51 protein-coding genes (1 of these 51 cut by a window edge) are annotated in these 56,702 nt (G+C 69.3%); 34 read left to right on the forward strand and 17 right to left on the reverse strand.

The window, feature by feature from the left end:
- The 4 genes from BLT25_RS02435 to BLT25_RS02450 form a co-directional block, all read right to left on the reverse strand.
- A protein-coding gene (locus tag BLT25_RS02435) for a hypothetical protein (protein WP_091041492.1) crosses the window boundary here: on the reverse strand, positions 1-865 show its 5' portion. The gene continues 431 nt to the left of window position 1, outside the view; the window shows 865 of its 1,296 coding nt (coding positions 1-865); the start codon lies at positions 863-865; its stop codon lies beyond the left edge, outside the window.
- Between the two features lie 167 nt (positions 866-1,032).
- Positions 1,033-1,446 (reverse strand): PIN domain-containing protein, encoded by a 414-nt coding sequence (locus BLT25_RS02440; protein ID WP_091041494.1) that lies wholly within the window; start codon positions 1,444-1,446, stop codon positions 1,033-1,035.
- Entirely contained in the window at positions 1,437-1,655 is a 219-nt protein-coding gene (locus tag BLT25_RS30580) for a type II toxin-antitoxin system VapB family antitoxin (protein ID WP_091041496.1), read from the reverse strand. The genes BLT25_RS02440 and BLT25_RS30580 overlap by 10 nt, the downstream gene beginning before the upstream one ends.
- Positions 1,656-1,711: 56 nt before the next feature.
- Positions 1,712-2,626 carry a GNAT family N-acetyltransferase gene (locus BLT25_RS02450; protein ID WP_091041498.1) on the reverse strand — a complete coding sequence of 305 codons (915 nt, stop codon included), beginning with the start codon at positions 2,624-2,626 and terminating at the stop codon, positions 1,712-1,714.
- A gap of 123 nt (positions 2,627-2,749) precedes the next feature.
- Between BLT25_RS02450 and BLT25_RS02455 the strand changes: the two genes are divergently transcribed.
- The gene (locus tag BLT25_RS02455) at positions 2,750-3,646 is read left to right on the forward strand and encodes an NHL repeat-containing protein (RefSeq protein WP_091041500.1); all 897 of its coding nucleotides are present in this window, start codon (positions 2,750-2,752) and stop codon (positions 3,644-3,646) included.
- A 70-nt stretch (positions 3,647-3,716) separates the two neighbouring features.
- Here BLT25_RS02455 and BLT25_RS02460 read toward each other — a convergent pair whose 3' ends face one another.
- The gene (locus BLT25_RS02460; RefSeq protein ID WP_256328410.1) at positions 3,717-4,598 is read right to left on the reverse strand and encodes a MaoC/PaaZ C-terminal domain-containing protein; all 882 of its coding nucleotides are present in this window, start codon (positions 4,596-4,598) and stop codon (positions 3,717-3,719) included.
- Positions 4,598-5,920: a 3-oxoacyl-ACP reductase gene (locus tag BLT25_RS02465; RefSeq protein WP_091041502.1), complete on the reverse strand. Its 1,323-nt coding sequence runs from the start codon at positions 5,918-5,920 to the stop codon at positions 4,598-4,600. Before BLT25_RS02465 ends, BLT25_RS02460 begins: the two co-directional genes overlap by 1 nt.
- A 150-nt stretch (positions 5,921-6,070) precedes the next feature.
- Between BLT25_RS02465 and BLT25_RS02470 the strand changes: the two genes are divergently transcribed.
- Entirely contained in the window at positions 6,071-7,351 is a 1,281-nt protein-coding gene (locus BLT25_RS02470; protein WP_091041505.1) for an acetyl-CoA C-acetyltransferase, read from the forward strand.
- A gap of 255 nt (positions 7,352-7,606) precedes the next feature.
- Here the strand turns inward: BLT25_RS02470 and BLT25_RS02475 are convergent, their stop codons facing one another.
- The 4 genes from BLT25_RS02475 to BLT25_RS02490 form a co-directional block, all read right to left on the reverse strand.
- Complete coding sequence (locus BLT25_RS02475) at positions 7,607-8,296, reverse strand: TetR/AcrR family transcriptional regulator (protein ID WP_091041506.1); 690 nt, start codon at positions 8,294-8,296, stop codon at positions 7,607-7,609.
- 62 nt (positions 8,297-8,358) lie between these two features.
- On the reverse strand, positions 8,359-9,813 hold the full coding sequence (locus BLT25_RS02480) for a glycerophosphodiester phosphodiesterase (protein ID WP_091041509.1): 1,455 nt from the start codon (positions 9,811-9,813) through the stop codon (positions 8,359-8,361).
- Between the two features lie 56 nt (positions 9,814-9,869).
- Entirely contained in the window at positions 9,870-11,375 is a 1,506-nt protein-coding gene (locus tag BLT25_RS02485; protein ID WP_091041510.1) for an ATP-dependent DNA ligase, read from the reverse strand.
- 103 nt (positions 11,376-11,478) lie between these two features.
- Positions 11,479-12,063 (reverse strand): TIGR03086 family metal-binding protein, encoded by a 585-nt coding sequence (locus BLT25_RS02490; RefSeq protein WP_091041513.1) that lies wholly within the window; start codon positions 12,061-12,063, stop codon positions 11,479-11,481.
- Positions 12,064-12,115: 52 nt separating this feature from the next.
- Here BLT25_RS02490 and BLT25_RS02495 point away from each other — a divergent pair, with 52 nt between their 5' ends.
- A complete protein-coding gene (locus tag BLT25_RS02495; RefSeq protein WP_091041515.1) occupies positions 12,116-12,547 on the forward strand; it encodes a MarR family winged helix-turn-helix transcriptional regulator in 432 nt (143 codons plus the stop codon).
- Between the two features lie 147 nt (positions 12,548-12,694).
- Positions 12,695-13,600, forward strand: a complete 906-nt coding sequence (locus tag BLT25_RS02500) for a DNA-3-methyladenine glycosylase family protein (RefSeq protein WP_091041516.1) — start codon at positions 12,695-12,697, stop codon at positions 13,598-13,600.
- A 112-nt stretch (positions 13,601-13,712) separates the two neighbouring features.
- Here BLT25_RS02500 and BLT25_RS02505 read toward each other — a convergent pair whose 3' ends face one another.
- Positions 13,713-14,963: a phospholipase D-like domain-containing protein gene (locus BLT25_RS02505; protein WP_091041519.1), complete on the reverse strand. Its 1,251-nt coding sequence runs from the start codon at positions 14,961-14,963 to the stop codon at positions 13,713-13,715.
- A 340-nt stretch (positions 14,964-15,303) separates the two neighbouring features.
- Between BLT25_RS02505 and BLT25_RS02510 the strand changes: the two genes are divergently transcribed.
- The 16 genes from BLT25_RS02510 to BLT25_RS02585 all read left to right on the forward strand — a co-directional run bounded on the left by BLT25_RS02510 (position 15,304) and on the right by BLT25_RS02585 (position 30,276).
- The gene (locus tag BLT25_RS02510; protein WP_305367616.1) at positions 15,304-16,035 is read left to right on the forward strand and encodes an MlaE family ABC transporter permease; all 732 of its coding nucleotides are present in this window, start codon (positions 15,304-15,306) and stop codon (positions 16,033-16,035) included.
- 7 nt (positions 16,036-16,042) lie between these two features.
- Positions 16,043-16,885 (forward strand): MlaE family ABC transporter permease, encoded by an 843-nt coding sequence (locus tag BLT25_RS02515; protein WP_091041523.1) that lies wholly within the window; start codon positions 16,043-16,045, stop codon positions 16,883-16,885.
- A gap of 7 nt (positions 16,886-16,892) precedes the next feature.
- Positions 16,893-18,035, forward strand: coding sequence for an MCE family protein (locus BLT25_RS02520; RefSeq protein WP_091041524.1), 1,143 nt, complete (start codon positions 16,893-16,895; stop codon positions 18,033-18,035).
- Entirely contained in the window at positions 18,032-19,129 is a 1,098-nt protein-coding gene (locus BLT25_RS02525) for an MCE family protein (protein ID WP_091041527.1), read from the forward strand. Before BLT25_RS02520 ends, BLT25_RS02525 begins: the two co-directional genes overlap by 4 nt.
- A 79-nt stretch (positions 19,130-19,208) precedes the next feature.
- The gene (locus BLT25_RS02530; protein WP_091042418.1) at positions 19,209-20,198 is read left to right on the forward strand and encodes an MCE family protein; all 990 of its coding nucleotides are present in this window, start codon (positions 19,209-19,211) and stop codon (positions 20,196-20,198) included.
- Complete coding sequence (locus BLT25_RS02535) at positions 20,195-21,460, forward strand: MCE family protein (RefSeq protein WP_091041529.1); 1,266 nt, start codon at positions 20,195-20,197, stop codon at positions 21,458-21,460. Before BLT25_RS02530 ends, BLT25_RS02535 begins: the two co-directional genes overlap by 4 nt.
- On the forward strand, positions 21,457-22,809 hold the full coding sequence (locus BLT25_RS02540; protein WP_091041531.1) for an MCE family protein: 1,353 nt from the start codon (positions 21,457-21,459) through the stop codon (positions 22,807-22,809). The genes BLT25_RS02535 and BLT25_RS02540 overlap by 4 nt, the downstream gene beginning before the upstream one ends.
- A complete protein-coding gene (locus BLT25_RS02545) occupies positions 22,809-24,086 on the forward strand; it encodes an MCE family protein (protein WP_091041533.1) in 1,278 nt (425 codons plus the stop codon). Before BLT25_RS02540 ends, BLT25_RS02545 begins: the two co-directional genes overlap by 1 nt.
- 5 nt (positions 24,087-24,091) lie before the next feature.
- A complete protein-coding gene (locus BLT25_RS02550) occupies positions 24,092-24,664 on the forward strand; it encodes a hypothetical protein (RefSeq protein ID WP_091041535.1) in 573 nt (190 codons plus the stop codon).
- Positions 24,664-25,518, forward strand: coding sequence for a hypothetical protein (locus BLT25_RS29685; RefSeq protein WP_176883550.1), 855 nt, complete (start codon positions 24,664-24,666; stop codon positions 25,516-25,518). The genes BLT25_RS02550 and BLT25_RS29685 overlap by 1 nt, the downstream gene beginning before the upstream one ends.
- A 96-nt stretch (positions 25,519-25,614) precedes the next feature.
- A complete protein-coding gene (locus BLT25_RS02560; RefSeq protein ID WP_091041536.1) occupies positions 25,615-26,091 on the forward strand; it encodes a pyridoxamine 5'-phosphate oxidase family protein in 477 nt (158 codons plus the stop codon).
- A gap of 29 nt (positions 26,092-26,120) precedes the next feature.
- On the forward strand, positions 26,121-26,315 hold the full coding sequence (locus BLT25_RS02565) for a ferredoxin (RefSeq protein WP_091041539.1): 195 nt from the start codon (positions 26,121-26,123) through the stop codon (positions 26,313-26,315).
- Between the two features lie 6 nt (positions 26,316-26,321).
- Positions 26,322-27,200 carry an SDR family NAD(P)-dependent oxidoreductase gene (locus tag BLT25_RS02570; protein WP_218131212.1) on the forward strand — a complete coding sequence of 293 codons (879 nt, stop codon included), beginning with the start codon at positions 26,322-26,324 and terminating at the stop codon, positions 27,198-27,200.
- Between the two features lie 2 nt (positions 27,201-27,202).
- Complete coding sequence (locus BLT25_RS02575; RefSeq protein WP_091041541.1) at positions 27,203-27,961, forward strand: glucose 1-dehydrogenase; 759 nt, start codon at positions 27,203-27,205, stop codon at positions 27,959-27,961.
- A gap of 331 nt (positions 27,962-28,292) precedes the next feature.
- Positions 28,293-29,456, forward strand: a complete 1,164-nt coding sequence (locus tag BLT25_RS02580; RefSeq protein ID WP_091041544.1) for a hypothetical protein — start codon at positions 28,293-28,295, stop codon at positions 29,454-29,456.
- 10 nt (positions 29,457-29,466) lie between these two features.
- On the forward strand, positions 29,467-30,276 hold the full coding sequence (locus BLT25_RS02585; protein WP_091041546.1) for a hypothetical protein: 810 nt from the start codon (positions 29,467-29,469) through the stop codon (positions 30,274-30,276).
- A gap of 78 nt (positions 30,277-30,354) precedes the next feature.
- Here BLT25_RS02585 and BLT25_RS02590 read toward each other — a convergent pair whose 3' ends face one another.
- A complete protein-coding gene (locus tag BLT25_RS02590) occupies positions 30,355-30,990 on the reverse strand; it encodes a TetR family transcriptional regulator (protein ID WP_091041549.1) in 636 nt (211 codons plus the stop codon).
- Positions 30,991-31,196: 206 nt separating this feature from the next.
- On the opposite strand from BLT25_RS02590, the gene BLT25_RS02595 reads away from it, so the two are divergent.
- The 10 genes from BLT25_RS02595 to pulA all read left to right on the forward strand — a co-directional run bounded on the left by BLT25_RS02595 (position 31,197) and on the right by pulA (position 47,146).
- Positions 31,197-33,278 carry an acyl-CoA dehydrogenase family protein gene (locus BLT25_RS02595; RefSeq protein WP_256328411.1) on the forward strand — a complete coding sequence of 694 codons (2,082 nt, stop codon included), beginning with the start codon at positions 31,197-31,199 and terminating at the stop codon, positions 33,276-33,278.
- A 79-nt stretch (positions 33,279-33,357) separates the two neighbouring features.
- Complete coding sequence (locus tag BLT25_RS02600; RefSeq protein ID WP_091041555.1) at positions 33,358-35,082, forward strand: right-handed parallel beta-helix repeat-containing protein; 1,725 nt, start codon at positions 33,358-33,360, stop codon at positions 35,080-35,082.
- Complete coding sequence (locus BLT25_RS02605; RefSeq protein WP_091041557.1) at positions 35,069-35,464, forward strand: hypothetical protein; 396 nt, start codon at positions 35,069-35,071, stop codon at positions 35,462-35,464. The genes BLT25_RS02600 and BLT25_RS02605 overlap by 14 nt, the downstream gene beginning before the upstream one ends.
- 50 nt (positions 35,465-35,514) lie before the next feature.
- Entirely contained in the window at positions 35,515-37,692 is a 2,178-nt protein-coding gene (locus tag BLT25_RS02610) for an acyl-CoA dehydrogenase family protein (RefSeq protein ID WP_091041560.1), read from the forward strand.
- Positions 37,689-38,207, forward strand: a complete 519-nt coding sequence (locus BLT25_RS02615) for an FAS1-like dehydratase domain-containing protein (protein WP_091041561.1) — start codon at positions 37,689-37,691, stop codon at positions 38,205-38,207. The genes BLT25_RS02610 and BLT25_RS02615 overlap by 4 nt, the downstream gene beginning before the upstream one ends.
- Positions 38,204-38,608: a Zn-ribbon domain-containing OB-fold protein gene (locus BLT25_RS02620; RefSeq protein ID WP_256328412.1), complete on the forward strand. Its 405-nt coding sequence runs from the start codon at positions 38,204-38,206 to the stop codon at positions 38,606-38,608. Before BLT25_RS02615 ends, BLT25_RS02620 begins: the two co-directional genes overlap by 4 nt.
- Positions 38,605-38,988: a MaoC family dehydratase gene (locus BLT25_RS02625; RefSeq protein ID WP_091041564.1), complete on the forward strand. Its 384-nt coding sequence runs from the start codon at positions 38,605-38,607 to the stop codon at positions 38,986-38,988. Before BLT25_RS02620 ends, BLT25_RS02625 begins: the two co-directional genes overlap by 4 nt.
- Positions 38,985-40,154 carry a lipid-transfer protein gene (locus BLT25_RS02630; protein WP_091041565.1) on the forward strand — a complete coding sequence of 390 codons (1,170 nt, stop codon included), beginning with the start codon at positions 38,985-38,987 and terminating at the stop codon, positions 40,152-40,154. The genes BLT25_RS02625 and BLT25_RS02630 overlap by 4 nt, the downstream gene beginning before the upstream one ends.
- Positions 40,155-40,315: 161 nt before the next feature.
- Complete coding sequence (locus BLT25_RS02635; RefSeq protein ID WP_256328413.1) at positions 40,316-41,719, forward strand: alpha-amylase; 1,404 nt, start codon at positions 40,316-40,318, stop codon at positions 41,717-41,719.
- Between the two features lie 126 nt (positions 41,720-41,845).
- A complete protein-coding gene (gene pulA / locus BLT25_RS02640) occupies positions 41,846-47,146 on the forward strand; it encodes a pullulanase-type alpha-1,6-glucosidase (RefSeq protein WP_218131213.1) in 5,301 nt (1,766 codons plus the stop codon).
- A 467-nt stretch (positions 47,147-47,613) separates the two neighbouring features.
- Here pulA and BLT25_RS02645 read toward each other — a convergent pair whose 3' ends face one another.
- From BLT25_RS02645 to kstD, 3 genes are all read right to left on the reverse strand, one after another.
- The gene (locus BLT25_RS02645; RefSeq protein WP_091041568.1) at positions 47,614-49,080 is read right to left on the reverse strand and encodes an FAD-binding protein; all 1,467 of its coding nucleotides are present in this window, start codon (positions 49,078-49,080) and stop codon (positions 47,614-47,616) included.
- 157 nt (positions 49,081-49,237) lie between these two features.
- A complete protein-coding gene (locus tag BLT25_RS02650) occupies positions 49,238-50,122 on the reverse strand; it encodes a MaoC/PaaZ C-terminal domain-containing protein (protein ID WP_091041571.1) in 885 nt (294 codons plus the stop codon).
- Complete coding sequence (kstD, locus tag BLT25_RS02655) at positions 50,122-51,801, reverse strand: 3-oxosteroid 1-dehydrogenase (protein ID WP_091041573.1); 1,680 nt, start codon at positions 51,799-51,801, stop codon at positions 50,122-50,124. Before kstD ends, BLT25_RS02650 begins: the two co-directional genes overlap by 1 nt.
- A gap of 190 nt (positions 51,802-51,991) precedes the next feature.
- Here kstD and hsaA point away from each other — a divergent pair, with 190 nt between their 5' ends.
- Genes hsaA through BLT25_RS02675 form a run of 4 tightly spaced genes read left to right on the forward strand, consistent with a single transcriptional unit; the run spans position 51,992 to position 55,595 of the window.
- The gene (gene hsaA, locus BLT25_RS02660) at positions 51,992-53,185 is read left to right on the forward strand and encodes a 3-hydroxy-9,10-secoandrosta-1,3,5(10)-triene-9,17-dione monooxygenase oxygenase subunit (protein ID WP_091041575.1); all 1,194 of its coding nucleotides are present in this window, start codon (positions 51,992-51,994) and stop codon (positions 53,183-53,185) included.
- On the forward strand, positions 53,185-54,087 hold the full coding sequence (gene hsaD / locus BLT25_RS02665; RefSeq protein ID WP_091041578.1) for a 4,5:9,10-diseco-3-hydroxy-5,9,17-trioxoandrosta-1(10),2-diene-4-oate hydrolase: 903 nt from the start codon (positions 53,185-53,187) through the stop codon (positions 54,085-54,087). The genes hsaA and hsaD overlap by 1 nt, the downstream gene beginning before the upstream one ends.
- Positions 54,084-54,983 (forward strand): iron-dependent extradiol dioxygenase HsaC, encoded by a 900-nt coding sequence (gene hsaC, locus BLT25_RS02670; RefSeq protein ID WP_091041580.1) that lies wholly within the window; start codon positions 54,084-54,086, stop codon positions 54,981-54,983. Before hsaD ends, hsaC begins: the two co-directional genes overlap by 4 nt.
- Positions 54,984-55,013: 30 nt before the next feature.
- Entirely contained in the window at positions 55,014-55,595 is a 582-nt protein-coding gene (locus BLT25_RS02675; RefSeq protein ID WP_091041583.1) for a flavin reductase family protein, read from the forward strand.
- Positions 55,596-55,608: 13 nt separating this feature from the next.
- Here the strand turns inward: BLT25_RS02675 and BLT25_RS02680 are convergent, their stop codons facing one another.
- Both BLT25_RS02680 and BLT25_RS02685 read right to left on the reverse strand, forming a co-directional pair.
- Positions 55,609-56,022, reverse strand: coding sequence for an RpiB/LacA/LacB family sugar-phosphate isomerase (locus BLT25_RS02680; protein ID WP_091041586.1), 414 nt, complete (start codon positions 56,020-56,022; stop codon positions 55,609-55,611).
- 174 nt (positions 56,023-56,196) lie between these two features.
- On the reverse strand, positions 56,197-56,649 hold the full coding sequence (locus tag BLT25_RS02685; protein ID WP_091041588.1) for a nuclear transport factor 2 family protein: 453 nt from the start codon (positions 56,647-56,649) through the stop codon (positions 56,197-56,199).
- Between the last annotated feature and the right edge of the window lie 53 nt (positions 56,650-56,702).

A 56,702-nucleotide genomic window follows, 5' to 3' on the forward strand; every position in this document is an offset into this window, starting at 1 on the left:
GCGAGCGTGACCGGGTCAGCCCGAGCAGGGTCGTACGCAGGAACCGGACGTACGCGCTGCCCTTGCCGACCACGCCGCCGGCGCTCTTGGCGACCTTGCCGACGGCGAGCGCCCCTTCGCCCTCCTCGCCGAGCGAGGCGACGACCTGGCGGGTCGCCATGACCCGGGCCAGGTAGGCGGCGATCCGCGAGGTCAGGCTCTCGGGGAACTCGATGTCGTGGAGCGCCGCGGCGGTCGCGGCATCGGCCCGGGCGACCCGGGCGAGGGCTGCGGTGATGCTCACCGGGTGGGTCTGCGGGTCGTCGAGCAGCGGGTGGCCTGCGGCCACCGCGACCGCGGTCGCCTCAGTGAGCTCGGCCAGCGCGGCATCCAGGTTCGCGGCCCCGTCGTGCATCGCCCAGCGGGCGTGGCGCAGTGCCTTGAGGAGCAGCTCGCCGCTGCGTACCTCGGCGTCTCTCTCTTCCGGCGTGGCAGCGGTGAGCAGCCCCGGAACCTCGTGCAGGTGCGACTCGACAGCGTCGGCGGCATCGCGTACGCGACGGGCCGCCTCGGTCAGCGCCTTGGTCGACCAGCCGCCGACCTCGGCGAGGCCGGGCGGACCTGTCGGTGGGAGGTAGTCGTTCTCGGTCGGGCGCGGGCCGATCTCAGACTCCTGCTGGACAGGCGCGCCGAGGTCGGCCAGCCCGTCGACATAGGAACGGACCGCGGCGGCCAGGCGGGTCGAGAGCCACAGTGTCGCCTGTGCCGTCAACGAGCCCGGGAGGCCGCCGAGCACCGGCTCCATCGGGCCGGTGACATCGAGCTCGCCGAGCGTGGTCAGGAGGGTCGTTCGGTCGCCTGCAGACTGGTGGGGGTCAGCGTGCATGCGGATGTTCTATCGGCCCCGAGTGCGACGGGCAGCCGGCCCCCGTCGATCGCCAGCGCGGCGCGCTATCGCACACACTGGTCGGCACTCGCGATAGCGCACCCCGACACCAGCCCAAAGCACCCGTCGAGTCGGCTCGTCATGACGAGCCGACTCGACGGGCTTGGTCACAGGCGCAGGCGCTCGACGGACTGGCCGGTGGTGCGGGTGATGAGGTCGACGTCGTTGTCGGCGTGGAGGACCGTGAGTTCGGCCTCCTCCGCGACCGCTGCGACGAGCAGGTCTGGGACCGACGGCGCCCGGTGGCGGCCCTCGCGCAGCACGATGCGCTGGATCTCCAGCGCCCGTGCCTCCGTACGCGGCGTGAGGGTCGCGAGCGGCATGTGGATGATCGGCACGTCCTCGACGAGGTCGGACCATTCCCGCTCCGAGCGGGCCAGGTGGCCGATCTCGAGCAGGGTCGTGGTGGTGATGCGTACTTGTCCCAGCTCGATCAGGCGGGACCACTTCTCAGCATCGGGGCTGGTGGACATCCGGGCGAGCGCCGAGCGGTGCACCAACCAGGGTCGAGCTACGACCATGCGTCACGCATCAGACCCCGGTCGGCGAGCGGGGCGAACTTCGCGAAGTCGCCGCCGGCCACGGGTCGCGCCGGTGGCAGCGGACGCAGTGCGTCGGGCGTGAACCATCGGCGGAGATACTCGTTGCGGGTCAGCCCGAGCCGCGTCGCCTCGGTGTCGATGCGCGCGAGCTCGTCATCCGAGAGGCCTCGGATCAGTACGTCGGACATGTCTGTCCACCTCCTGGACGCAAGATGGTAGCCCAGCGCGGGGCGTCCAGGTGGGATCAGGGCCGGGTCGCGCGGTGGACCCAGGTGGACTCGACCTCCATGCCGACGTGCACGTAGAGGTCCAGGGCGCCGGTTCGGGAGTCCGTCGACAGGGTCGCGCGCGTCGCTCCGTGGGCGCGGGCAGCGCCGAACGCGTCGGCGAGGAGCGCCTGGGCCAGGCCACGGTTGCGCTGGTCCTTGCGGGTGGCCAGCCTGCTGACGTACCCCTCGCGGCCGTCCTCGGTCATCACCAGCACCGCCGCGGCGACCACGGCGCTGTCAGGGCCGGTGACCACGCGGATGTTCCACGGCTCGGCGCCCGGTCGTCCGACGGTCGTGGCGACCCAGTCCGCGTAGGGCTCCCGCTCGCGCTCGGACCACTCCAGGAAGGCGTCCTCGATCACGGTCCACACCTGCTCGTGGTCCTGCGGTGTGGCCGCCCTGATGGCGTACGCCTCGGGCAGCTCCCGCACCGGGATCGCCGCGTCCTGCGGCAGCGCCAGCACCCAGGACTCCCAGCGCGGGAACCAGCCCAGGGACGCCAGCAGCCGGTCGCCGGGCGAGCCCTGGGGGACCGGCATGCCGATGACCGGCTCCCCGAGCTCACCAGCCTTCGCGGCGAGCCAGCCCGCCAGGGCGGTGCCGAGGCCGCGGCCCCAGTGGTCCGGATGCACCGCGGCGTCGGCCCGGGGGCCACCGGAGCACTCCGCGTAGCCGACCAGGTCGCCGGCGGTGTCGATGACACCGACCGTGCTGGCGGAGATGTCGAAGGACGGCCGCTGCCACTCCGAGACGATGTCGGCCAGCTCGATGACGACCTCGCCGACGGTGGCCAGCTCGTCGGCCGCCATCACCCGGGTGACGGCGGCAGCATCGGCCAGCGCCAACGGCCGCTCGGTGTAGCCGGTGGGAAGGATCATGGCGGTGGTCATGGGGCCCACGGTCCCACCTGCTCACCCCGACTCGCCACGGGTTATCGGGCCCGCGGCGTACGGTAGGCGATAGCAGCCGTCCTTCGCGCCGGCTCGGCGGCGCCGACCCCGTCAGGAGCAACGATGTTCCGGATCCGTATCGCCCTGCTCGCCGCGGCACTGGTCGCGGCCCTCGTCCCAGCCACGGCCGACGCGCACACGGTCTTCCCGAAGAGATTCGACCTCCCGCGCGGCTTCCAGCCCGAGGGCATCGCGATCGGAGGCGGGTCGACGGCCTGGTTCGGGTCGCGTGTGGACGGCGACATCTACCGCGTCGACCTGCGCACCGGGCGCGGCAAGGTGGTCTCCCAAGGCCCCGGCACCGCCACCGTCGGCCTCAAGGTCGACCGCCACGGTCGCCTCTTCGCCGCCGGCGGCCCCAGCGGCACCGCCAGGGTCATCGACACCCGCACCGGCCGGCTCCTCGCCGACCACCGGCTCACCACCGCGACCAGCTTCGTCAACGACGTCGTCCTCACCCGCCACAACGCGTGGTTCACCGACTCCCAGCAGGCCCAGCTCTACGCCGTGCCGCTCCGCGGAGGCCCGGTCCGCAGCCTCCCGCTCACCGGGGACTGGGAGCAGGTGGCGGGCTTCAACGCCAACGGCATCACCGCCACTCCGGACGGCCGCGGCCTGCTGGTGGTCAACTCGACCACGGGCCTCCTCCACCGCGTCGACCCGCGCAGCGGCGCGACCACCGTCGTCGACCTCGGTGGCGCCGGCCTCACCAACGGCGACGGCATGCTGCTGCTCGGCAGGACTCTGTACGTCGTCCGCAACCTCATCAACGAGATCGCCGTCATCCACCTCGACAAGTCCGGCTCCCGCGGCGTCCAGGTCGACACGCTGACGAGCGACGACTTCGACGTGCCGACGACCGTCGCCGCCTACCGCGACCGGCTCTACCTGCCCAACGCCCGGTTCACCACCCCGCCGGAGCCCGACACGCCCTACTGGGTCACCGCCGTTCGCCGCTGACTCGACGGCATGAAGCGGCACGAGAGCCGCCCTCGGTCAGCGAGCCGAGGGCGGCTCATCGTGCGCGGGCTCAGAGTGCGGTCGTACGCCCCACCAGATGGAGCGTGTCCGAGCCGCGCCTATGGAGCGAGAAGTCGTAGCCGTCCAGGTGCTTCAGCGACCCGAACGCGACCGAGGACGGCAGGAAGACCGGCTTCTTGAACGCCACGTCCACGCGTACGGAATCGGGCAGCCGGTTCTCCAGCGCCGCGATGCAGCGGGCCTTGGTCCACATCCCGTGCGCGATCTGCCGCTTGAAGCCCAGCGCCTTCGCGGTCAGCGGGTAGAGGTGGATCGGGTTGTAGTCGCCGGCGACCTTCGCGTAGCGCCGGCCGAGGTCGGCCCTGAGCGGGAAGACCGGCCCGGACGGGTCTACCTCGATCAGGTCGGACTTCCAGGACACGTCGGGGTTGCGCTTCCCGCGGACGAGGTACGTCGAGGTCGACTCCCACACGACCTCACCCTCGACGGTCGCGACGGTCAGGAACCGGTACGCCTTGCCGACCGGGTGCGGCTCGGGCTGCCCCACGGTGGCGGTCACCGAGACCGCCTCGCCGATCGAGATCGGGCGGTAGCCGCTGATCGAGTTCTCGATATGGACCATCCCCATCGCGGGTGAGGGGAAGTCGGGCGAGGACATCAGCGCCATGTGCAGCGGGAAGGCCAGCATGTGCGGGTAGGGGAGCGGCACGGTGTCCTTGATCGGGAAGCCGCACAGCTCGGCGTAGGCGTCGACCGCGCTCCGCTCGAGGACGACCGGTTCGCGGGTGAGACTGAGCTCCTCGTAGGGGACTCCGGTCTTCTTGATCCCCGGGAGCGCGTTGATGCCCGGGACGGCGGGCAGCGCCGCCCGGAGGAGCAGGCCGGGACCGGACCTACCGGTGAAGCTGGGCTCGATCCTGGGCGTGCTCATCAGGCCCCCAGCATCATCTGGCCGCACACCCGCACGACGTTCCCGTTGACGCCGGTCGATGCCGGCGAGGCGTACCAGGCGATGGTCTCGGCGACGTCGACCGGGAGGCCACCCTGGGCCATCGCGTTGAGCCGCTGGCCGACCTCACGCGTCGCGAACGGGACCGCCGCGGTCATCTGGGTGATGATGAAGCCCGGTGCGACCGCGTTGATCGTGATGCCGTCGGGAAGCTCCTCGGCCAGCGAGTCGACGAAGCCGATCACGGCGGCCTTCGAGGCGCCGTAGGAGGTCTGGCCGAGGTTGCCGGCGATACCGGCGATCGAGGAGACGCCGATGATGCGGCCGTTGGGGCGGACCAGCTTCTGCTCGAGCAGCTCCGCGGTGATCCGCTCCGGGGCGGTGATGTTGATGTCGAGGACCTTGCCGAAGCGGTCGGGCTTCTGGTTGGCCAGCTTCTTGTCGAGGGTGACGCCGGCGTTGTGGACGACGATGTCGATGCCGCCGAACTTCTCCTGGAGGTACTCCGCGATCTTGGCGGGCGCGTCCTCGGCGGTGATGTCGGCGGTGATGTAGTCGGGGGTGACCTTCTTCAGGTCGTCCTCGGCCGGCGGGATGTCCAGGCCGACGACGGTCGCACCGTCGCGCTGCAGCACCTTGGCGATCTCTTCGCCGATGCCGCGCGCGGCGCCGGTGACGAGGGCGACCTTGCCGGTCAGGGGCTTCTTCGGGTCGACCTGCTCGGCAGCGGGGGAGGCGTTCTTGGTGCCGATCCGCACGACCTGGCCGGAGACGTACGCACTCTTGGGGGAGAGCAGGAAGGCGAGGGTGGAGAGCAGCGAGCCCTCGAAGCCCTCGGCGACGTAGACGAGCTGGACGGTGCCGCCCTTGCCGATCTCCTTGCCGAGGCTGCGGGTGAAGCCCTCCAGTGCGCGTTGGGCGACCCGCTCGCCACCCTTGAGCTGCTCGGGCGGGGTGCCGATCACGACCACGCGCGGGTTGTTCTCCAGGCTGCGCAGCACCGGGGTGAAGAACTCCTGGAGCGCGACCAGGTCGGCGGTCGAGGTGAGCCCGGTGGCGTCGAAGACGAGGCCCTTGAGCTTGGTGCCCGGGGTCGCGGCGTCGGCCGAGGTGATGTCCAGCTCGCCCAGGAGCCCGCTCAGCGACTCGGCCAGACGACCACGTCCGCCGACGAGGACGGTGCCCTTCACGAGCGGGGCACCGGCTGCGTACCGCTCGAGCTTGGCGGGGCTCGGCAGCCCGAGGTTCTTGACGAGGACCTTGCCGATCGCCGACTGGGTGAAGCTCTGGTACTTGTCGCTCATGGTCTCTCTGATCCTTCTGAACGTGGTCTCTGGGGCGTACGTTGGTATGTTACCGGCCAGTTGTAACTACATGTGTAACTCGGTGTCCACTTTTCGTGATCTCCCTGACATACCCTTCTCCAAAGCGCTTCATCAGACAAGGATGAACTCATGACCACCACCCGTCGTGTCGCCATCGTGGGCGGCAACCGCATTCCTTTCGCCCGTTCCAACGGCGCGTATGCGACCGCGTCCAACCAGGAGATGTTCACCGCCGTCCTCGACGGTCTCGCCGCGCGCTTCGGCCTCGAGGGTGAGCGCATCGGTGAGGTCGCCTCCGGTGCGGTGCTCAAGCACTCGCGCGACTTCAACCTGACCCGCGAGTCCGTGCTCGGCTCGAAGCTGGCCCCCGAGACGGCCGCCGTCGACCTGCAGCAGGCCTGCGGCACCGGGCTCCAGGCGGCGACCTACATCGCCAACAAGATCGCGCTCGGCCAGCTCGACTCCGGTATCGCCGGCGGCACCGACACCACCTCCGACGCGCCGATCGCACTCGGTGAGAAGCTCCGCAAGGTGCTGCTCGAGGCCAACCGGGCCAAGACCAACATCGACCGCGTCAAGGCGTTCGCCAAGCTCCGACCCGCCGACGTCATCCCCAACATCCCGGCCAACGTCGAGCCGCGCACCAAGCTCTCCATGGGTGAGCACGCCGCGCTGACCGCGCAGGAGTGGGGCATCACTCGCGAGGCTCAGGACGAGCTGGCCGCCGCGTCGCACCAGAAGCTGGGCGCTGCGTACGAGGCCGGCTGGTTCGAGGACCAGATCACCCCGTTCCGCGGCCTGGAGAAGGACAACAACCTCCGCCCGGGCTCGACCGTGGAGAAGCTCTCGACCCTCAAGCCCGTCTTCGGGGTCAAGGGCGAGAACCCGACCATGACGGCCGGCAACTCCACGCCGCTGACCGACGGCGCCTCGGCCGTGCTCTTCGCGAGGGAGGAGTGGGCCGCCGCCAAGAACCTGCCGGTCCTGGCCTACTTCGTCGACGCCGAGGTCGCCGCTGTCGACTACATCGCCGGTGGCGAGGGCCTGCTGATGGCTCCCGCCTACGCCGTCCCGCGCCTCCTCGCCCGCAACGGCCTGACCTTCGACGACTTCGACTTCTTCGAGATCCACGAGGCCTTCGCCTCCCAGGTCCTCTCCACCCTGGCCGCCTGGGAGTCCCCGGACTTCTGCAAGGACAAGCTCGGCCTCGACGCCCCGCTCGGCTCGATCCCGCGCGAGAAGCTGAACGTCAAGGGCTCCAGCCTTGCCGCCGGCCACCCCTTCGCCGCCACCGGCGGCCGGATCATCAACAACCTCGCCAAGCTCCTCGATGAGAAGGGCTCCGGCCGCGGCCTGATCTCCGTCTGCGCCGCAGGCGGCCAGGGCGTCGTCGCCATCCTGGAGAAGTAGTCGAGGCGTCACCCCCGTCGGCCGAGGCGTCGCTCCCGTCGGCCGAGTTGGCACCGGATTGCCAACTCGGCCGACGTATCTGACGCTTCGGCTGTTGCCTCACCGCCGAATCGGCAGAAGTGGCGTGCCGACGAGAATGTAGTTGTGGGCGACGAAACTCGAGTTTCGTCGCCCACAACTACATTCTCGTCGCCCAGCTCTGACGTCTCGGCCGACGGAACTGACGTCTCGGCCGACGTACGTGACGGCTCGGCGCTATTTGGCGGTGAGGGCCAGGGCGGAGGTGACGAGGAAGTCGCGGACCTGGTCGGGGGAGACGGAGCCGACGGTGGGTACGCCGGGGGCGGACTCGGAGACCAGGATGCCGACGCGGGCGAGCTGGAGGGCGCCGAGGCCGGAGGCGTAGAGGGTGTTGGCGAGCAGGTTGGCGTCCTTGACGTGGAGCTCGCCGGAGGCGGCGCCGTCCTCGAAGACCGTGGTGAGGATGGTGAGGCAGCCGTTCATCGCCCGGCCGAGGCGGAACAGGGCGCTCTCGGAGAGCTCGTCGAGCAGGTCGGAGCCGCTGCGGCGCATCAGCGTCTGGGCGCAGTCGACGAAGGCCGGGTGCTCGATGCCGTAGTCGACGAAGGTGCCGACGACGTCGCGGACCACGTCGGTGGGTGCGCTGTCGCCCTCGGTCGCGGTCAGCATCCGCTCACGGAGCTCGTCGAGGTAGCCGACGAGGGTGAGTGCGAAGATCTCGTCCTTGCCGGTGAAGTGCCGGTAGACGATCGCGCGGTTGATCCCGACCGCCTTGGCGATGTCCTCGATCTGGGCGTCGCTGACGCCGCGCTCGTCGAAGATCTTGCGGGTGGCGGCGACGATGTCTGCCTCGCGGGCGCGGCGCCGGGCCGCGGCGGCCGAGCGGCGGCCGTCGGACTCGGGTCCGGATGGTCGAGTGCTCACAGGCACACTGTACGCGGTGTGCAACTCGGAGTTGCACTCCGAGTGTCGGTCCTCACGTCTGCCTAGTGCAGCAAGGCCCTCCGGGCACCCGCGATGTCGTCGGTGGTGACGTAGTCGACCCCCGCCACCGCGGCGCGGAGCACCGATGCGGTGCCGACCGCCGGCCAGGTGCCGACCTCGGCTCCCTGGCGACGGTAGCGGTCCACGAGGGCGGCTGAGAGCAGCCGGGTGTGGAGGTGCACCTGGGCGAAGCCGTGGCCGTAGGCGTCCGCGGGGTCGGGCTCGTCCTTGACGGCGACCTTCTCCATCCCGGTCCCCTCGACACCGGGGAAGTCGAAGTGGCCGGCCTCGAAGCTCATGAAGATCGCCTTGTCGCGATGGTGCTTCCGGGAGACCCAGTCGGGACGCAGCGAGACGACCTTGCGGTAGAGCGCGCGCATCTCGGTGGCGCTCTCGCCCTTGAGCTCGACCACGAGGCGCACCCGGTGCCCCTCGAGCCTCTCGGCCGCCTCGATGGCGTCGAAGGTCTCCTCGATGGTCGGCACCCGGACACCCCGGAACTGCGGGCCCATCCACGAGCCCGCGTCGAGCGACTGCACCTCGGCGAGGGTGAACGCACGTGGACTCGCCGTCCGGCGCTCGGGGTAGCGGGCCTCGACATCGGTCGTACGCCGGAAGTCGCCATCGTGCAGCAGTATCCACTCGCCGTCGGCCGTGGGCTGGAAGTCCATCTCGATGAAGTCGGCCCGCTGCCGCACCGCGCTGCGGAACGCGTCCAGGGTGTTCTCCGGATAGTTGAGCGAGTCGCCGCGCCACGCCATCACCCCGACCGGCCGGCTCCCGAGCGCGTACACGGCCGCCGAGGAGCCCACGAACGCCGGCGCGCCGCGATGTGCCCGGGCGATCGTGCGGAACCGGGTCTTCGCGACGGCCCGGGTTCGGAAGACGTACGTCGCATGGCCGGTCGCGTCGGTGGTGAGGTCGGCGACCCTGCGCCAGCCGTCGCCGCCCTCGCGCTGGAGGGTGAGCACCCGGCCGGGGCGAGCCGGCGCGGCGAAGACGGTGAGTCGCACCGCGCTCCCGGCACGCACCGACCGCGCCACGCTGGTGGTGACCGCCTGCGGCTGCCCGAAGAGCGTACGCGGCGCCGTGACCCGCTCGCGCCAGCCGCGGCCCTCGCGCTTGATGCCGTAGGCGAGGACGCGCCATCGCGTCCGTACCGAGGACGGCTGGGTCACCGCGAACGCGTACTCGCCCGACCTCTCGAGGGTCTGCTTCTGGACGACCTCCCAGGCGCCGTGGTGATAGCTCTGCAGGCGCACCACCCGCTCCACGCTCGCGCCCATCGAACCGCTCAGCGTGAACGTCTCGCGCGGTATCGGCCGGGCGACGCTCGAGCTCGGCGCGGCCACCTCGATCGGCCCGGCAGGGGAGTCAGGGGCGGGAGCGGAGGCGGCCAGGCCGAGAACCATCACCAACGCCGCGGGCAGCGTGGCGAACCGGGCGTATGGGGGCATGCGCAGTGAGGTTAGGGGATGGCTCGACCGCGTCTTTAACCGGTATCCCGATATTGTTAGTCGAGAAAGTCTTGAACCGTCGCGATCGTGTCCGCCTCCGCCGCTGTCTTGTCGTCGCGGTAGCGCACCACGCGGGCGAAACGCAGCGCGACACCGCCCGGGTAGCGGGTCGAGCGCTGTACGCCGTCGAAGGCGATCTCGACCACCTGCTCGGGTCTGACCTCGACCACCCAGTCGCTGTGCGGGTCAGCGAGCGCGAGCTCGGAGAACCTCTCGGTCTGCCAGGCCAGCATCTGGTCGGTCATGCCCTTGAACGTCTTGCCGATCATCACGAACCCGTCGGGTCCGCGAGCGCCGAGGTGGATGTTGGAGAGCCAGCCCTTGCGGCGTCCCGACCCCCACTCGACGCCGAGCACGACCAGGTCGAGGGTGTGGACCGGCTTGACCTTGATCCAGCCCGATCCGCGCCGCCCGGCCTCCCACGGGACTTCGAGGCCCTTGACCACGACGCCCTCCTGCCCGCCGGCCAGTGCGCCGGCAGCGAACGCCTCGCCCGCTGCCGGGTCGTCGGTGACCACCCGCGCGATGCGGTGCTGGGCGGGAACCACGGAGTCGAGCAGGGCGAGCCGCTCGGAGAGCGGGCTGCCCAACAGATCTGCCCCGTCGAGATGGAGTACGTCGAAGAAGAACGGCGCCACGACTGCGGTGGCCTCTCCTCGGGTCGCCGTGCGGGAGGCGGTCTCCTGGAATGGCCGCGGCCGTCCGTCCGGTCCGACCAGCATGGCCTCGCCGTCGAGCACGACCGAGGAGACCTGGAGGCTGCGTACGATCTCGACGACCTCCGGCAGCCGGGCGGTGATGTCGTCGAGGGTGCGGGTGGCGATCACGACCTCCTCGCCTTGCCGGTGCACCTGGATCCGGATGCCGTCGAGCTTGGTGTCGACCACCGCCGGCCCGCCTATCTTCGCCAGCGCCTCCTCGACCGACCCGGCCGAGGAGGCCAGCATCGGCATCACCGGTCGGCCGACCACGAGCCCGACCTCGGCGAGTGCCTCCTCGCCGTCGAAGGCCAGCCCGGCGACCACCACGGTCGAGCCGGCGAGCATCGCGGCGCGGCGCACGGCGGGCAACGGCACCCCGGCAGCCACCGCGAGCGCCTCCTGCACCAGCGAGTCGAGCGCCCCTTGACGTACCTCTCCGGTGACGACACCCCGCAGCCACACCTGCTCGGCCGTCGTCGCCGCGCCGAAGAGCGTCTCCGCCTCGCCCGCCCGGGCGACCTGTGAGCCCGAGCCTGACAGGAGCGACATCCGCTCGAACGCCTCGTGCACCTCGCTCGCCGTGAGCGACGCATCGGCCGCGGGCGAGGGGAGTGTGCTGAGCGAGCGCCACCCCAGCCCCGTACGCCGCTGCAGCAGCGTGCCGGCGAGATAGGCGGTCACCACCGGCAGCTCGGCGCGCGTGGCCTTGCCGAGGCACTCCGCCAGCGCGGCGACCTTCGCCTTCCGCGACCGGGTCGCGGCGACGGTGTTCGAGGTGGAGACGATGTCGGCGAGCAGCATGTCTCCAGTGAACCTCACGCCACCGACATCCGAGCCTGTGGCGCCGCGAGGCACGAGCGGCGGCGGAACGGGAGGAGGTGGAGCGGGTCGAGACCACGGTGCGCTACGCCTCGACCTGCTGCCCCGGATCGCGCCCGAGGAGACGGAGCGCGTCGCCCCACGGGTCCTCGCCACGCTCGACGAGCGGCGCGGCGAAGACCGGCGTCCCGCCCGGCCGGGCGGCGATCTGCCGCGCCATGTCGAGGACGAAGCCGATAGTGGCCTCCGAGGGCCGATAGTCGCGACCGAGGGCGGTCGCGACGTCCCAGGCGTGTACCGCGGCGTCGAGCAGCTGCATGCCCAGAGCGACCGTGACGGTCGGCCGGAAGCCGAACTCGGCGAGGTGCATCGTCGCGCCCGGATCGGCGGCGCCGAAGGCGTCTCGGACCCGACCGGCCGACTCCTGCCATCTCTGGGCGACGTCGTCGACGGTCACCGGCACGGACGAGTACGCAGCGACCGGCGCGTCGCCGTCGGCCACCGCGGCGGTGAAGCCGAGGTTCTGGCCGACCATGTGGCCGAACAGGTCGGCGAGGTCCCACCCGGCGCACGGGGTGGGGACGGTCAGATCGCCGGCCGAGGCGGCGAGGGCGGTGGTGTCGTCGAGGGCGTGGCGATGCTCTGCGAGCAGGTCTTCGAAAGTAAGCACCTGTTGATCGTAAGCAGAGGTAGATGATATGTCGAGCGATTAGGATCCTGCCGTGGATCGACCTGAGCTCGGCTTCCTGCTGTCCCGTCTGATGCGCGAGGTGATGGCCCGCGAGAAGCCCATCCTCGACTCCGCGGGACTGGAGATGTGGGACTACGCGGTGCTGACCGCGCTGGCCGAGTCGGATGCGCCCACGCAGGCCCAGCTCGCCGCGACCACGGGCCGTGACAAGACCCGCCTGATCGGCAACCTGGACCGGCTCGAGGCCCAAGGCATGGTCGAGCGCCAACCGGACCCGGACGACCGTCGCAACCGGATCGTCTCCCTGACGCCGGCCGGCTCTCGGACCCTCCGGGGCTGCCGCGAGGCGATCAGAGTCATGGAGTCCGAGCTGCTGGCCGATCTCGACCCGGCCGACCGGGCCGCGTTCGAGCGCGCGCTCACGGCTCTGGCCGCGACCGAGCCGGCGACGCGACCCGTCTGATCACCAGCCAGGTCTCCCAGCGGGCTAACCTCGAGACATGAGCGCCGTGAATGCTCACCGAGGTAACTCGGTGGAGCCCCGCCTACTTCGGGGAGTTCCGCGAAGGAAGCGACAGGTCGCCGAGGTGCCTCGGTCAACGGTGGCCGCATGAGCCAGCAACGGACCGTGCGCCCGGGCTATGCCGTGGGCCTCGCCTCGATGTTGCGGCCGCTGCGGCGCGGGCTGGGGGATCCGACGTACAAGATCCTCGGCGAGGACCACTGGAGAGCCGTCCGTACGCCACAAGGCCCCGCCACGCTCAGGCTGCGCCAGCGCGACGCCGAGGTGGAGTCCGAGGCATGGGGCGAGGGTGCGGAGTGGGCCCTGGAGCACGTGCCCGGGCTGCTGGGAGCGGGCGACCATCCCGAGGAGTTCCGTACCGACGACCCGCTGCTCGCGGGCCTGCTGGAGCGTTTCGAGACACCACGCTTCGGGCGCACCGGTCTGGTGATGGAGGCGCTGGTGCCCTCGATCATCGAGCAGAAGGTGACCAACAACGAGGCGTTCCGCGGCTTCGGCAACCTGGTCCGGCGCTTCGGTGAGGTCGCCCCCGGCCCGGGCGCTGATCACGGGCTGCGCCTGCAGCCGACACCCGAGACGCTCCGGACGATCCCCAGCTGGGACTGGCTGCGCCTGCCGGTCGATCCGGCCCGGTCCAAGGCCGTCCTCCAGGCTGCCCGGGTCGCGACCGCGGTCGAGCGGACCGCAGGTCTCCCCGGTGAGGAGGTCGAGCGTCGCCTCACCACCATCCCGGGCATCGGGGAGTGGACCGTCGCCGAGGTGCGACAGCGGGCGCTCGGCGACCCCGACGCGGTCAGCTTCGGTGACTACCACCTCGCCAAGGACGTCGGGTGGGCGCTGACGAACGAGGCTTGGGATGACGACCGGCTCCGCGACTACCTGGAGCGGTTCCGCCCGCACCGCGCCCGCGTCGTGGCGCTGATCTATCGAGGCGCTGGGCAGCGGCCTCGGCGGGGGCCGAAGATGTCGCCTCGGACGCACTTGCCTAGCTGAGTTTTACTGCCGAGTCGGCGCATCCGCCCCCTCTCGCTCGCTTCGCTTCGCGAGGCACGGGGGCAGATCCGCCGACTCGGCAGGCCTCGGGGCGGTCGTGCCGGCTACGGGCTCAGAGCAGGGGGCGCAGGGGGGTGAGGACCAGCTCGGTGAACTTGCGGTGGATGTCGCGGGCGGCCCACTCGTCGGCGGTCAGCTCGATCGCGTTGGACTCGTCGCGGGAGAAGATCTCCTCCATCTGCTTGGCGACGTCGCGGTCGAAGATCTCCAGGTTGATCTCGTAGTTGCCGGTCAGCGAGAGCCGGTCGATGTTGGCGGTGCCGACGGTCGACCAGAAGCCGTCGACGGTGGCGGTCTTGGCGTGGATCATCGCGTCCTTGAACCGCAGGATCCGCACACCCGAGCCGAGCAGCTGGGAGAAGTAGCCGCGCGAGATCCAGTCGACGACGATGTGGTTGGACTTCAGCGGCAGCAGGATGCGTACGTCGACCCCGCGCCGCGCCGCGGCCTTGAGCGCGTCCACGAAGTCCTCGTCGGGGACGAAGTAGGCGGTGGTCAGGTAGATGTTGCGGGAGGCCCGGTTGATCGCCTCGAGGTACATCGACCGGATCGGGAACATCCACAGCCGGGGCACGTTGCGGTGGAACCGGAGGTCGGGCTCCCATGACGGGGCGGTCTCGATGAGCAGCGGTCCCTCGGCGCCGTCGCGGTGGTTCAGCGGGTGCGGCCGCCGCCGGTTGAGGTTCCAGAAGTCGGCGAACGCGCGGCGCAGGTCCCAGACGCCGGGGCCGGTGATGCGCACGTGCGTGTCACGCCACTCGGTGGCGTACGCGGTCCCGATGTTGTAGCCGCCGACGAACCCGACGGTGTCGTCGACGACCAGGATCTTGCGGTGGTCGCGGCCGTAGCGGGAGAGGTCGAAGAAGCGCCACCCTGCCGCGTAGGCGGGGTAGCGCAGGACGTGCATTCCCTCGGGGAAGCGCTTGAACCGGGAGGGAACCACGAGGTTGGCGAGCTCGTCGTAGATGCAGTAGACGTCGACCCCGCGTTCGGTCGCCGAGGCCAGCGCCTGCTTGAACCGCTGGCCGACCTCGTCGCCCTTCCAGATGTAGGTCTCGAGGAAGATCTGCTTCTTGGCGCCCTCGATGGCGGCGATCATGTCCTCGTAGAGGTCGTTGCCGAACGTATAGGCGGTGACCGTGCCGTCGCCGACGCTGTTGGTCAACGGTGGCGTCACCGGGAACGGCTTGCCCCTTCGCCCGCGCTGGCCGCGGCTGCGGTAGCCGTCGACGAGGCTCATCACGACGGCGAGCGCCACCGGCACGCCGAAGACAACGAGGAGCAGGCGGCGTAGGAACCTCATGACGCCCCCCGGCGACAGTCTCATCACGGTCCCCAATCTAACCGGCCCGGCGCGGCGAGACACACCGGCGCGGACTTCTTACCCCATCGGCGGCTCCGGCGCGGGTGATCGCGCTCGGGACCAAGGGTGGAGGATCCTGTGACCCGCGTCACCTACCGCCGGGTAAGTCGTTGAAACGAAATACCTCCCACCCTGTTCCCGGGCATGTCGCGGCGGGTCGTTGCCCTCAGAACTGAAACATGTTCTACTACAGGCTCGAAACGTGAGCCGAGTCACAAGCCCTCGCGAAAGGTCAAGGATGGCAGTGCAGTTCGCCTCGCTGGTCCGAGGTGTCGGCGGGATGGGTCTGATGACCGGAGAGGTCGTGAAGGGCACCTTCACGACCAAGTTCCAGATGAGGGAGTTCCTCGAGCAGGCCTGGTTCATCACCAGCGTCACGCTGCTGCCCGCCGTGCTGGTCTCGATCCCTTTCGGGGCGGTCATCTCGCTGCAGGTCGGCAACCTCGCCGGCCAGCTCGGGGCCCAGTCGTTCGCGGGGGCGACGGCGGTGCTCGCGGTGGTCAGGGAGGCGGCGCCGATGGCGGCCGCGCTGATCATCGCCGGTGCCGCCGGGTCGGCGATCTGCTCGGACATGGGATCGCGCAAGATCCGTGAGGAGATCGACGCGATGGAGGTGCTGGGCATCGACCCGGTGATCCGGCTGGTCATCCCACGGGTCCTCGCGTGCCTGTTCGTCTCGGTGATGATCAACGGGATCGTGATCGCGACCGGCATCGGTGGCGGCTACTTCTTCACCGTGATCGTCCAGGGCGGCTCGGCCGGTGCGTTCCTGTCGAGCTTCACCGCGCTGGCGAGCCTTCCCGACCTCTACATCTCGATGGTCAAGTCGGCCCTGTTCGGTTTCCTGGCGGCGATCATCGGCGCCTACAACGGCCTCAACGCCCAGGGTGGTCCCAGCGGCGTCGGCCGAGCGGTCAACGAGGCCGTGATCATCGCGTTCATGATGCTGTTCGTCCTCAACTCCATCATGACCGCTGTCTACTTCCAGATCGTTCCTCAGGACGGGTTGTGATCCCCCGGTGTCCAACACGCTCGCCCAGGTGGGCAACCAGATCGTCAAGGAGCAGCGCCAGGCCGTCGAAGGCTACGGCGACCAGCTGCTCTTCTACGTCAAGGCCCTGGCCTGGGCGCCACGCACCATCCGCCGCTACAAGCGGGAGGTGCTCAACATCCTCGCCGAGGTCGCCTTCGGTGCCGGTGGCCTGACGATGATCGCCGGCACCGTCGGCGTGATCGCCTTCATGGCCTTCTTCGCCGGCTCCGAGGTCGGCATCCAGGGCTACGCCAGCCTGAGCCAGATCGGCGTCGCGAAGTTCTCCGCGTTCATCTCGGCCTTCTTCAACACCCGCGAGGTCGCCCCGCTGATCTCCTCGATCGCGCTGGCCGCGACCGTCGGCTGCGGCTACACGGCCCGATTGGGCGCGATGCGCATCAGCGAGGAGATCGACGCGCTCGAGGCGATGGGCGTGCCGAGCCTTCCCTACCTGGTCACCACCCGGATGATCGCCGGGTTCCTGGCCGTCATCCCGCTCTACATCGTCGCCCTGTGCGCCTCCTACCTCAGCCCGCGGCTGATCACGACGCTGATGTACGGGCAGTCGGGCGGGACGTACGACCACTACTTCCTGGCGTTCCTGCCGCCGATCGACATCCTCTACAGCTTCCTGAAGCTGATCATCCTCGCGGTCGCGATCATCCTGATCCACTGCTACTACGGCTACACCGCCTCCGGCGGCCCGGCCGGGGTCGGCATCGCGGTCGGCAAGGCGATCCGTACGTCCATCGTCACCGTCGTCGTCGCGGACTTCTTCCTGAGCTTCGCGATCTGGGGATCGACGACCACGGTCCGGATCACGGGGTGAGCGCCAGATGTTGATGGGCATCCAGCGCGACACCCGCGCCGAGCACACCAAGCTCTTCGTCTCCGGGATCGCCTTCACGGTGACCCTCGCCCTGCTGATCACGCTCTGCGTGGCGATCTACCAGAAGGCGTTCGTGCAGTTCACCACGGTGAGCGTCGAGGCAGATCGGGCCGGCCTGCAGCTGCCGCGCTACGGCGACGTCCGCATGCACGGCGTCATCGTCGGCCAGATCCGCGAGATCAACCAGGACGGCAAGAAGGCCGTCATCGAGCTCGGTCTGGAGCCGGAGCAGGCCGAGCAGATCCCCGCCAACGTCAGCGTCGCGATCAAGCCGACGACGCTGTTCGGGCAGAAGTACGTCGAGTTCATCGACCCTGAAGGAGAGCGGACCGGCGCACTGAGCGACGGCACCGTGATCCCCGCCGACCGGGTCCGCACCAGCGTCGAGCTCGACGTGATCCTGGCCCGGCTCTTCCCGCTGCTGAAGTCGATCCGTCCCCAGGACCTCAACAGCACCCTGCACGCCCTCGCCACCGCACTCTCCGGCAACGGGGAGAAGCTCGGCGAGACCATGGTCCAGCTCAACGACTACCTCGAAGAGATGAACGTCCACCTCCCCACACTCGAACGCGATCTCGAAGACATGGCCGACGTCGCCGAGACCTACTCCATGGCCGCGCCCGACCTCGTCAAGGTCCTCGAGAACACCACGACCACCGCCAACACCGTCACCGAGCAGCGTGCCCGCCTCGGCGGCCTGCTCACCTCCGTGACCGGAGTCGCCGACACCTCCAAGAACCTGCTCGCCGAGAACGAGAAGGCGATCAGGTACGAGACCGAGCTGGCGGTGCCGCTGCTCAAGCTGCTCTCCGACTACTCGCCGGAGTACACCTGCCTGCTGCGGGGCCTCGACGACTACACCGAGCTGCTGGCGACCGTCTTCCAGCAGAACCGCGTGCGCCAGACGATGGTTCTCGACGGCACGCAGAAGCCGGCCTACGGCCGCGACGACCGCCCCGAGTGGGGCGAGATCGGCCATGGCCCATGGTGCGACGGCCTGCCGAACCCGCAGGTGCCGGCCGGCCCGAACGAGCTCGAGAACGGCACCGAGGACGTCCCGTGGGCGCCCGGGAACGGGGGTCTGCAGTGAACAAGCGAGATCTGAAGACCGCGGTCGCCGGGACCAAGCTGGTCATCTTCACCGTCCTCTCGATCCTCGTCACCGGCACCCTGGCCTCGATCATGGGCAACGTCGGCTTCGGCGACCGGGTGCCCTACCGCGCCGAGTTCACCACCGCCTCGGGCCTGAGCGAGGGAGACGACGTACGCGTCGCCGGCATCAACGTGGGCGAGGTGCTCTCCGTCGAGATCGAGGGCGGTGACCACGCGATGGTCACCTTCCGGGTCGACGCGACGGTGCCGCTGACCACCGCCAGCGGCGCCCAGGTGCGCTACCTGAACCTCGTCGGCGACCGCTACCTGGCCCTGACCCAGGACGCCGGGCAGCAGTCGGGATCGGAGGGCACCCCCTTGCGGAAGGGACAGGCCATCGCGATGGCCAACACCACGCCGGCGCTCGACCTGACCGAGCTCTTCAATGGCTTCCAGCCCCTCTTCCAGGCGCTGCAGCCCAAGGACGTCAACAAGCTCTCCCTCAACCTGATCCGGGTGCTGCAGGGGGAGGGCGGCACGGTCGCGAGCCTCCTCTCGGAGACGGCGGAGCTGACCAGCGCCCTGGCCGAACGCGACCAGCTGATCGGCGATGTGATCACCAACCTGTCCAAGACGCTCAACACGGTCAACGAGCACCACACCGAGCTGGCCGACCTCATCCAGCAGCTCAGCGGGTGGATGAAGGACCTGGCGCGCGACAAGGAGGCGATCGGCGACTCGATCTCCTCGATCGGCGACCTCACCGACGAGCTGGCCGGGCTGCTCACCGACGTACGTCCGTTCCTCAAGGAGGACATCAAGCAGCTCAAGCGCGTGGTGGACATCCTCAACAAGCCGGGCAACCAGAAGCTGCTCGACAAGACGCTCGAGCGGCTCCCGGAGACCCTCGAGTCGCAGGCGCGGATCGGCAGCTACGGCTCCTGGTACAACTACTACCTCTGCGACCTCGACTTCTCGATCAAGCTGCCCTCGCTCGGTGAGCTGCTCGACAACTCACCGGCCGTCAAGGCGATCCAGAAGCAGCTCGACAACGTGGCCTTCTACAGCCGGGCCGAGAGGTGCAAGCTATGAGTGAGCGCCAGCGAACGACCATCAATCCCAGACCGGTGCGTCCGTATCCTTGCTCCTCCTCGACGGAGGTGCCGGTCTGATGGCACACCACTCCGACACCCAGCTCAAGCGCACCGGCGTGATCACGATCGTCGTGATCGCACTGGCGCTCACCGCTGCGTTCAACCTGCGCAAGCTGCCGTGGTTCGCCGGCACCACCTACCAGGCCGAGTTCTCCGACACCAGCGGCCTGCACGTGGGCAACCGGGTCGAGATCGCCGGCATCCGGGTCGGCCGGGTCAGCGACATCGAGATCGAGGGGGCCAAGGTGGTCGTCTCCTTCTCGGTCGACGGCGCCGAGATCGGCCACCGCAGCGAGGCGAAGATCGGGGTGCTCAACCTGCTGGGGGAGAAGTACCTCGACGTCACCCCGCAGGGCGGCCGGACGCTCGACGCCGGAGACACGATCCCGCTCGCCCGCACCAGCGCGGGCAGCGACATCGTCGGCACCTTCGGCGACCTCGCCGAGACGACCGAGGCGATCGACACCCAGCAGCTGGCCAAGGCGCTGACCACGATGTCGGGCACCCTCGACAAGGCGGGACCCGAGGTGCAGGGCGCCTTCCAGGGCATCGCCGCGCTCTCCCAGACGATCGCCGCCCGCGGTGACGAGCTGGAGTCGCTGCTGCAGGACGCCGAGCAGGTCGTCCAGCTCGTCAACGAGCGCAAGCAGGACATCGTCAGCGTGATGGAGAACGGCGACCAGGTCTTCGCCGAGCTGATCCAACGCCGCCAGGCCATCCACCAGCTGCTGGTCAACGCCACCGCCCTGGCCGAGCAGCTGCAGGCCCTGGTGAAGGAGAACCAGAAGCAGATCGGTCCCGCGCTGGACGCGCTCCAGCAGGCGCTGAAGTTCCTCAACGCCCGCGACGAGGACCTGACCAAGACCATCCAGAACTACGGGCCGTACGCGTCGATCCTGATCAACATCATCGGCACCGGCCCCTGGTTCGACGCCTACCTCGCCAACCTGACCGGCATCGTGAGCGGCGAGTTCGTGCCCGGACGACGACCAGGGATCGTGGAATGACAAAGAACTTCTGGGGCCGAAAGTGGGCCGCGCTGCCCATCGCGCTGGTGCTGATGTGCGGGCTGCTGCTCGTCTCCGAGGTGGCCGCGCCCGACACCAAGCTGGTCACCGCCAGCTTCCCGCAGGCGGTGAGCATCTACGAGGGCTCCGACGTGGTCATCATGGGTGTCAAGGTCGGCAAGGTCGCCTCGCTGGAGCCGAAGGGCGACCACGTCGACGCGGTGATCGAGTACGAGAGCGACTACAAGCTGCCCAAGGACGTGAAGGCGGCGATCGTCACCCCGACCCTGGTCGCGGACCGGTTCGTGCAGCTGACACCGGCCTACACCGGTGGACCGACGATGGCCGACGGCGGCGAGATCCCGATCGAGCGCACCGCGGTGCCGGTCGAGCTCGACCGGATCTATGCCAGCCTCTCCGAGCTGACCACGGCGCTCGGGCCCAACGGAGCCAACAAGAACGGTGCGCTGAGCGACGTCCTGCGTGAGGGCGCCGACGCACTGGAGGGCAACGGCAAGATCGGTAACCAGGCGATCGCCGACATGTCCGAGGCGGCCCAGGTGCTCGGCGGCAACTCCGAGCAGCTCTTCAGCACCCTCTCCCAGCTCTCCGAGGTCACCAGGACACTGGCTCGCAACGACGACACGACCGAGAAGTTCCTCACCGACCTCGCGGACGTCTCCACCCAGCTCGCCGGGGAGAGCGACGAGCTCGACCAGGCGCTGGTCGCGATCGCGCAGGCGGTCAAGGTGACCAAGTCCTTCGTCGAGAACAACCGCGACGCCCTGGTCGGCGACGTCAAGCAGCTCAACAAGACGCTCAACATCCTGGCCAAGGAGAAGGAGACGCTCGGCACCGTCATCGACCTGGCGCCGCTCGGGATCGGCAACCTGGCCGAGTCCTTCGACCCGGCGTCCGGATCGGTCGGCTTCCGGCTGCAGGTCGGTCCGATCGGCTCCGACCTCTCCAACATCCTCTGCATGGTCGTCGAGAACGACCAGATCCCGGGGGCCAAGGAGATCTGCGCACTGTTCAAGGCGCTGCTGCCCAGCGGGGTCACCTCGGCGGTCGGCGGTGCGCTCACCGACGCCGCCGCTCCCACCGACCGCGACACCGCCACCGGGCTGCCGATCGAGACCCCGACAGGGATCTCCGGCGACAAGGCCAAGAAGCCCGAGGTCGAGCCAGAGGTGGTCACCGAGGGCGGGATCGGAGCACTCTCGGGGTCGCTCCAGGACCTGATGTCAGGAGGCAAGAAGTGAGGATCAGAGCCTTCCTGGCGATGCTCGGCATCGTCGCCGTGGCCAGCGGGTGCGGCGTACAGGCCTATGACCTGCCGCTTCCCGGCAAGGAGGTCGGCGAGGGCGAGGGCTACGTGGTCGTCGCGGAGTTCAACGACGTCGTCGACGTGGTGCCGCGCACCAAGGTGATGGCCAACGACGTCCCGGTCGGCCAGGTCGACAAGGTCGAGCGCGAGGGCTGGCACGCGAAGGTCACCATGACCCTGCGCAAGAACATCGAGCTTCCGGCCGACGCGCTGGCCAACGTACGCCAGACCAGCCTGCTCGGGGAGAAGTACATCGCCCTGGTGGCACCCGAGGGTTCCACCATCGCGAGTGCCGGGAAGCTGGGCGACGGTGCCACCATCGGGCTCGAGCGCACCAACCGCAACCCCGAGGTCGAGGAGGTGCTCGGCGCGCTCTCCTTCCTGCTGGCCGGCGGGGGAGTCGGTCAGCTGAAGACGATCAGCGACGAGCTCAACACCATGATGGACGGGCGCACCGGTGACATGCGGGCGCTGCTGGGCAACCTGGAGACCACGGTCGCCTCGCTCAACCAGCAGAAGGGCTCCATCATCAAGGCGATGGAGCAGGTCGACCGGCTGACCCGCACCCTCAACAAGGAGTCCGCGAAGATCGAGGCGGCGATCGACTCCTTCGGGCCGGCCCTGAAGGTGCTGCGCCAGCAGCACGCCGACCTGTTGAAGATGATGAAGGCGCTCGACCGGCTCGGTGTCGTGGCGACCCGGGTGATCAACCAGAGCGGCGCCAACCTGACCACGGCGCTCGACGAGCTGGCGCCGACGCTGCGCGAGCTCGCCGACGCCGGCGACTCGCTGCCCCGCGGCCTGATGATGGCGGCCAGCTTCCCGTTCCCGGAGAACGCCTCGGGGCTGGCGATGGGCGACTACTCCAACGCGCTGTTCCACATGGACCTCGACCTCAACAAGCTGGTCGGCAGCCTCACCAACGGCGAGTCGACCGGCATCCTGCCGCAGGTCATCCAGATCTGTCTCTCCTACTCGAAGGGCTGCGCGGCGATCCAGCCGCTGGCCAAGTCGCTGTGCGACCTCACCAACCTGAACCTGGTGTGCTCGGTGGTCGGCAAGGAGGACACGCCGCTGAAGAAGGGCGAGAAGATGCCGAAGATCCCGGACGTCTCCGACCTGCTGCCCAAGAGCGAGACCTCGACCAAGACGCCGGGGCTCAACGACCTGGTCCCGGAGATCGCCGAAGGACTCTCGGCGCCCCCGGACGCCGAGTCGCCCACGGCCGAACCGACGACCGGGGGCCTGCTCGGCCTCCTCGGACTGCTGGGAGGCGGCAGCTGATGACACGGAGCGTCCGCAACAAGCTGGTCATCTTCCTCATCCTCGCCGCGGTCGGGATCTTCTACGTCTCGGCGGCCTACCTCGGCGTCGTCGACCGGGTCCTGGGTCGCCACGTGGACGTGTCGGTCGACCTGCCGGCCTCGGGCGGTCTCTACGAGGGCAGCGAGGTGAACTACCGGGGCATCGGCATCGGCCGGGTCGCCTCGATGACCGTCACCGACGACGGCGTACGCGCCGAGCTGGAGCTCGATCCGGGCACCGAGGTGCCGCGCGACGCCGAGGTGGAGGTCCACAACCTCTCGGCGGTGGGGGAGCAGTACATCAACTTCATCCCCGACTCCGCCTCCGGCCCCTACCTCGCCGAGGGCGACGTCGTGACCGCCGGTCCGGAGTCGATGCCCGGCACCACCGACGAGCTGCTCACCGAGCTCAACAGCTTCACCACCTCGATCAACGGCGAGGACCTGAGCACCGTCGTCGCCGAGCTCGGCACGCTGTTCCGCGGCAACGCCGAGAACCTGCGTACGTTGCTCGACTCGGGTTCCACGCTGGTCGACGAGGCCTCGGCGCACCAGAAGGAGACGATCCGTCTCCTCAACACCAGCCAGACGGTGCTCCAGACGCAGAAGGAGCACAGCGGAGACATCCGCGACTTCGCCAAGGGGCTCGAGGAGGTCACCGCCACCCTCGACAAGCGTGACCCGGAGCTGCGCGAGATCCTGCAGGGCGGCGAGGCGACTGCGGTGCAGGTGCAGTCCCTGCTCGACGGGCTGCAGCCGCTGCTGCCCGTCTTCCTGGCCAACCTCAGCACGGTCAACGAGGTGCTCACCGCCCGGCTGCCGGCGATCGAGCAGACCCTGGTGACCTTCCCGCGGGTCGTGGCCACCGGGTGGACCGGCTCGCCCGGTGACGGCTACGGTCACCTGTCGATGGGCTTCGTCTACACCACGCCGCCCTGCCAGGAGGGCTACAAGCCGTCTGACCAGTGGATCCCCGGCACCGTGATGGAGGATCAGCCGCTCTACCCGGCCAAGTGCACCGACGAACGCGCCCAGCCCGGCTACGAGGGCAACAACCCGATCATGCAGCGGGGTGTCAACATGGTGCCCGAGCCCGAGGGTGTGGGGAAGTACGTCACGACCTACGACCCGAAGACCGGGCGCACCAAGCTCCCCGATGGAAAGACGGTCACGATGTCCACCCCGACCGATGACGGAGGCCTGGTCTCCGCCCTGTCCGACGACTCCTGGCGATCGATGATCCTGGGAGAGGAGTGAGCCAGATGCCATCCGACAACTCTCTCGACGTCAAGCTCTCCCTGGCCAGACTGGGGCGGGTCAACACCGTCCTCGCGGCGATGGTGGTGGTCCTGGTCGTGCTCGCGGCCGCCGTCTTCATCGGGGGCGCCCGGGTGCTTCCCTGGACGACGCCCGCCGAGGCTGCCTCCGCCGACTACGACGAGGTGAAGGCGGTCGCCGAGGAGGGCGTGATCGCCTTCCTCGACGTCGACTACCGCGACATGGACCCACGGATCCAGGCGGTCAAGGAGATCTCGACCGGCACCTTCGGCAAGGAGTACACCGCCATCGCCGAGCAGATCCGGCAGGCCGCGATCCCCGCCCAGACCGTCTCCAAGGGCAAGGTCAAGCAGGTCGGCATCCGCGCGATCGGGTCGAAGAAGGCGGTCGTGCTGGTCGCCGTGGACTCGGTCGTCACCAGCAGCCAGACCGCTGAGCTGAAGAAGAGTGACACCTGCCCCTACGACGGCGCGCGCTGCTCGAAGTACCGGTTCAAGGTGTCGCTGGACAAGACGAAGGACGGATGGCGCATGTCCGACCTGGCAGGAGTCAACTGATGACAGGCGTACGAGCGAACGGATCGGTCTCCACCGGCCAGAAGGAGTGCCCCTTCTGCGCGGAGACGATCAAGGCCGCCGCGATCAAGTGCCGTTACTGCGGCTCCGACCTGCTGCCTCCGGCCGAGGAGCAGGGCGAGGACGTACGTGACGAGGTGGCTGCTCCGGAGGCCGCTGAGGCCGAGGAAGAGTCTCAAGCTGAGGATGAGGGTGAGGCTGAGGACGAGGCCGAGGACGAGGCTGAGGACGAAGCGCGTGCCGGGATCGCCGAGCGGTGGCTGGGCGACGGCAGCCGGGTGCTGACGGCCGTTCTCGGCGTACTCGTCCTGGTGGCCGGCGGCCTGCTCTGGCTGGCCGTCGACCTGGCCTCGAACGACGACGTCGCACCGAGCGGTGAGCTGACCGCGGCCGGGTCCCGGGCGGCGATCATGGAGCACTCGATCGGGCTGACCCAGACGGTGATGTCCTACCAGGCCGCCAGCGCGGAGAAGGACATCGCGGCGGCGAAGAAGCTGATGACGCCGGCGATGCAGAAGGACTACGAGAAGACGCTGCCCGGCGAGGACAAGCGCAAGGAGCAGGCCGATCTCGGCATCAAGGTCGCAGCCGAGGTGGCGCCGCTCTCCGAGGAGGGCGCGAAGGCCGCCGAGGAGGGCAAGGCCTGCGTCGACGAGGACTGCGCCGCCTCCATCATCTCGGCGACCGAGGACTCTGCGAAGGTGCTTCTCTTCGTCAACCAGAGCGCGACCGCGCCCAAGACGAAGAACACCGTGGTCAGCCCGACCTGGGAGGTGCTGACGCTGGTCAAGGACGACGGCGGCTGGCTGATCTCCGAGATGACGGCCGCCTCCTAGTCCGCGACCCAGGTCTCATGATGAGGTTGTTCCGAGGGACACTCCTGTCCCTGCTATGGTAGAACGTGTTCTAGTTTCACTGCTCGAGGAGGGCACATGGCCGGCTCCCGCCAGTCCGTACAGCTGACCGAGGCCGAGATCGAGGACTTCCTCGGCTCGCAGATGAAGGTGCAGGTCGCGACCGTCGGTGCCGACGGCGCTCCGCACCTGACGACGCTGTTCTACGTGCTCGACGAGGGCAAGATCGCCTTCTGGACCTACGGGTCCTCCCAGAAGGTCCACAACCTGCGGCGCGACCCGCGGGTCACCTGCCTGGTGGAGGACGGCGTGGACTACTTCGAGCTGCGTGGGGTGAGCATCACCGGGCGGGCCAGGCTCGTCGAGGACTACGACGAGATCAAGGGCATCGGGTCGCGGGTGATGACCCGGATGGCTGGTGGTGCCGACCTGGGTGAGCTCGGCGAGGACCTGGTCTCGAAGCAGGCGCACAAGCGCGTCGGCATCGTCATCGAGCCCGACAAGGTCGCCAGCTGGGACCACCGCAAGCTGGGCGCGCTGCCCGGCCAGGGCTGACCAGGACGACGAGGAACAAGGAGGCCGACATGGCAAAGGTGATCGCGGACTACGACCTGTGCGAGTCCCATGGGATGTGCGAGTCGTTCGCTCCCGACGTGTTCGAGATCGATGACGACGACTACCTGCAGATCGAGGACCCGACGGTGACCGACGAGAACCGCGTCCGCGTCGAGCAGGCCGTGGCCGGCTGCCCCAAGGCGGCCCTGAGGATCGAGGAGTAGCACCACGTGAGCATTGATCTGGATGGCAAGCGGGCGATCGTCACGGGCGCCGGAGCGGGTCTCGGGCGTGCCGAGGCCGTCGCCCTGGCCCGGGCGGGCGCCCGGGTGGTGCTCAACGACCTGCCCGGCGCGGCGGAGGAGGCGGCCGAGGAGATCCGCGGCTTCGGTGGCGAGGTGGTGATCGCGGCCGGCGACGTGGGCGAGCGTGCCACCGCCGACGCGATGCTCGCTGCGGCCCTCGACGGCTTCGGCGGACTCGACATCGTGGTCAACAACGCGGGCATCACCCGCGACAAGATGCTCTTCAACATGTCCGACGAGGAGTTCGATCTCGTCGTACGCATCCACCTCCGTGGCCACTTCCTGCTGACCCGCAACGCCTCGGCGCACTGGCGCTCGGTGGCGAAGTCGACGGGCGCACCGGTGGACGCCGCGGTGGTGAACACGTCCTCGGAGGCGTTCTTGGCCGGGCCTCCGGGACAAGCCAACTACGGCGCCGCGAAGGCCGGGATCACCGCGCTGACGATGTCGACGGCGCGCTCGATGGCTCGTTCGGGCGTACGTGCCAACGCGATCTGCCCGCGCGCCGCGACCGCGATGACCGAGGGTGTGCTCACGGGCGACTCCTACGGTGCCGAGCACGTCGCACCGCTGGTCACCTACCTCGCCTCGCCGGCGGCCGCCGGGATCACCGGGCAGGTCTTCGTCGTCTACGGCGGGATGATCGCCGTTCTCGCGCCACCCACGGTGGCCGAGCGCTTCGACAACGCGGCCTGGGACATGGACTCGCTCGACAAGCAGGTCGGCGGCTGGTTCGCCGACCGCGACCCCGCGGCCGGTTTCTCGGCCGACTCGATCATGCAGCTGAAGCTCAAGGAGAACTGAGAATGGCACGTCTCGAGGGGAAGATCGCGATCGTCACCGGTGGCGCGCAGGGACAGGGAGCCGCCATCGCGCGCGCCTTCGTGGCCGAGGGCGCGAAGGTGGTCATCGCCGACGTGGCCGACGAGCCCGGCAAGCTGCTCGCCGACTCCCTGGGGGAGTCCGCGCTCTTCGTCCACCACGACGTCAGCTCGGAGGACTCCTGGACCTCGCTCGTGGCACAGACCGCCGAGACGTACGGCCCGGTCAACGTCCTCGCCAACAACGCCGGCATCCTGCGCTTCGGCGAGATCCTGACCCAGCCGGTCGAGGAGTTCGAGCTGCTGTGGCGGGTCAACACCCTCGGCTGCTTCCTCGGGATGCGCTCGGTGATCTCGACCATGAAGGAGAACGGCGGCGGCTCGATCATCAACGCCTCCTCGATCGAGGGTCTGGCGGGGATGGCGTTCGTGGCCGGCTACACCTCCACCAAGTTCGCCATCCGTGGCATGACCAAGGCCGCCGCCCTCGAGCTCGGCCCCAGCGGCATCCGGGTCAATTCGGTCCACCCCGGCATGATCGACACCCCCATGACCCGCGGCGTCGGCGCTGACGATGCCGCCATGGAGTTCGGCGCCTCCAAGGTCGCCCTCAAGCGCGTCGGCCACCCCGAGGACATCGCACCGCTGTACGTCTACCTCGCCTCCGACGAGTCCGGCTTCGTCACCGGCGCCGAGATCGCCATCGACGGCGGCGCCACCGCCACCCACGCCTACGGCGGCTGACCCACCACACCCGAGACGTCACGTACGTCGTCCGAGACGTCACGTACGTCGTCCGAGACGTCACGTACGTCGTCCGAGACGTCATCGTGGTGCCAACTCGGCCGACGCGAGTGACGCTTCGGCCCGGTTGAGAAGGACCGACTAGGGTCACCAGAACTGCCTATTCGGCCGAGACGTCACGTACGTCGGTCGAGATGGCACCACCGTGCCGACTCGGCCGACGGGAGTGACTTCTCGGCGGGGCGTTATTCGCCGTCACGCGGTGTTGGTCTGCGGCATACTGCGGCGGGAAGGTTTCTGTCAGCGGGGACGAACCGAAGGCCATCTGAACATGTCTCGAGGACGCAGTGCGTTCGCCACTGTCGCGGTACTCAGCGTCTTCGCGTTCCTCTACAGCTTCGTGCTGGCGATCCCGGTCTACGTCAGCGACATCACCGCGCTCTGGAGTGCCCGTGGGCACGCCTGGTTCGGTGAGGTGCTCGCGCGCCTGACCGATGGATTCTCCTTCCTGTGGGGATCGGCGGTGACGAACGAGGGCTTCTCGCCCGCACCGGTCTCCGGCTGGCCGACGTTGGTGTTCATCGTGATGCTGGTCGCGCTGGTCTACGCGGGCCTGCGGACAGGATCGGACAGTCCTGTTGCGGTCGGCGGGCGGGTGCTGTGTGCGAGCGTTCTGGCCGGCGGCTTGACGAATCTCTTCGTCGCCGTGCAGACCGTTCTCGCGACTGGTGGCGGCCTGGGGTCGTTGCCGTGGGTCATCCGGGCGGTGACCGACGACGGGGTCTGGCTGGGTCTGGTCGTCGGCGTGTTCGGAGGCTATGCGGCGTCCGTGGTGGCGGTCTTCCTCGCACTTGCGACCATCGCCCTGCGAGGCGACAGGGAAACGATTGGCCCCGCCGATGCCCAGGCGATCAGGTGGCGGTGGGCGGCGCAGGTGGGGACCTGGGGGACGCTGCCGCTGCTCGTGGTGGCGCTCGTCGGTGGGTTCGTCTGGGACTACAGCCCGGACGCGGACCCGTACGGAACAGACATCAGCCCACGGCAGGCCTGGGTGCGCCTGGTCTGGTTCGCCCATGCCAGCCTGACGGCCCCGCACAACCCGCACTCGCTCAGTGGGAGCTTCGACACCTCGGTCTGGCTGCCACGTACGTTGACCTCGGCCGCTCTGGTGGTGCTGGTGTGGCTGGCCGTCCTCCTGGTGGTGGCACGCTGGCCACGAGCGGGCGCACCGGGCGTGCTCGGCATCGTCCTGCAGTGCTGGGGTGTGGTGGTAGTGCTCGCCGCGGTCGTCGGCCTGTGCGAAGGGGCGCTCGTACCGCCGGAGGAGTTCGCCGGGTCTGCGACCCACTGGGCGCTGGAGACCGTCGCCGCCGGGGTGCGGTTCGGGGTCTTCTTCGGCTGGATCTCTGGCGTCGCGGTCGCGCTCGCTTACCGACTCTCGAGAGGAGCGCAGACCGATGTCGAAGCAGTCGAATCAGTCGAAGAAGAGGTCTGATGAGGTCGACGTGGCCCCGAGGGACGGGCAGGGCCGACTGGCCTCGCTGGTGAGACGGCCGGCGACCTGGGTCGTAGGCGTGATCCTGGTGGCGCTGGGTGCCACCTTCAGTTCGGGCCTGCAGAGCCTGTTCGCCGGCCTTCTGCCCGACGGCTGGAGTGAGCCCGGCAGCGGCATCAAGGTTGTGGACGTGGATCGGAAGCCGCTGAGTGGTCCGGTGTTGATCCCGAGTGTGGCGTCGGCGAAGTTTAGGAACTTCAGCGAAGCGGCCGCCGCGATCAACGATCCGGATTGGGAGGCCGAGCACGAGTGGTATGCCGCGGGCCGCATCACCTGGGAGGTCACCCTCGTCGGTCGGCACAGTGACCCGGTCGTGATCACCGACCTCCGCCCGGAGCGGACCGGGCCGTGCACGAAGCGCATCGAGGACGGTGTCCTCGTCGACGACACCCCGCAGGGTGAGGGTCAGAAGATCGAGCTGAAGACGGCGATCGACGACGCCGTTCCTCAGCTGATCTCGGTCGCCGACGGGTCGGCATACTTCGACGGCGGGACGGTCACGCTCGCCAAGGGCGAGACGGTGGTCATCTCGATCGCGGCGACCAGTGCCGGGCCCACCTGCGAGTGGGTGCTGGAGGCCGACTATGTCGACCACGGCGAGCGAGAGTCCATGACGATCAAGGCCCCCGGCGATCGTCCCTTTGCGATCACGGGCCACCGCGACGATCGGGCCTACAGTCTCATCTGGAGTCTCAGCTGCCTGGGTCGCGCGCAGACACCCGAGGACGCGTCGGTGACCGACACGCCCCCGGGCTGCTGACAGGTCGAGACGTCACGTACGTCGTTCGAGACGTCAGCCGGGCGACGTCTCGAACGACCGGAGTGACGCCTCGGCGGGTCAGCGGAGCAGGAGGCGTACGGCGACGTCGATCGACTTCTCGACGTCCTCGGCGTCCATGCGGCCGGTGACCCAGGAGATGAGGGCGGAGAGCCATACGTCGGAGATGATCCGGATGATGGCCGCCTCCTCCTCGGTGACCTCTCCGTGGTCGGGGGTGCCGTGCATGGCGCGGGCGATGACGGTGGTAAGGCTGGTGCCGACCTCGTGGATCTCGCCGGTCACCGACTGGTCGGCGAACATGAAGGCGCGGACCAGGGCCTCGGTGAGCTTGGGCTGCTTCTGCAGGGCACGGGTGCGGCGGTTGAGGACGTACATGATCCGCTCGTGGGCGGTGTCGCCCGGCGTCGCGCGGATGGCGGAGCGGTCGACGTCCTTGGTGAACTCACGCGCCAGCGCGGAGACCAGCAGGTGGATCTTCGAGGGGAAGTAGCGGTAGAGGGTGCCGAGCGCGACCTCGGCCTTCTCGGCGACCGCGCGCATCTGCACGGCGTCGAAGCCACCCTCGGCGGCGAGCGTGATCGTGGCGTCGAGGATGCGCCGGCGGCGCTCTCGCTGGGCCGCGGAACCGCCGGTGGGTGCGGTGGCCGGACTCGGGCCGTCGGTGTCTCGTGGCTCCGTGCTGACGGACGTCACTGGTTGTCCCCCCTAGGACTATGACCGGATCTCGATCTGTGGATCTCAGGCTAACCGCATCGGCGCCCGAGAGTGAAACACGTTCCTACGTGAGTCTAGACTTGTAACACGTTCTACATCAGTCTCTATTCCAGAGGCCGCGGAAATAGTAGGAGGTTCCTGTGCCGATCGGCATCACCGACGAACACCAAGCCCTCAGTGAAAGCTTGTGCGATTGGGCCAAAGGGCTGGGCGGCATCGCGCTCGCCCGCGCCGCCGAAGGCGTCGCTTCTGCGGGTTTCGACGAGGTGTGGCGAGGTGTCGAGGAGTACGGCGTCGCCGGCATCGCGGCGCCCGAGCCGAACGGTGGCGGTGGGATCCTGCTGGACGCGGCCGTTGCGCTCGAGGCGTGCGCCCACGAGCTGCTCCCGGGTCCGCTGCTCGGCAGCACGGTCGCCGCCTTTCATGCCGGCGCGGCTGGGCTCGACGACGTGGTCGGTGCTGTCACCGCCGGTGGCTGCGGGATCGCGCTCGACCCGGTCCTGGAGCTCGGCGAGCGCCTCCGAGGAACCGTTCCCGTCGTCTACGACGGTGGCGGGGCCGCCCGGCTACTGCTCGGTGCCCGCGGCGCCGACGGTGTGGAGCATTGGTTCTTTCTGGCGGCCGAGCAGGTGGACGTACGTCCTCAGGTGGGCCCCGATCTGACCAGGCGGGTCGCCGAGGTGCGGGTCGACGTCGATGCCGGCGAGGCGGTCGAGGTCCCGGGCCTGAGGGGCGAGGCGGTGCGGCGTACGGCGCTCACCCTCGCTGCCGCCGAGGCCGCCGGGATCGCGCGGTGGTGCCTGACGACGGCCGTGGAGTACGCCAAGGTGCGCGAGCAGTTCGGCGCGCCGATCGGGTCGTTCCAGGCGATCAAGCACCTGTGCGCCCAGATGCTGGAGACGGCCGAGGCGGTGGCCGCGACCGCCTGGGACGCGGCCGCCTCGGCCGACGACGCCGATGCCGATCAGTGGGCCTTCGCAGCCGAGGTCGCGGGTGTCACGGCGATCGACGGCGCAGTCAGGGCTGCCCAGGACTGCATCCAGGTCCTCGGCGGCATCGGCTTCACCTTCGAGCACGACGCCCACCTCTACCTGCGCCGCGCGGTCGCCCTGCGCAGCCTCCTCGGTGGCGGCGACGCCCATGCAGTCGCGCTGGCAGGGCAGGCCGTTGCCGGGACCCGCCGCGCGGTCCGCGTCGACCTCGACGGCAAGGACGATGCGGTCCGTCCCCGGGTGCGTGAGACCGTCGCCACGATCGCGGCGCTTCCCGAGGCGGAGCGCCGCGACGCGCTCGTGGACGCCGCATTTCTCGCACCGCACTGGCCCGCTCCGTACGGCCTCGGCGCCGGTCCTGTCGAACAGCTCGTGATCGACGAGGAGCTCGCCGCGGCCGGGGTGTCCCGTCCCGACATCAAGATCGCGGGCTGGGCCGTGCCGACCATCCTCGAGTACGGCACCGACGCCCAGCGTGAGCGGTTCGTCGACGCCTCGCTGCGCGGCCGGATCGTCTGGTGCCAGCTCTTCAGCGAGCCCGGCGCCGGCTCCGACCTGGCCTCCCTGGCGACCCGCGCCGAGCGCGTCGAAGGCGGCTGGCGGCTGACCGGCCAGAAGGTGTGGACCTCCCTCGCGGCCGACGCCGACTGGGCGATCTGCCTGGCACGTACGAACCCCGACGTCCCCAAGCACAAGGGCATCACCTACTTCCTGGTGGACATGCGCAGCGAGGGGATCGACGTCCGCCCGCTGCGCGAGCTGACCGGCGACGCGCTCTTCAACGAGGTCTTCCTCGACGGCGTCCTCGTGCCCGACGAGCTCGTCGTCGGTGATGTCGACGGCGGTTGGCGCCTGGCCCGCACGACGCTGGCCAACGAACGGGTCGCGATGGCCTCGACCAATCTCGGCGGCAGCGTCGAGCGCGCGGTCGAGCTCGCCGCCGGTCGCGGCGAGGCCGACCTCGCCCGGGTCGGGCATGCCGTCGCGCTCTCCACGGTCTGCTCGCTGCTCGGCGTCCGCTCCACGCTCAAGGCGCTCGCCGGGCGCGGACCCGGCGCGGAGTCCTCGGTCGCCAAGCTTTTGACCGTACGCAACCGCCAGGACGCCTCCGAGCTCGTCGTCGACCTCCTCGGTCCGCTGGCGCTCACCGACGACCCGCAGGTCCGCGAGGATCTTCACCAGTCCCAGCTCACCCGCTGCCTCTCCATCGCCGGCGGCACCACCCAAGTGCTCCGCAACGTGGCCGCCGAGCAGATCCTCGGACTGCCACGCTAGAGCCGCACGAGTCGACGTGTTCGACTGACGATCGCCGCTAGGCTTCCTCGGGAGTCGGACCTTTCCAAGGAGGCGGCGCTTGTCGGCCAAGACGTTGCGTGTGACGGGCAAGGCGCGCCGTGGCTGTCCCAGCATCCAGGCGGCGCTCGAAGAGGCCTCTCGGTCGCTCAGGGATGTCAGGGTCCTGATCGAGCCCGGGACGTACGACGAGCAGCTGATCGTGCGCGGGAACGTCTCGCTGGTCGCCAGGGAGCCCGGCTCGGTGACGATCCGCTCGGCTGCCGGGCAGGTGCTCGACTGCGACGGGACGATCAGCCTCTCGGGCCTACGGTTCGTGGCCGAGGTGGGGGAGGCGGTCGTCTGCCGGGGTGGTTCGCTCGAGGTCCGGCAGATCGATGTCGAGACGCGCGGCCGGATCACTCTCTGGGCAGCCCCGGGCACGAGGGTCGAGGCGAGCGGCTCCACCTTCCGAGGTGGGCGGGTGCTCTTCGCCGGGGCTACGGGAGTCGTCGAGAGCTGCGAGCTCCTCGACAGTCCTGACAACGCCCTCGCCGTGATCGAAGGGGCTCGGGTGGAGGTTCGTGACTCCCGTATCGAGCGGCCGCGCTTCAGCGCGGTGCGGGTGGAGGCAGGCTCGTCCGTGACGATCGCGTCCGGCCGTTTCACCTCGTGTCACGACACCATGGTCGCGGTCATCGGCGAGGCGGCGCGGGCCGAGATCTCCGGCACCACCATCGAAGACACGGGCACGGCGATCGGGTTCGCCGAGCGTGCTTCCGGAACCGTGCGCGACGTGACGGTGCGTCGGGCACGGCATGCCTTCTCCTCCAGGTCGGGGGCGAACCCGACCGTGAGCGGCTGCTCCTTCCTGGAGTGTGTGGAGACCGGCATCAACATCTCCGAGCGTGGCGCCGGGTCCTTCCGGGACTGCCTCATCCAGGACGCGGAGGCGATCGGTGTCTTCGTCAAAGGTGATGGAGCCGAGGTCGGGCAGTGGGGTGCGGTCGATGTCAGCGGCTGCACGATCGAGCGGTCCGCGGTGGGGGTCGTCGTCGAGGGCGCCGAAGCCCGGTTCCGCGACATCCGGCTGAACCGGCTTCGCTTCGCCGGGGTCAGGCTTCTCGCCGGCACGGCCGCGACCTTCGACGAGCTGAGCCTCACCGACACGCCGGTCGGCCTCGACGCCCGCGGGAGGTCAACCGGGACCTTCACCAGGGCGAAGGTCATCGGGTGCAGCGCGCTCGCGCTCTCGGCCGTGGACGAGGCCCGGATCATGGTCTCGCAGAGCGTCATCGCGGAGGCCGGCGGTGGTGTCGGTGTCCAGGGCACGGCGAGCCTGGTGATGAAGCGCTCCGAGCTGAGGGACATGGAGTCGTTCGGTCTGATCGCGATGGGAACCGGCACGCTGGTGGTCGAGGACAGCGACCTGCTGCGGCCCGGTGGCATCGGTGTCATCGGGATCCATGACGCCTTCGTCGACGTCAGGGACACGACGGTGACGGACGCGGCAGACATCGGGTTCCGGGTCCTCGACAAGTGCGGCGGTCAGATCCAGGGGTGCACCGTGACCGCAGCCTCAGGGCTCGCGGTGACCAAGAACGACTACGTACGCGTCATCGGGCTCACCTCCGCGCTTCGGACGATCACGACCAGCACGGTGAGCGCGAAGGACGCGGTCGTCGCGCACGTCACGAACATCTACAACACGCCGATGTTCTTCAAGGAGGTCACCGGCCAGGTCGCCATAGGCAACGGGTCCGTCGAGCAGGTCCAGGAGCGAGGAGAGGTCGATGAGCGGCAGTGATGACAGGGAGAACATCTACAACGAGCCGATGTTCTTCGGAGACTTCAACGGGCAGATGTCGATGGGCAATCGGGAGAGCGTCCAGTATCAGGTCAACCCGGCGAGCGAGCCGGACATCGCCACGGTCGTCGCCGAGGTGCTGAAGAAGCTCGGCACTCTCGGGCTCCCCGAGGACGACCTGAAGGACGCGGTCGTCGAAGGCAAGGCGGTCCTGGCCGAGGTGGCCAAGGAGGAGCCCGACCGCACGGTCGTACGCCGAGGCATCAACTATCTCAAGGGCGCGGTGGCGGGGATCGCGGCCGGTGTGGCCACCGGCGCGAACCAGGGCGCCGCCGAGATCGGCCAGCAGATCGTCCGCGACCTGGGCAGCCTGATCATCTGAGTTCTGAGCCGGTGCTCGCGCACCGAAGTAGAACACGTTACAGTTTCGGCATGGGAGACGAGACGCTCGATGCCGTACGCAGCGTGGTGGCCGAGGTCCTTGCCCGCGAGTCCGACCGGGGTGACTGGTCGGCCTGGGCGAGTGCCGGCCTGACCGCACTGCCAGTGCCGGACGCCCAGGGTGGCGAGGGGTTCGGCCTGACCGAGATCGCTGTGCTGCTGCGCGAAGCCGGGCGCCACGCGGTGCGGGTGCCGGTCTGGGAGACGCTCGCGGTCGGCGCGCTGACGCTCGCCGGTCACGGGACGCCGGAGCAGCAGGACGCGATCCTGTCCGGCGTGGCGAGCGGCGAGACGCTGCTGACCCCGGCGTGGCTCGAGCCGGGACGCCCAGAGACGCCATCGGCGACCTACCGCGACGGCGCGGTCAGTGGTCGCAAGACCGGAGTGACGTACGCCGCCGAGAGCACGCGCCTCCTGGTCACCGCGACCTCCGCCGACACCGGTGCACCGGTCGTGGCGCTCGTCGACCCGAACGGACCCGGCGTCACGCTGGTCCCGGCGAGCACCTCGGGCGAGGTGCCGCAGCACACCGTCGTGCTCGAGGACGCCCCGGCCGAGGTGCTGGGTGAGGGAGCCTTCGAGGCCCTGACCGCTCTCGCGACCGCCGGGCTGGCGGTGAGCGCCGCGGGCGTGCTCGCCGGCGCGCGGGATCTCACCGCCGCCTACGTGAAGAACCGGCAGCAGTTCGGCCGAGCGCTGGCGGAGTTCCAGGCGGTCGCGCTGCAGATGGCAGACGTCTATGTCACCTCCCGCACGCTCGACCTCGCCGCCGACAACGCGGTCGCCACCGTCGCGGATCAGCGAGCCGCGACGGTCGACCTGTCGGTCGCCGCCTACTGGGCCAGCCAGGTCGCGCCGTACGCCTTCCGCACCTGTCACCATCTCCACGGCGGCATGGGTGTGGACGTGACCTACCCACTGCTCGGGTTCACGACCTGGGGCACCGATATCGCCCACCTGCTGAACACCCCGGCCGAGGCTGTCCCGGTCGAGACCGAGGGGACCAAGAACCTCGAGCTGACCGAGGCGCAGCGATCCCTGAAGACCGAGGTCAGAGCCTATTTCGCGAGCCTGGCCCACGAAGAGCCGGCCGATCCGGGTCCGGAGGGCTCCTGGGACCGGCACGGCCCGACGTACCAGAAGCTCATCAAGCAGCTCGGCGACGACGGCTGGATGGGCGTCGGCTGGCCGAAGGAGTACGGCGGCCACGGCCTCGGCGAGGTCGAGCAGACCATCTTCGCCAACGAGGCGCAATACGCCGACGTTCACCTGCCCTCGGTGACCCTGCAGACGGTCGGTCCGACGCTGATCCGCTACGGCTCGACGAAGCAGAAGGACCTCTTCCTCAACCGGATCCTGGCCGGCGAGGTGCACTTCGCGATCGGCTACTCCGAGCCCGAGGCCGGCACGGACCTGGCGAGTCTCCGGACGACAGCCAGGAGGGACGGCGACCACTACGTCGTCAACGGCCAGAAGCTGTGGACCACCGGCGGGCACTCCGCCGACTACATCTGGCTCGCCTGTCGCACCGACCCGGACGCCCCCAAGCACAAGGGCATCTCGATCCTGATCGTCGACACGACCGACCCGGGCTTCTCCTGGACCCCGATCATCACCGCCGACGGCTCCCACCACGTCAACGCGACCTATTTCAACGACGTCCGCGTCCCGGCCGACATGCTGGTGGGGGAGGAGAACAAGGGCTGGAAGCTGATCACCACCCAGCTCAACCATGAGCGGGTCATGCTCGGCCCGGCCGGTCGCATCGAGGGTCTGCGCGACCGCGTCCTGCGCTGGGCGACCGCTCAGGGCGTCACCGACAGCCCGGACGTACGCACGCTGATCGGGAAGACCACCGCGGTCTTCCGCATCAACGAGCTGCTCAACTGGGAGGTCGCGCGGGCGGCCGAGAGCGGCGAGATCGAGGTCGCCGACGCCTCCTCCTCGAAGGTCTTCGCCGCCGACCAGGTCCAGCACCTGCTCGCCGACCTGATCGCACTGGTTCACCGGCACGGCGATCCCGGTGATCCGGACACGAGGAGCCTGCTCGACTATCTCGACGCCCAGGCGAAGCGGAACCTTGTGCTCACCTTCGGTGGCGGCGTCCAGGAGGTCCAGCGCGAGCTGATCGCGATGTTCGGTCTCGAGATGCCGAGGGTGCCCCGATGAACGCGGAGAAGCAGACGTTGGTGGACGACGCGATCCACGAGAAGATCATGGCCGCCGCCGAGGAGGTCAAGGCGTGGGGCGAGGCCGCCGAGCGCGAGGCCCGCGACCTGGTCAACCAGCCCACGATCAACAACTGGCTCGAGGCGATGGGCCTGGAGTCCGACCGGTTCCACCAGGGCGAGGCGCCGCCGTCGATGGCGCAGGTGTGGACGATGTACGGCCAGGGTGGGCGCCATCCCGACCGCGACCCGCTGCACGCGATGATGAACGTCCTCACCGACGCCGGCTTCAACGGCGTCCTCGGCACCAACTCCGAGCAGAGCTACGACCGCTACCTCCGCGTCGGTGAGCAGGTCCGGGTCACCACGGCCCTCGACTCGGTCGTCGGCCCGAAGCAGACCGGGATGGGTGTGGGCTACTTCGTCACCTCCCGGAGCACCTGGTACGTGGGTGAGGAGCGGGTCGCGACCATGCTGTTCCGCGTCCTCAAGTTCATCCCCAAGGTGACGGCATGAGCGGCCCCGTGCGCCCGGTGATCGGGCTCGACAACGCGTACTTCTTCGAGGGCACCGCCAAGCAGGAGTTGCGAATCCAGAGCTGCAACGCCTGTGGAACGCTGCGGCACCCGCCGGGCCCCGCGTGCCTGGCCTGTGACGCCTACGACCGCGGCCATGTCGTCGCGAGCGGCGAGGGGACGGTCTACTCGTTCACCGTCGTCCATGCCCCGAAGCTGCCCGGCAAGGAGCTCCCGCTGGTGGTCGCGCTGCTGGACCTGCCCGAAGGCGTACGCCTCGTGGCGGAGGTGACCGGCGTGCCGCCCGAGGGCGAGGACGCCCTGAAGATCGACGAACGGCTCGTCGTCGACTGGAACGTGATCGACGAGGAGCTCACGCTCCCGATCTGGAGGAGGCCATGACCATGCGCACCGGAGAGAAGCTCCCCGCCTGGGAGCTGCCGATCACCCCGACGCTGGTGGTCTCGACCGCGCTGGCGACCCGGGACTTCCAGGACGTGCACCACGACCGAGACCGGGCCCAAGCGGCCGGCTCGAAGGACATCTTCATGAACATCCTGACCTCGACGGCGTTGTGCGAGCGTTACGTCACCGACTGGGCGGGCACTGATGTTCAGATCAAGGGCATCTCGATCCGGCTGGGCGCCCCGGCCTACCCCTACGACACGCTCTCGTTCTCCGGCGAGGTCACCGAGGTGGCCGACGGCGTCGCCACCATCCAGGTCACCGGATCGGTCTCCCTCGGTGCGCACGTGACCGGCACCGTGAAGGTTGCCGCATGACGACCCTCAGTAACAGCGCCGCGATCGTCGGTATCGGCGCGACCGAGTTCTCCAAGGAGTCGGGGCGCTCCGAGCTCCAGCTCAGCGTCGAGGCGACCAGGGCAGCACTGAAGGACGCCGGGCTCACCCCTGCAGACGTCGACGGGCTGACCACGTTCACCATGGACACCAGCTCCGAGATCGCCCTCGCGCGCGAGCTCGGCCTCGGTGACCTGCGGTTCTTCTCGCGGATCAACTACGGCGGCGGCGCGGCCTGTGCGACGGTCCAGCAGGCCGCGATGGCGGTCGCCACCGGGGTCGCGGACGTCGTGGTCGCCTACCGCGGCTTCAACGAGCGTTCGGGCCAGCGGTTCGGTCAGGTGCAGCCCTGGGCGGCCCAGCAGGTCAACACCAACGGCATCGACAACTCCTGGACCTACCCGCTCGGACTCTCGACGCCAGCGGCGACGGTCGCCATGCAGGCGCGCCGCTACATGCACGACTACGGCGTGACCAGCGCGGACTTCGGTGCCGTGGCCGTCGCCGACCGTCGCCACGCCGCGACCAACCCCGCCGCGTTCTTCTACCAGAAGCCGATCACGCTCGAGGACCACCAGGCCTCCCGGATGATCGCCGACCCGCTGCACCTGCTCGACTGCTGCCAGGAGTCCGACGGTGCCGTCGCGATCGTCGTCACCAGCCCCGAGCGGGCCCGCGACCTGCCCAACCCGCCGGTCAGCATCGCCGCGGCCGCCCAGGGCAGCGCCACCGACCAGTACGTGATGACCTCCTACTACCGCGACGAGATCGGCATCCCGGAGATGGGCGTGGTCGCCAAGGATCTCTGGCGCCAGTCCGGCCTCACCCCGGCCGACATCGACACCGCTGTCCTCTACGACCACTTCACCCCCTACGTACTCATGCAGCTCGAGGAGCTCGGCTTCTGTGGCAGGGGAGAGGCCAAGGACTTCGTACGCGACGGGGCCATCGAGCTCGGTGGGCGACTGCCGATCAACACCCACGGTGGCCAGCTCGGCGAGGCCTACCTGCACGGAATGAACGGCATCGCCGAGGGCGTACGTCAGGTGCGCGGCACCTCGGTGAACCAGGTCGCGGGCGCCGCGCGCGTGCTCGTCACCGCGGGCACCGGCGTACCCACGAGTGGATTGGTCCTGACCTCCTCCTGATCTCGCGCTGAAAGTTTGCGCAAACCCTTGCACCGCCAGATCCGCTTCTGGCGGTGCAACTTCTTTGTGTGGCCCCTGAGGGTTGACGTGTGACGGCGATCACCCTACGGTCTCTCTGCAAGATCTTGCAGCAAGATTCAGCCTTCGACATAGGAGGAACCATGGCCAGACAATCCATCGCCAGATCCGCCATGGCTGCCGCACTTGCCCTCTCGGCGGGAGCTGCTGTCGCGCTCACGATCCCGGTCTCGGCCCCGGCACAGGCCGCGCCACCGGGAGACAAGGACGTCACCGCGGTGATGTTCGAATGGAACTTCGCCTCGGTGGCCCGCGAATGCACCGACACCCTGGGCCCGGCCGGCTACGGCTACGTCCAGGTCTCCCCACCCCAGGAGCACATCCAGGGCGGCCAGTGGTGGACGTCCTACCAGCCCGTTAGCTACAAGATCGCCGGCCGGCTGGGCGACCGCACCGCCTTCGAGAACATGATCGACACCTGCCACGCCGCCGGCGTGAAGGTCGTCGCCGACGCCGTCATCAACCACATGTCCGCGGGCTCCGGCACCGGCACCGGCGGCTCGTCCTACAGCAAGTACGACTACCCCGGCCTCTACTCCTCCTTCGACCTCGACAACTGCACCGCCCAGATCAGCAACTACCAGGACCGCACCAACGTCCAGGAGTGCGAGCTGGTCGGCCTCGCCGACCTCGACACCGGCGAGGGCTACGTACGCGGCAAGATCGCCGGCTACCTGAACGACCTGCTCTCGCTCGGCGTCGACGGCTTCCGGATCGACGCTGCCAAGCACATGGCCGCCTCGGACCTGGCCAACATCAAGTCCCGGCTGAGCAACCCCAACGTCTACTGGAAGCAGGAGGCGATCTACGGCGCGGGCGAGGCGGTCTCGCCCCGCGAGTACCTCGGCAACGGTGACGTCCAGGAGTTCCGCTACGCCCGCGACCTGAAGCGGGTCTTCAACAACGAGAACCTCGCCTACCTGACCAACTTCGGCGAGGGCTGGGGCTACATGTCCTCGGGCAGCTCGGCCGTCTTCGTCGACAACCACGACACCGAGCGCGGCGGCGACACCCTGAACTACAAGGACGGCGCCAACTACACCCTGGCCAACGTCTTCATGCTGGCCTGGCCCTACGGCTCGCCCGACATCAACTCGGGCTACGAGTGGAGCGACAAGGACGCCGGACCGCCCAACGGCGGCAGGGTCAACGCCTGCTGGCAGGACGGCTGGAAGTGCCAGCACGCGTGGCCGGAGATCAAGAAGATGGTCGCCCTCCGCAACACCGCCCGCGGCCAGTCCGTCACCAACTGGTGGGACAACGGCGCCGACGCCATCGCGTTCGGTCGAGGCAGCAAGGCGTACGTCGCGATCAACCACGAGTCCGGCTCGCTGACCCGCACCTTCCAGACGTCGCTGGCGGCCGGCACCTACTGCGACGTACAGACCGGCAACAACGTCACCGTGAACGGCTCCGGTCAGTTCACGGCCACCCTCGGGTCCAACACCGCCCTCGCGCTGCACGTCGGCGCGATGAGCTGCAGCTGACCCGCCGTCCGGCCGTCCGGCGCCACCCCGTGGGCGCTGGGCGGCCGGCCTCCACCGCATGCCCCGCACAATCCAGAGAGGCCCCTCAAGGTGAATCGAAGAAGTGGCGCACACGGCGCGCCCCGCTTGGCCGCGACCGCGCTCGCGACCGCACTGCTCGCCACGGCGCTGCAGACGGCCATGCCGGCCTCGGCAGCCGAAGCCCCGAAGCCGCCGTCGGACGCCAAACTGGCCGCCGAGCCGGCTCGCCACGACGCGACGAAGGAGCAGTTCTACTTCGTGCTGCCCGACCGGTTCGCCAACGGCGAGACCTCCAACGACAAGGGCGGCCTGACCGGCAGCCGCACCTCGACCGGCTTCGACCCCACCGACAAGGGCTTCTACCAGGGCGGCGACCTCCAGGGCCTCACCGACCGCCTCGACTACATCAAGGGCCTCGGCACCACCGCGATCTGGATGGCGCCGATCTTCAAGAACAAGCCCGTCCAGGGAGAGGGCGCGAACGCCTCGGCCGGCTACCACGGCTACTGGATCACCGACTTCACCCAGGTCGACCCGCACTTCGGCACCAACGAGGACCTCGAGACCCTCGTCGACGCGGCCCACGCCAAGGGGATGAAGGTCTTCTTCGACGTCATCACCAACCACACCGCCGACACCGTCGACTACGCCGAGAAGAAGTACGGCTACCGCCCCAAGGGCGCCTTCCCGTATCTCGACGCCGAGGGCCGCCCCTTCGACGACGCCGACCCGGCCGCTGACCGGGTGACGGTCGACGAGGACTCGTTCCCCTACACCCCGGCCAACACCGGCGAGATGGTGCCGTCCTGGCTCAACGACCCGACGCTCTACCACAACCGAGGTGACTCCACCTGGGAGGGCGAGTCGACCACGTACGGCGACTTCAGCGGCCTGGACGACCTGTGGACCGAGCGTCCCGAGGTCGTCGAGGGGATGACGAAGATCTACCAACGATGGGTCCGCGACTTCGACATCGACGGCTTCCGCATCGACACCGTCAAGCACGTCGACCTGGACTTCTGGACCGAGTGGGCCACCGCTCTGGATGCCTACGCCGCCAAGCAGGGTCGCGAGGACTTCTTCATGTTCGGCGAGGTCTACTCCGCCGACAGCGACATCACCTCGCCGTACGTCACCCGCGGCCGTCTGGACGGCACCCTCGACTTCCCGTTCCAGGACGCCGCCCGCGCCTACGCCTCGCTCGGTGTCCCCGCCGAGCGGCTCGCCAAGGTCTTCGCCGACGACTACAAGTACGCCTCCGACAAGGCGAACGCCTACGAGCAGGTCACCTTCCTCGGCAACCACGACATGGGCCGGATCGGCACCTTCCTCGCCGCCGACCACCCCGATGCGACCGACGCCGAGCTGGTCCAGCGCGCCCGGCTCGCGAACGAGCTGATGTTCCTCTCCCGCGGCAACCCGGTCGTCTACTACGGCGACGAGCAGGGCTTCACCGGCGCCGGCGGCGACAAAGACGCCCGCCAGACGCTGTTCGCCTCTCAGGTCGCCGACTACCTCGACGACGACCAGATCGGCACCGACCGCACCCATGCCGAGGACGCGTACGACACCACCCACCCGCTGTACGAGGCCATCGCCGCACTGGCGAAGCTCCGCAAGGACAACCCCGCGCTGACCGGCGGCACCCAGCAGGAGCTCCACGCCGAGGACTCCGTCTACGCGTTCTCCCGCACCGGGGACGACCGCGAGTACGTGGTCGCGGCCAACAACGCCACCGAGGCGAAGACCGTCACCCTGCCCGTGGAGTCGGCCGCGTTCGAGACGATCTACGGCGGCGAAGGGACCGCGAAGGCGAAGGACGGCACGATCGAGGTGACCGTCCCGGCGCTCTCCTCGGTCGTCCTGCGTGCCGAGGCAGAGCTCCCCGCGGCCGGCGCGAAGCCGACGCTGTCCCTGACCGCCCCGGATGCCGGCGTGACCGGCATGGTGACCCTGAGCGCCGACCCAGGGGAGACCTCCGACGCCCGCGTCGTCTTCGCCGCCCAGGTCGGCAACGGCAAGTGGCGCACCCTCGGCTCCGTCGACCACGCCCCCTACAAGATCACCCAGTACGTCCCCGGGACCGTCGCCCCCGGCACCGCTCTGCGTTACAAGGCCGTGGTGGTCGACCGTGGCGGACGTACGGCGAGCGCCCTCGCCGAGACCACCGCCGGAGCAGCACCCGAGGCCGAGAACCCGAGCGCCGTCGACCGCGACTACGCGGTCGTGCACTACCGGCGGGCTGACGGCGACTACACCGGTTGGACCCTGCAGGCAGGGGACCCCGGGAATGAGCTCAGCGGCGAGTTCAGCGGCCGCGACGCGTACGGCGCCTTCGCCTGGGTGAAGCTCCCCGACGGCGCCTCCTCGGTGACGTACAGCGTCGAGAAGGACGGCACTGCCGACGGTGCCGAGCGGACGATCGACCTCGCCGAGACCGGCGAGGTCTGGGTCGAGGCCGGCACCGACGGCCAGGAGACCACCAGGCCCGACGGCGTCTACCCGGAGCCCGACACGTCCAAGGCGGTCATCCACCTGCACCGCGCCGACGGCGACTACGAGGGCTGGGGCCTGCACACCTGGACCGGCGCGGCGACCCCGACCGAGTGGTCCAAGCCGCTGCAGCCCACCGGCAAGGACGCCTACGGCGCCACCTTCGAGGTGCCGCTGGTCGACGGCGCCACCTCGCTCAACTACATCGTCCACAAGGGCGACGAGAAGGACATCCCCAACGACCGTTCGCTCGACCTGACGACGTACGGGCACGAGGTCTGGCTCAACTCCGGTGACACCGGCTACCTGCTGCCGTCGGTCGGGTCGGCGCCCGAGCTCGACCTGGCCAAGGCGCAGGCGCAGTGGATCGACGAGACCACCGTCGTGCTCCCCGAGGAGATGGCGAGCGGCTCGGCGCTGTCCACCCAGCTGGTCTACGACCGCGACGGCGGCATCACCGTCGAAGACGGTGCCCTCAGCAGCGAGGGCCGCTGGCTGCGGCTCCAGACCACGTCCCTGACCGACGCGCAGAAGGCGGAGTTCCCACACCTGAAGGACTACACCGCCTTCACCGTGGACACCCGTGACCGCGACCGGATCCGGGGCGCTCTCGCCGGCCAGGTCGTGCTCACCCGGCGCCTCGGCAACGGCGCCCTGGTCACCGGCACCGGCGTGCAGACCCAGGGCATCCTCGACGACCTCTACGCCGCGAAGGCCGCGAAGGCGGAGCTCGGCCCGGTGTTCAAGGGCAGCAAGGTCACCCTGTCCGTCTGGGCGCCGACCGCCCATGAGGTGAGGCTCGAGCTCGGCAGGACGTCGGTCTCGATGCGCCGCGACGACGCCAGCGGCGTCTGGTCGGCGACCGGATCCGCCTCGGCCTGGCGCGGCAAGGAGTACCGCTACGCCGTGACCGTGTGGGCGCCGAGCGTGCAGAAGCTCGTCACGAACAAGGTCACCGACCCCTACTCGGTCGCGCTGACCACCGACTCCGAGCGCAGCCTCGTAGTCGACCTCGGCGACAGGTCGCTCGCTCCCCAGGGCTGGTCGAACCTGAAGAAGCCGAAGGCCGTGTCCATGAAGGACGCTCAGATCCAGGAGCTCCACATCCGCGACTTCTCGGTCGAGGACGAGACCAGCGACGATCCGGGCGGCTACCTCGCCTTCGCCGACAAGGACAGCGACGGCTCCAAGCACCTGCGGAAGCTGGCCGGGTCCGGCACCTCGTACGTCCACCTGCTGCCGGCCTTCGACATCGCCACCATCCCGGAGAAGAAGGCCGACCAGACCACGCCCGACTGCGACCTCGCCTCCTATGCCGAGGACAGCGACGAGCAGCAGGAGTGCGTCGCCGCGGCGGCAGCGAAGGATGCGTACAACTGGGGCTACGACCCCTACCACTACACGGTCCCGGAGGGCTCCTACGCCTCCGATCCCGACGGCACCGACCGGACGGTCGAGTTCCGGCAGATGGTGAAGTCGCTCAACGAGGACGGTCTGCGGGTCGTGATGGACGTGGTCTACAACCACACCACCAGCAGCGGCCAGGCGAAGACGTCGGTGCTCGACAGGATCGTGCCCGGCTACTACCAGCGGCTACTCGCCGACGGCTCCGTCGCCAACTCGACCTGCTGCGCCAACACCGCCCCCGAGAACACGATGATGGGCAAGCTCGTCGTCGACTCGATCGTGACCTGGGCCAAGGAGTACAAGGTCGACGGCTTCCGCTTCGACCTGATGGGCCACCACCCCAAGGCCAACATCCTGGCCGTCCGCAAGGCCCTCGACGCCCTCACCCTCGCCAAGGACGGCGTCGACGGGAAGTCGATCATCCTCTATGGCGAGGGCTGGAACTTCGGTGAGATCGCCGACGACGCCCGCTTCGTGCAGGCCACCCAGAAGAACATGGCCGGCACCGGCATCGCCACCTTCAGCGACCGCGCCCGAGATGCCGTACGCGGGGGCGGTCCGTTCGACGCCGATCCTGGCGTCCAGGGCTTCGCGAGCGGGTTGTTCACCGACCCCAACACCTCGGCGGCCAACGGCACCGAGGCGGAGCAGAGGGCCCGGCTGCTGCACTACCAGGACCTCATCAAGGTCGGGTTGTCCGGGAACCTCGCCGACTACTCGTTCACCGACACCGCGGGCAACCAGGTCAAGGGGTCGCAGGTCGACTACAACGGCTCGCCGGCCGGCTACGCGGCCGAGCCCGGAGACGCGCTCGCCTACGCCGATGCCCACGACAACGAGTCGCTCTACGACGCGCTCACCTTCAAGCTGCCCGCCTCGACCAGCGCCGCGGACCGCTCCCGGATGCAGGTGCTCGCGATGGCGACCGCCGCGCTCTCGCAGGGCCCGGCGCTCTCTCAGGCCGGCACCGACCTGCTGCGCTCGAAGTCGCTGGATCGCAACTCCTACGACTCCGGCGACTGGTTCAACGCCATCCACTGGGACTGCCAGGACGGCAACGGGTTCGGCCGAGGCCTACCGCCGGCGGCCGACAACGAGGACAAGTGGCCCTACGCCGAACCGCTCCTGTCCGCGGTGTCGTCCCCGGACTGCGCGGACATCGAGGGGGCCTCGGCCGCCTACCAGGACCTGCTGAGGATTCGTACGGACGAGCCGGCCTTCCACCTGTCCACCACCGGGCAGGTCCAGGAGAAGCTCGGGTTCCCGCTCTCGGGCACGGACGAGACGCCGGGTGTCATCACCATGCGCCTCGGTGACCTCGTGGTCGTCTTCAACGCGACCACGACGAGGCAGCAGCAGAAGGTGGCGGGCGCCGCGGGCGCCGACTACCGGCTGCACCCGACCCAGGCCGAAGGCTCGGACGACGTCGTGAAGGCGGCCACGTTCGAGTCGGGCTCGGGCACCTTCACGGTGCCTGCCCGGACGGTGGCGGTCTTCACCCGCTGACCCGCTCGAGAACGGGCGCGGCCCCGGCTCGTCGAGCCGGGGCCTGCGGCTTCCTGGTCAGGAAGCTCGGCGTCAGATCAGGAGGGGCTGTTGCCGGCGATGGCGCCGACCACGACGAGCGCGATGACGACCAGGGCGGCGATGACCATGAGGCCGGCCGGGCTCCGGAAGTCGAACATGGGGATTCCTTTCGGCTAGTTCGGCGACAGGCGTCGAGTGGGGACCGATGGCCTGCGGACGCGTCGGGAGAGCCGGATACGGCGATACCCGTGGCATCGCGTATACATAACCAGCCGAGACGACAACGCGCGTAGGGTCGAAGGTCCCAAGTTTTACCGAAGCTCTTCACTTCAGAATGGATATGTGATATGGCAACATTCCGCCTGGCGAGCTTCTGTAAAGACTAGCTGGCCGCCGGCAGGGTCCCCGACCGGGGATCGCCGACCCTGCCGAAGCTGTGAGGCCGGTCACCCCAGCCCGGCGGCATGCCGTCCGGCCCGTCGACCGAAGTACGACCCGTCGCCGAGCTGCATGCCGGAGGCGTAGCCCTTGGCATCCTGCGCGAGGTTGGCCGCGCAGGCGCCGGCGGCGTAGAGGCCGGCGATCGCGGAGCCGTCCTCGCGGCGTACCTGTCCTTCGACGGTGGTCGCCAGGCCGCCCATGGTGAACCCGGCGTACATCGCCTTGCCGAGCGAGAGGTCATAGGCGCCCCACGGACCGGTGTCCTGCGGCTCGGTCCACTCCGGCGCCTTGTGGAGCTCCGGGTCCTCGCCGTCGGCGGCGTGGGTGTTGTAGGAGGTCAGGGTGGCGTTCAGGGTCTCGAAGGGTACGCCCAGGCCGGCCGCCATCTCCTCGACCGTCTCCCAGCCGTCGATGAATGGGCACAGCGGCATCTTCGGGTGCTCGATGTGCGCGGAGTCGACGATGAGGAACGCGGCCGAGTCCGGCTGCTCCATGACGAAGGCGGCCGTACGCGCGTGGTAGGAGTCCTCGGCCACGAACCGCTCGCCGTGCTTGTTGACGATGATCCCGGTGAGCAGGATCGAGGGCGGGTAGAACGGAGCGGTCTGGAACGGCTCGTCCATGAACCGCCAGCGGCCGCCCGCCGATGCGCCCAGGCGCAGTCCGAGACCGTCGTCGTAGGTGGAGGCGAGCGGGAAGAGCTTCTCGCCGAGGCTCGGGGTGTGCTCGGCGACCATGTCGGCGTTGCCGACGAAGCCGCCGGCGGCGAGGATCACCGCCTTGGCGCGGATCGCGCCGCGCTCCTCGAAGCGTCGCCAGGCCAGGCCGACGACACGGCCGTCCTCGATCACCAGGTTGGTGGCACCGGTCTCGTAGCGGATCACCGCCGACGTCTCGGCCAGCCGGTCGGCCATCCGGTCCACGACCAGCTTGGCGCCGCCGGTGTCGCCCGGGACCGGCACCTTGTGGCCGCGCGGCGCCGGGACGGCGAGGTCACGGAACGGGTGGACCTTCTCGTTGCCGGTGTACATCAGCCCCTCGGTGCCGGGCTGGATGACGGCCTTGCCGGGCCAGAACGTGCGCTCGAACTCGAACCCCAGCGCCTCGAGCCAGTCGAAGTGCTCGACCGAGTCGTCGCAGTAGGCCCGGATCTTGTCGTCCTCGGGCTCCTTGGAGACCGCGTGGATGTAGTTGAACATCTCCTCGGCCGAGTCCTCGATCCCGGTGGCCTTCTGCACCGCGGTGCCGCCGCCGAGATAGAAGTGGCCGCCGGCCATCGCCGAGGTGCCGCCGGGCTCGGCGGCACGCTCCAGGAGGATCGTCCGGGCGCCGGCCCGGGCCGCCTCCAGCGCCGCGGCCCCGCCGGCCACGCCGAAGCCGACCACGATCACGTCGGTCTCCTCCGACCAGCCGCCGAAGCGCTCCTCGACGTCGGAAGGGGAGAGTACGTCGGGGAGAGTCGTGCCGCTCATGCTCATCGCCCTCGCCTCCCGCTGGTTGAGCCGCCGGAGCCGCTAGGCGGAGGCGTGTCGAGACCAACACAGCCCCCACGGGACGCGGATCGACTGTGTTGGTCTCGACACGGATTCGCTCGTTCCTCACGAATCCGGCTCGACCGACGTACGCGGCTCATCGTGCCTCCAGGTGGCAGTCGGCGAGGACCGGGGCGCCGTCGCGGGCAGGATCGTCGGACGAGATCGTGGCCCTGACCAAGATCCTCGGCTCTTCGTCCCAGGCCTCGATCGAGATCGTCTCGCCGGGGAAGACGATCCCCGCGAACCGGGCGCCGAACCCGGCGACCCGGGTCGCATCCCCGTCCAGAAGCAGGGCGGTCGCCTCGCGCAGCACGATCCCGTAGGAGCACAGCCCGTGCAGGATCGGCTTCGGGAAGCCTGCCTTCGCGGCGAAGGCGGGGTCGGCGTGCAGCGGGTTGCGGTCGCCGCACAGCCGGTAGAGCAGCGCCTGCTGCTCGGTGACGTCGTACGCAGCCACGGCATCCGGCGCGCGGTCGGGGACCGGCAGCGCCGTCGAGGGCCCGCGCTCGCCCCCGAAGCCGCCCTCGCCGCGTACGAAGATCGAGCTCCTGACGGTCCACAGCGGATCGCCGGAGGGGGTCGTGGCGGTGCCCTCCTGGACGATCACGGCAGCCTTGCCCTTGTCCCAGACCTCGGCGATCCGGGTCGAGACGACGGCCTCGCCCGAGGTTGGGATCGGGCCGTTCACCTGGATCTCCTGGGAGCCGTGGAGCACCGAGGCCAGGTCGATGTCGCAGCCCGGCAGGTCGAGCGAGGGCGGTTCGGTGACGTGGAAGGTCGGTGCCACGACCCCGAAGGAGGGCAGCACGGAGAGGGCATCGGAATCGAGCGTGTAGCGCAGCGCGGCCGGGTCGGTCGCGTCGCCGGGACGCGAGCCGGCGCCGATGCCGAGGTGGTAGAGCAGCACGTCGGACGAGGTCCACGAGAACGACTGGGACGGCAGCGACGCGCCGATGGCCTTGGTCGGGTCGATGGGCATCAGTTGGTCTCCTTCATGGCGCAGTCCTCGGCAGCCAGGTAGCCGAAGACGAGGGCGGGGCCGATGGTGGCGCCGGGGCCGGCGTAGGTGCGGCCCATGACGGCGGAGGAGACGTTGCCGGCGGCGTACAGGCCCTCGATGGCGGAGCCGTCGGGCCGCAGCACGCGGGCGCGCTTGTCGGTGACCAGGCCGCCCTTCGTGCCGAGGTCGCCGGGGGCCATCTTCACCGCGTAGAACGGCGCCTGGTCGATCACGTTGAGCGAGCAGTTCGGCTTGACGGTGGGGTCGGAGTAGTACTTGTCGTAGGTCGACTCGCCCCGGTGGAAGTCCTCGTCGACGCCCGACTCGGCGAAGCCGTTGAACCGGGCTAGCGTCTCGCGCAGGCCGTCGGCGGGCACCTCGATCTTCTCCGCCAGCGCCTCCACGGTCGACGCCTTCACGACGACGCCGTCCTTGAGCCAGCGCCCCGGGAAGGGCTGCTTCGGCCCGAGCCCGGCGAAGATGTAGCGGTTGCGGTAACGCTGGTCGAAGACCAGCCACGCCGGGACGTGGGAGACGCCGGTCTCTTGTCCGCGGTAGATCTCGTGGACGGCCTCGACGTAGGGGAGCGCCTCGTTCATGAACCGCTTGCCGGCGCCGTTGACGATGATCGAGCCGGGCAGGTTGCGCTCGGCGAGGGCGAACCACGGCCGCCCCGGGAACGGGATCGTCGGGCCCCACCAGGACTCGTCCATCAGGTCGGTGTCGGCTCCGGCTGCGATCCCGGCCAGGATCCCGCCGCCGGTGTTGCTGTGGGCGCCGGTGGTCCACTCGACCGAGGTCGGGGCGGGCAGGTACTTCTCCCGCATCTCCAGGTTCCGCTCGAAGCCGCCGGAGCCGAGGATCACGCCGCGCCGCGCCCGGATCACCGTCGTCGGGCCGTCCTCGCCGCGGCGTACCTCGACACCGACGACCCGGCCGCCCTCGGTGACCAGGCCGACCAGCTCGGTCTCGTAGCGGATCGGGACGCCGGCGTCGATAAGCCCCTTGCGCAGCCCGATCGCGAGCGCCGCGCCCATGGCGTACATCTTCTTGCCGCGCAGGCCGGCGAGGATGCGGGCGACCGCGATCTTGACCATCGTGATCGGGCCTCGGATCGTGCGCATGCCGAGGCTGATCTTGCGGAAGTCGGCCTGGGTGACGACCATGTTGGCCGGCGACTTCGTGTAGGGCGGGTGCAGCCGGCCGAGCTCCTCGCCGATCACCCGGGCGTCGAGCGGGACCGGCTCGACGGAGCGGCCGGCGCCGCGGCCGCCGGGGGCCTCGGGGTGGTAGTCGGCGTAGTCGGGGACCCACGTGAACCGCACCGGGGTCTTGTCGCAGACGAAGGAGAGCACCTCCGGGCCGCGGCCGAGGAACGTCTCGCGGCGATCCTTCGGCACGACGTCGCCGACGATCGACTCGAGATAGAGGCTGGCGGCCTCGGGGGAGTCCTTCTGGTGGGCCGCCTCGAGGGCGTGGTTGCGGGGGATCCAGACCCCGCCGCCCGAGCGGGACGTCGAGCCACCGAAGTACGCGCTCTTCTCGATGACCACGGTCTCGAGCCCGTGACGGCGCGCGGCCGCCAGTGCGGCGGTCATCCCGGCGCCTCCGGCGCCCACGACCACGACGTCGTAGGTCTCCTCGTCGGACTGTCCCATGGTGCTCCTCAACCTCGTGCCATCAGGCGGCGCTATCTAAGAACTGAAACACGTTCTACCATAGACGACAGTCGACGAAACACGCCCAGGGACTCGACAAAACTGAAACGTGTTCTAGTATTGATCCATCGGCAGCGCACCAACCGCGCCGTCCGAGGACATCTGGGACACCATGCAGGAAGGCAGAGCGGTGAGCGAACCGACACAGCGCCCCCACAAGGACGCACAGACCGTCAGGGACGGGGTGCAGGACCTGCTGCCCACGATCAGGGACCGTGCGGAGGAGACCGAGCGTCTCCGGGTCGTGCCCGAGTCGAGCGTCAAGGAGCTGGAGGAGGTCGGCTTCTTCAAACTGCTGCAGCCGACCCGGTTCGGCGGTCTCGAGGCGGACCCGGTCGACTTCTACACCTGTGTGCGCGACATCGCCTCGGCGTGCGGATCGACCGGCTGGGTCTCCAGCGTCCTGGGCGTGCACCCCTGGCAGATCGCGCTCTTCGACGACGAGGCCCAGCAGGCGGTCTGGGGTGAGGATCCCGACACGCGCGTCTCCTCCTCCTATGCACCGGTGGGCAAGGCGGCTATCACCGAGGGCGGATTCAACCTCTCCGGGCGCTGGTCGTTCTCCTCCGGCTGCGCACACGCGACCTGGGTGCTGCTCGGTGGCCTCGTCTTCAACGACGAGGGCCACGTGGTCGACTTCCGTACGTTCCTGGTGCCGCGCGCCAGCTACGAGATCGTCGACGTCTGGAACGTCGTCGGCCTGGCCGGCACCGGCTCCAACGACATCGTGGTCGAGGACGTCTTCATCCCGGAGGCCTTCACGCTCTCGATGGCCGAGACCGGACGCTGCAAGGGCCCCGGTCAGGCGGTCAACACCGGCGACCTCTACAAGCTGCAGTTCCACTCGCTGTTCACCACCACGATCACCACGCCGATCATCGGCATGGCTCGCGGCGCCTACGAGGAGCACGTGACCATGCAGCAGAACAGGGTCCGTGCCTCCTACGGTGAGAAGGCATCCCTGGACCCCTTCGCCGCCGTACGCGTGGCGACCGCCTCTTCCGACATCGACGCCGCCTGGGCGCTGCTGATGGGCAACATCCGCGAGCAGCAGGCCTACGTCGCCCGCGGGGAGAAGATCCCGATCACCCAGCGGCTGCGGATCCGCCGTGACCAGGTCCTCGGCACCCAGCGGGCGATCGACGCGATCGACCTGCTCTTCGAGGCCTCCGGCGGCCGCGCGCTGGCTTCGGGCACGCCCCTGCAGCGCGCCTGGCGCGATGCCCACGCGGGCCGTGTCCACGCGGCCAACGACCCCGAGCGGGCGCTGCAGATGTACGGCGCCTCGGAGTTCGGGCACAAGGTCGACCCGGGGATGTACTGATGGCGCTCGTGAAGGAGGACGTCGCCCACGACGTCGCGATCAAGACCGAGGCCGCGGGCGAGATCACGCTGCGCTACTACGATCTCGGGTCGCCGGCCGATGACCGCCTGCCGCTCGTCATGCTTCACGGCGGGGGTCCCGGGGCCTCGTCGTGGTCCAACTTCGGCTCCGCGCTGGAGGGCTTCGCGGCCGACTTTCGCACGATCCTGGTCGACCAGCCGGGCTTCGGCGCCTCCGACAAGCCGGAGGTGGTGGGCAACTACTACCGCTTCGCCGGCGACGCGGTGATCGCCCTCCTCGACGAGCTGGGCCTGGAGAAGGTGCACCTGCTGGGCAACTCGCTCGGCGGCGGGACCGCGATGCGGATCGCTCTCACCTATCCGGAACGAGTGGGCCGGCTGGTGCTGATGGGGCCGGGCGGGCTCTCGCTCAACCTCTTCCATGCCGATCCCACCGAGGGCGTACAACGCCTGATGGACTTCTCCGGCGACCCGACCCGGGAGGCGCTCAAGGCGTTCATCTCGACGATGGTCGTGAACCAGAAGCTGGTCACCGACGAGCTGGTCGAGGAGCGGTTCGCGGACGCGACCGCGCCCGGTGCACGCGAGGCGATGGCGTCGATGGGATGGTCGTTCTACAACCCCGAGACGGCCGAGGACGGCATGCTGTGGCGCGAGGCGCACCGGCTCAAGCACCACACCCTGCTCACCTGGGGACGCGAGGACCGGGTCAACCCTCTCGACGGCGCGTTCCCCGCCCTGAAGCTGATCCCCAAGGCGCAGCTGCATGTCTTCCCGCGATGTGGGCACTGGGCACAGATCGAGGCGGCCGACGAGTTCCGCGAGGTCGCCGTCTCGTTCTTGAAGCGGCACCGCGAACGCAATCCCGAGGAGAAGTCATGACGATCGACCTGAAGTCGATGGGATACGTACGCGTCACCAGCACCGACCTGGAGGCGTGGCGTACGTTCGCGGAGAAGGTCCTCGGGCTGGTGACGGCCAAGGGTCCGAACCCGGAGCACCTCTACTACCGCATCGACGAGGTCTCGGCCCGGCTCGTGATCGAGCCGGGCGAGGTGGACCAGCTCGGCTGCGTGGGCTGGGAGGTCGCCGACCACACCGCGCTGGCGCAGGCCCGCGAGCACCTGGAGAAGTCCGGGGTCGAGGTGGAGGAGGGCACCCCCGAGGAGCTCGCCGAGCGCCGGGTGCAGGAGATGCTGCGCTTCCGCGACCCCTTCGACAACGTCTTCGAGCTCTTCCACGGCATCACCTACGAGCGCCGTCCCGCGGTCTCGCCCTACGGCCACACCTTCGTGACCGGTGAGCAGGGGATGGGCCACGTGGTGATCCCGGTCTCCGACGACGTCGAGGCGCTGGAGTTCTACCGCGACACGCTCGGGTTCCGGCTGCGCGACTCGATGAGCATGCCCGGCGAGTTCGCCGGCAAGGAGCCGGGCACGAAGATCTGGCTGCGCTTCCTCGGGATCAACCCGCGTCACCACTCGCTGGCGTTCCTGCCCTTCCCCAACGACTCCAAGTGCGTCCACATCATGCTCGAGGTCGACAAGCTCGACGACGTCGGCCGAGCGCTGGAGCGGGTGAAGAAGTACGGTGCGAAGCTGTCGGCGACGCTCGGGCGGCACATGAACGACGAGATGGTCTCCTTCTACGTGAAGTCCCCGGGTGGTTTCGACATCGAGTTCGGCACCGAGGGACTGCAGGTCGACGACCAGAGGTGGGTCGCCCGGGAGTCCACGGCCGTCTCGTACTGGGGTCACGACTTCGGCGTAGGCCAGTGATCGGGTATGCGTATAGAGGTGCCTGACGGGATGTCTCCCGATGCCGCCGAGAGCTGGCCGCATCCCGAGCTGATCGAGTCCTTCCACGGTCGCTTCGACTTCGAGGCGCCACCGTCCCCGCCGGAGACCCCTGCCGACGCGGAGGCGGACGGCCGGTTCCGTACGGTGCTGGGCCGGTTCGCCTCCGGGGTCACGGTGATCGCGGCGCAGACCGCGGAGGGGCCGGTCGGGATGACCTGCCAGTCGTTCTCCTCGGTCTCGCTGCGGCCGCCGCTGATCCTCTTCGCGCCGACGAAGTCGTCGCGCGCCTGGGCCCGGATCCGTCGCGCCGGGCATTTCTCGGTCAACATCCTCGCCGCCGGCCAGGAAGCGGTCTCGAACCAGTTCGCCTCGCGTGCCGCGGACAAGTACGCCGACATCTCCTGGACTCCGTCGCCCCACCACGGCGACCCGCACCTCGAAGGAGCCGTCGGCTATCTCGACTGCGCGGTCCACTCGGTCCACGAGGAGGGCGACCACTACCTCGTCGTCGGCCGCGTCCTGGACCTCGAGGAGGGCACCGCCACCGAGCCGCTGCTGTTCTTCCGCAGCAACTACCGAGAGCTGGGCTGAGGGCGGAGCGGGGTCAGGGAAGCTCGTCGAGGCGGCGGATCGCGGCCGCCTCGTCAGGATCGGGTTCGGGCTCGTCGAGGAAGGCCCCGGTCACCTCGACGGCGACATCGGGGGCCAGCCGCTTGAGGCTCATCGCGAGCACGTTGGCGTCGTTCCACAGCCGTGCGCCGCGGGCGATCCACGGCTCCCAGGCCAGTGCGGCGCGGACACCGGGGACCTTGTTGGCCGCGATCGCCGTCCCGGTGCCGGTCCAGCACATCACCACACCGATGTCGGCGCGGCCCTCGACGACCGCCCGGCCGATGCCGGCGCCCAGGTCTGGCCAGGAGGTGGTGGTGAGCACCTCCACCTCTCCGCGCTCGCGCAGGTGGTCGAGCACCGCCCGTGTGGTCTCGTTCTCGTCATCGGCGCCGAACACGATCCGCATGGTCCACAACCTATCCTCGGCCGCCACGTCCAGGGGTAGCGTCGGCGATCCTCGCCTGTCACACCCTGGTCTACTCCGACGATCCCACGGCCTGGTCGCGATGGTCCGGGTCCCCGGGGCCGACGACATCCAGATCTACCAGCCACGGCACCGCACGGCGTACGACGCCTGAGCTCAGGCGTGGGTGGCCGGTCCGCCCGGGCCGGTGAACTTGGCGCTGGGCTGGTCCTTGAGGCTGGTGGTGAGCTCCCAGGTGCGCTGGTAGCCGGTGTGGGAGATCCGCCAGCCCTGGGGCGTACGGGCGTAGCGGTCCTCGTAGAAGGCGGCGCCCTCGAGAGCGAACCCGAAGGCGGCGGCGAAGACCTTGTCGTGGAGGTACCAGCGGCCGGTGGCGATGTCGCCGTCGACGGCGATCTCGGGGTGATGGAGGTGGTGCATCGTGATGATCGTGTCGGGCAGATTGGTGCGCATGTAGTCGACCAGCTCGCCCGGTGAGGTGAACGAGAGCCCGGCGTAGTCGGCGGTGGCGTCATCGCTGAAGCAGGTGGCGAACTCATCCCACTGCTTGGTGTCGAGGAGGCGTACGTAGCGGTACTTCAGCTGCTCGATCTCCCTGGTGTCACTCATGGACCAAGCATAGTAGAACGTGTTCTACAAATGGGCGGCTGTGGGCTGCCGTT

The organism is Nocardioides sp. YR527 (genome assembly GCF_900101045.1).
Taxonomy (GTDB): domain Bacteria; phylum Actinomycetota; class Actinomycetes; order Propionibacteriales; family Nocardioidaceae; genus Nocardioides.

What these genes read in the sequence shown, in the direction of transcription:
- BLT25_RS02440 (WP_091041494.1), bottom strand. Translation starts at nt 1,446, where the DNA reads ATGGTCGTAGCTCGACCCTGGTTGGTGCACCGCTCGGCGCTCGCCCGG.
- BLT25_RS30580 (WP_091041496.1), bottom strand. Translation starts at nt 1,655, where the DNA reads ATGTCCGACGTACTGATCCGAGGCCTCTCGGATGACGAGCTCGCGCGC.
- BLT25_RS02450 (WP_091041498.1), bottom strand. Translation starts at nt 2,626, where the DNA reads ATGACCACCGCCATGATCCTTCCCACCGGCTACACCGAGCGGCCGTTG.
- BLT25_RS02455 (WP_091041500.1), top strand. Translation starts at nt 2,750, where the DNA reads ATGTTCCGGATCCGTATCGCCCTGCTCGCCGCGGCACTGGTCGCGGCC.
- BLT25_RS02460 (WP_256328410.1), bottom strand. Translation starts at nt 4,598, where the DNA reads ATGAGCACGCCCAGGATCGAGCCCAGCTTCACCGGTAGGTCCGGTCCC.
- BLT25_RS02465 (WP_091041502.1), bottom strand. Translation starts at nt 5,920, where the DNA reads ATGAGCGACAAGTACCAGAGCTTCACCCAGTCGGCGATCGGCAAGGTC.
- BLT25_RS02470 (WP_091041505.1), top strand. Translation starts at nt 6,071, where the DNA reads ATGACCACCACCCGTCGTGTCGCCATCGTGGGCGGCAACCGCATTCCT.
- BLT25_RS02480 (WP_091041509.1), bottom strand. Translation starts at nt 9,813, where the DNA reads ATGCCCCCATACGCCCGGTTCGCCACGCTGCCCGCGGCGTTGGTGATG.
- BLT25_RS02485 (WP_091041510.1), bottom strand. Translation starts at nt 11,375, where the DNA reads ATGCTGCTCGCCGACATCGTCTCCACCTCGAACACCGTCGCCGCGACC.
- BLT25_RS02500 (WP_091041516.1), top strand. Translation starts at nt 12,695, where the DNA reads ATGAGCCAGCAACGGACCGTGCGCCCGGGCTATGCCGTGGGCCTCGCC.
- BLT25_RS02505 (WP_091041519.1), bottom strand. Translation starts at nt 14,963, where the DNA reads ATGAGGTTCCTACGCCGCCTGCTCCTCGTTGTCTTCGGCGTGCCGGTG.
- BLT25_RS02510 (WP_305367616.1), top strand. Translation starts at nt 15,304, where the DNA reads ATGGGTCTGATGACCGGAGAGGTCGTGAAGGGCACCTTCACGACCAAG.
- BLT25_RS02520 (WP_091041524.1), top strand. Translation starts at nt 16,893, where the DNA reads ATGTTGATGGGCATCCAGCGCGACACCCGCGCCGAGCACACCAAGCTC.
- BLT25_RS02530 (WP_091042418.1), top strand. Translation starts at nt 19,209, where the DNA reads ATGGCACACCACTCCGACACCCAGCTCAAGCGCACCGGCGTGATCACG.
- BLT25_RS02535 (WP_091041529.1), top strand. Translation starts at nt 20,195, where the DNA reads ATGACAAAGAACTTCTGGGGCCGAAAGTGGGCCGCGCTGCCCATCGCG.
- BLT25_RS02545 (WP_091041533.1), top strand. Translation starts at nt 22,809, where the DNA reads ATGACACGGAGCGTCCGCAACAAGCTGGTCATCTTCCTCATCCTCGCC.
- BLT25_RS02550 (WP_091041535.1), top strand. Translation starts at nt 24,092, where the DNA reads ATGCCATCCGACAACTCTCTCGACGTCAAGCTCTCCCTGGCCAGACTG.
- BLT25_RS29685 (WP_176883550.1), top strand. Translation starts at nt 24,664, where the DNA reads ATGACAGGCGTACGAGCGAACGGATCGGTCTCCACCGGCCAGAAGGAG.
- BLT25_RS02560 (WP_091041536.1), top strand. Translation starts at nt 25,615, where the DNA reads ATGGCCGGCTCCCGCCAGTCCGTACAGCTGACCGAGGCCGAGATCGAG.
- BLT25_RS02565 (WP_091041539.1), top strand. Translation starts at nt 26,121, where the DNA reads ATGGCAAAGGTGATCGCGGACTACGACCTGTGCGAGTCCCATGGGATG.
- BLT25_RS02575 (WP_091041541.1), top strand. Translation starts at nt 27,203, where the DNA reads ATGGCACGTCTCGAGGGGAAGATCGCGATCGTCACCGGTGGCGCGCAG.
- BLT25_RS02580 (WP_091041544.1), top strand. Translation starts at nt 28,293, where the DNA reads ATGTCTCGAGGACGCAGTGCGTTCGCCACTGTCGCGGTACTCAGCGTC.
- BLT25_RS02605 (WP_091041557.1), top strand. Translation starts at nt 35,069, where the DNA reads ATGAGCGGCAGTGATGACAGGGAGAACATCTACAACGAGCCGATGTTC.
- BLT25_RS02610 (WP_091041560.1), top strand. Translation starts at nt 35,515, where the DNA reads ATGGGAGACGAGACGCTCGATGCCGTACGCAGCGTGGTGGCCGAGGTC.
- BLT25_RS02615 (WP_091041561.1), top strand. Translation starts at nt 37,689, where the DNA reads ATGAACGCGGAGAAGCAGACGTTGGTGGACGACGCGATCCACGAGAAG.
- BLT25_RS02620 (WP_256328412.1), top strand. Translation starts at nt 38,204, where the DNA reads ATGAGCGGCCCCGTGCGCCCGGTGATCGGGCTCGACAACGCGTACTTC.
- BLT25_RS02625 (WP_091041564.1), top strand. Translation starts at nt 38,605, where the DNA reads ATGACCATGCGCACCGGAGAGAAGCTCCCCGCCTGGGAGCTGCCGATC.
- BLT25_RS02630 (WP_091041565.1), top strand. Translation starts at nt 38,985, where the DNA reads ATGACGACCCTCAGTAACAGCGCCGCGATCGTCGGTATCGGCGCGACC.
- BLT25_RS02635 (WP_256328413.1), top strand. Translation starts at nt 40,316, where the DNA reads ATGGCCAGACAATCCATCGCCAGATCCGCCATGGCTGCCGCACTTGCC.
- BLT25_RS02645 (WP_091041568.1), bottom strand. Translation starts at nt 49,080, where the DNA reads ATGAGCGGCACGACTCTCCCCGACGTACTCTCCCCTTCCGACGTCGAG.
- BLT25_RS02650 (WP_091041571.1), bottom strand. Translation starts at nt 50,122, where the DNA reads ATGCCCATCGACCCGACCAAGGCCATCGGCGCGTCGCTGCCGTCCCAG.
- kstD (WP_091041573.1), bottom strand. Translation starts at nt 51,801, where the DNA reads ATGGGACAGTCCGACGAGGAGACCTACGACGTCGTGGTCGTGGGCGCC.
- hsaD (WP_091041578.1), top strand. Translation starts at nt 53,185, where the DNA reads ATGGCGCTCGTGAAGGAGGACGTCGCCCACGACGTCGCGATCAAGACC.
- hsaC (WP_091041580.1), top strand. Translation starts at nt 54,084, where the DNA reads ATGACGATCGACCTGAAGTCGATGGGATACGTACGCGTCACCAGCACC.
- BLT25_RS02675 (WP_091041583.1), top strand. Translation starts at nt 55,014, where the DNA reads ATGTCTCCCGATGCCGCCGAGAGCTGGCCGCATCCCGAGCTGATCGAG.
- BLT25_RS02680 (WP_091041586.1), bottom strand. Translation starts at nt 56,022, where the DNA reads ATGCGGATCGTGTTCGGCGCCGATGACGAGAACGAGACCACACGGGCG.
- BLT25_RS02685 (WP_091041588.1), bottom strand. Translation starts at nt 56,649, where the DNA reads ATGAGTGACACCAGGGAGATCGAGCAGCTGAAGTACCGCTACGTACGC.